Origin of the sequence: Myxococcus dinghuensis (genome assembly GCF_024198235.1) — a bacterium.
GTDB lineage: Bacteria > Myxococcota > Myxococcia > Myxococcales > Myxococcaceae > Myxococcus > Myxococcus dinghuensis.
The window spans coordinates 1-53,792 of sequence record NZ_JAKCFB010000053.1 but is presented as its reverse complement, the minus strand read 5'-3'; the positions used below and the strand labels follow the sequence as shown (position 1 = coordinate 53,792).

46 protein-coding genes and 1 pseudogene are annotated in these 53,792 nt (G+C 70.9%); 31 read left to right on the top strand and 16 right to left on the bottom strand.

The features are described 5' to 3' along the window. Positions 1–132 precede the first annotated feature (132 nt). Positions 133–885, top strand: coding sequence for a reverse transcriptase domain-containing protein (locus LZ198_RS38380; protein ID WP_253977122.1), 753 nt, complete (start codon positions 133–135; stop codon positions 883–885). A 469-nt stretch (positions 886–1,354) separates the two neighbouring features. Here the strand turns inward: LZ198_RS38380 and LZ198_RS38375 are convergent, their stop codons facing one another. Both LZ198_RS38375 and LZ198_RS38370 read right to left on the bottom strand, forming a co-directional pair. Next, the gene (locus LZ198_RS38375; protein WP_253977121.1) at positions 1,355–2,299 is read right to left on the bottom strand and encodes a glycosyltransferase; all 945 of its coding nucleotides are present in this window, start codon (positions 2,297–2,299) and stop codon (positions 1,355–1,357) included. A 7-nt stretch (positions 2,300–2,306) separates the two neighbouring features. Next, positions 2,307–3,596 carry an acyltransferase family protein gene (locus LZ198_RS38370; RefSeq protein ID WP_253977120.1) on the bottom strand — a complete coding sequence of 430 codons (1,290 nt, stop codon included), beginning with the start codon at positions 3,594–3,596 and terminating at the stop codon, positions 2,307–2,309. Between LZ198_RS38370 and LZ198_RS38365 the strand changes: the two genes are divergently transcribed. From LZ198_RS38365 to LZ198_RS38335, 7 genes are all read left to right on the top strand, one after another. Further along, complete coding sequence (locus LZ198_RS38365) at positions 3,595–4,734, top strand: glycosyltransferase family 4 protein (protein ID WP_253977119.1); 1,140 nt, start codon at positions 3,595–3,597, stop codon at positions 4,732–4,734. The two genes, LZ198_RS38370 and LZ198_RS38365, sit on opposite strands and share 2 nt — an antisense overlap. A gap of 115 nt (positions 4,735–4,849) precedes the next feature. Next, positions 4,850–6,337, top strand: coding sequence for an MraY family glycosyltransferase (locus LZ198_RS38360; RefSeq protein ID WP_253977123.1), 1,488 nt, complete (start codon positions 4,850–4,852; stop codon positions 6,335–6,337). Positions 6,338–6,341: 4 nt separating this feature from the next. Continuing rightward, positions 6,342–7,367, top strand: a complete 1,026-nt coding sequence (locus LZ198_RS38355; RefSeq protein ID WP_253977118.1) for a nucleotidyltransferase domain-containing protein — start codon at positions 6,342–6,344, stop codon at positions 7,365–7,367. A 110-nt stretch (positions 7,368–7,477) separates the two neighbouring features. Beyond that, the gene (locus LZ198_RS38350; protein ID WP_253977117.1) at positions 7,478–7,981 is read left to right on the top strand and encodes a hypothetical protein; all 504 of its coding nucleotides are present in this window, start codon (positions 7,478–7,480) and stop codon (positions 7,979–7,981) included. Positions 7,982–8,112: 131 nt separating this feature from the next. Continuing rightward, positions 8,113–9,084: a nucleotidyltransferase family protein gene (locus LZ198_RS38345; RefSeq protein WP_253977116.1), complete on the top strand. Its 972-nt coding sequence runs from the start codon at positions 8,113–8,115 to the stop codon at positions 9,082–9,084. 105 nt (positions 9,085–9,189) lie between these two features. Continuing rightward, complete coding sequence (locus LZ198_RS38340; RefSeq protein WP_253977115.1) at positions 9,190–10,491, top strand: UDP-glucose dehydrogenase family protein; 1,302 nt, start codon at positions 9,190–9,192, stop codon at positions 10,489–10,491. Beyond that, complete coding sequence (locus LZ198_RS38335) at positions 10,488–11,681, top strand: acyltransferase family protein (RefSeq protein ID WP_253977114.1); 1,194 nt, start codon at positions 10,488–10,490, stop codon at positions 11,679–11,681. Before LZ198_RS38340 ends, LZ198_RS38335 begins: the two co-directional genes overlap by 4 nt. A 4-nt stretch (positions 11,682–11,685) precedes the next feature. Here the strand turns inward: LZ198_RS38335 and LZ198_RS38330 are convergent, their stop codons facing one another. After that, positions 11,686–11,991, bottom strand: coding sequence for a hypothetical protein (locus tag LZ198_RS38330; protein ID WP_253977113.1), 306 nt, complete (start codon positions 11,989–11,991; stop codon positions 11,686–11,688). Between the two features lie 218 nt (positions 11,992–12,209). On the opposite strand from LZ198_RS38330, the gene LZ198_RS38325 reads away from it, so the two are divergent. Continuing rightward, positions 12,210–14,816 (top strand): O-antigen ligase family protein, encoded by a 2,607-nt coding sequence (locus LZ198_RS38325; RefSeq protein ID WP_253977112.1) that lies wholly within the window; start codon positions 12,210–12,212, stop codon positions 14,814–14,816. A gap of 22 nt (positions 14,817–14,838) precedes the next feature. Here LZ198_RS38325 and LZ198_RS38320 read toward each other — a convergent pair whose 3' ends face one another. Both LZ198_RS38320 and astB read right to left on the bottom strand, forming a co-directional pair. Further along, positions 14,839–15,375 carry an aminoacyl-tRNA deacylase gene (locus LZ198_RS38320; RefSeq protein WP_253977111.1) on the bottom strand — a complete coding sequence of 179 codons (537 nt, stop codon included), beginning with the start codon at positions 15,373–15,375 and terminating at the stop codon, positions 14,839–14,841. 151 nt (positions 15,376–15,526) lie between these two features. Then, entirely contained in the window at positions 15,527–16,849 is a 1,323-nt protein-coding gene (gene astB / locus LZ198_RS38315; protein ID WP_253977110.1) for an N-succinylarginine dihydrolase, read from the bottom strand. 16 nt (positions 16,850–16,865) lie between these two features. On the opposite strand from astB, the gene LZ198_RS38310 reads away from it, so the two are divergent. From LZ198_RS38310 to hpf, 8 genes are all read left to right on the top strand, one after another. Next, positions 16,866–17,810, top strand: a complete 945-nt coding sequence (locus LZ198_RS38310) for a lysophospholipid acyltransferase family protein (RefSeq protein ID WP_253977109.1) — start codon at positions 16,866–16,868, stop codon at positions 17,808–17,810. A 12-nt stretch (positions 17,811–17,822) separates the two neighbouring features. Further along, positions 17,823–18,374, top strand: coding sequence for an LPS export ABC transporter periplasmic protein LptC (lptC, locus tag LZ198_RS38305; RefSeq protein ID WP_253977108.1), 552 nt, complete (start codon positions 17,823–17,825; stop codon positions 18,372–18,374). After that, the gene (locus tag LZ198_RS38300; RefSeq protein WP_253977107.1) at positions 18,367–18,951 is read left to right on the top strand and encodes an LptA/OstA family protein; all 585 of its coding nucleotides are present in this window, start codon (positions 18,367–18,369) and stop codon (positions 18,949–18,951) included. The genes lptC and LZ198_RS38300 overlap by 8 nt, the downstream gene beginning before the upstream one ends. Further along, positions 18,948–19,688, top strand: a complete 741-nt coding sequence (lptB, locus tag LZ198_RS38295; RefSeq protein ID WP_253977106.1) for an LPS export ABC transporter ATP-binding protein — start codon at positions 18,948–18,950, stop codon at positions 19,686–19,688. The genes LZ198_RS38300 and lptB overlap by 4 nt, the downstream gene beginning before the upstream one ends. A gap of 247 nt (positions 19,689–19,935) precedes the next feature. Continuing rightward, a complete protein-coding gene (gene rpoN, locus LZ198_RS38290) occupies positions 19,936–21,453 on the top strand; it encodes an RNA polymerase factor sigma-54 (protein WP_253977105.1) in 1,518 nt (505 codons plus the stop codon). 56 nt (positions 21,454–21,509) lie between these two features. After that, the gene (locus LZ198_RS38285; protein ID WP_253977104.1) at positions 21,510–22,151 is read left to right on the top strand and encodes a GNAT family N-acetyltransferase; all 642 of its coding nucleotides are present in this window, start codon (positions 21,510–21,512) and stop codon (positions 22,149–22,151) included. Positions 22,152–22,250: 99 nt separating this feature from the next. Beyond that, a complete protein-coding gene (locus LZ198_RS38280) occupies positions 22,251–23,030 on the top strand; it encodes a hypothetical protein (protein ID WP_253977103.1) in 780 nt (259 codons plus the stop codon). Between the two features lie 234 nt (positions 23,031–23,264). Continuing rightward, positions 23,265–23,924 (top strand): ribosome hibernation-promoting factor, HPF/YfiA family, encoded by a 660-nt coding sequence (gene hpf, locus LZ198_RS38275; protein WP_253977102.1) that lies wholly within the window; start codon positions 23,265–23,267, stop codon positions 23,922–23,924. Positions 23,925–24,231: 307 nt separating this feature from the next. Here hpf and LZ198_RS38270 read toward each other — a convergent pair whose 3' ends face one another. Beyond that, positions 24,232–24,861, bottom strand: a complete 630-nt coding sequence (locus LZ198_RS38270) for a hypothetical protein (RefSeq protein ID WP_253977101.1) — start codon at positions 24,859–24,861, stop codon at positions 24,232–24,234. A gap of 240 nt (positions 24,862–25,101) precedes the next feature. Here LZ198_RS38270 and LZ198_RS38265 point away from each other — a divergent pair, with 240 nt between their 5' ends. Both LZ198_RS38265 and LZ198_RS38260 read left to right on the top strand, forming a co-directional pair. After that, positions 25,102–25,563 (top strand): PTS sugar transporter subunit IIA, encoded by a 462-nt coding sequence (locus tag LZ198_RS38265; RefSeq protein WP_253977100.1) that lies wholly within the window; start codon positions 25,102–25,104, stop codon positions 25,561–25,563. 24 nt (positions 25,564–25,587) lie between these two features. Beyond that, complete coding sequence (locus LZ198_RS38260; protein ID WP_253977099.1) at positions 25,588–26,433, top strand: hypothetical protein; 846 nt, start codon at positions 25,588–25,590, stop codon at positions 26,431–26,433. Here LZ198_RS38260 and dtd read toward each other — a convergent pair. After that, the gene (dtd, locus tag LZ198_RS38255) at positions 26,430–26,891 is read right to left on the bottom strand and encodes a D-aminoacyl-tRNA deacylase (RefSeq protein WP_253977098.1); all 462 of its coding nucleotides are present in this window, start codon (positions 26,889–26,891) and stop codon (positions 26,430–26,432) included. The two genes, LZ198_RS38260 and dtd, sit on opposite strands and share 4 nt — an antisense overlap. Positions 26,892–27,192: 301 nt before the next feature. Between dtd and dacB the strand changes: the two genes are divergently transcribed. Further along, entirely contained in the window at positions 27,193–29,472 is a 2,280-nt protein-coding gene (gene dacB / locus LZ198_RS38250; RefSeq protein WP_253977097.1) for a D-alanyl-D-alanine carboxypeptidase/D-alanyl-D-alanine endopeptidase, read from the top strand. Positions 29,473–29,713: 241 nt separating this feature from the next. Next, positions 29,714–30,226, top strand: coding sequence for a single-stranded DNA-binding protein (locus tag LZ198_RS38245; protein ID WP_253977096.1), 513 nt, complete (start codon positions 29,714–29,716; stop codon positions 30,224–30,226). A 140-nt stretch (positions 30,227–30,366) separates the two neighbouring features. Here LZ198_RS38245 and LZ198_RS38240 read toward each other — a convergent pair whose 3' ends face one another. Further along, entirely contained in the window at positions 30,367–31,041 is a 675-nt protein-coding gene (locus tag LZ198_RS38240; protein WP_253977095.1) for a succinate dehydrogenase, read from the bottom strand. A 263-nt stretch (positions 31,042–31,304) separates the two neighbouring features. On the opposite strand from LZ198_RS38240, the gene hslO reads away from it, so the two are divergent. From hslO to LZ198_RS38205, 7 genes are all read left to right on the top strand, one after another. Next, positions 31,305–32,198, top strand: coding sequence for an Hsp33 family molecular chaperone HslO (gene hslO / locus LZ198_RS38235; protein WP_253977094.1), 894 nt, complete (start codon positions 31,305–31,307; stop codon positions 32,196–32,198). A 34-nt stretch (positions 32,199–32,232) separates the two neighbouring features. Next, positions 32,233–33,264, top strand: a complete 1,032-nt coding sequence (locus LZ198_RS38230) for a Leu/Phe/Val dehydrogenase (RefSeq protein ID WP_253977093.1) — start codon at positions 32,233–32,235, stop codon at positions 33,262–33,264. Between the two features lie 83 nt (positions 33,265–33,347). Beyond that, positions 33,348–34,121 (top strand): phosphoribosyltransferase, encoded by a 774-nt coding sequence (locus tag LZ198_RS38225; RefSeq protein ID WP_253977092.1) that lies wholly within the window; start codon positions 33,348–33,350, stop codon positions 34,119–34,121. 20 nt (positions 34,122–34,141) lie between these two features. After that, positions 34,142–36,058 (top strand): selenocysteine-specific translation elongation factor, encoded by a 1,917-nt coding sequence (selB, locus tag LZ198_RS38220; RefSeq protein WP_253977091.1) that lies wholly within the window; start codon positions 34,142–34,144, stop codon positions 36,056–36,058. Beyond that, complete coding sequence (locus tag LZ198_RS38215) at positions 36,055–38,571, top strand: ATP-binding protein (protein ID WP_253977090.1); 2,517 nt, start codon at positions 36,055–36,057, stop codon at positions 38,569–38,571. The genes selB and LZ198_RS38215 overlap by 4 nt, the downstream gene beginning before the upstream one ends. Next, complete coding sequence (locus LZ198_RS38210; protein ID WP_253977089.1) at positions 38,568–40,013, top strand: sigma-54-dependent transcriptional regulator; 1,446 nt, start codon at positions 38,568–38,570, stop codon at positions 40,011–40,013. Before LZ198_RS38215 ends, LZ198_RS38210 begins: the two co-directional genes overlap by 4 nt. A 394-nt stretch (positions 40,014–40,407) precedes the next feature. After that, positions 40,408–41,265, top strand: coding sequence for a GNAT family N-acetyltransferase (locus LZ198_RS38205; RefSeq protein WP_253977088.1), 858 nt, complete (start codon positions 40,408–40,410; stop codon positions 41,263–41,265). A gap of 99 nt (positions 41,266–41,364) precedes the next feature. On the opposite strand, the gene LZ198_RS38200 is transcribed toward LZ198_RS38205, so the two are convergent. From LZ198_RS38200 to LZ198_RS38170, 7 genes are all read right to left on the bottom strand, one after another. Next, entirely contained in the window at positions 41,365–42,924 is a 1,560-nt protein-coding gene (locus LZ198_RS38200) for an NADH-quinone oxidoreductase subunit N (RefSeq protein WP_253977087.1), read from the bottom strand. A 19-nt stretch (positions 42,925–42,943) separates the two neighbouring features. Continuing rightward, entirely contained in the window at positions 42,944–44,671 is a 1,728-nt protein-coding gene (locus LZ198_RS38195; RefSeq protein ID WP_253977086.1) for a complex I subunit 4 family protein, read from the bottom strand. Beyond that, the gene (nuoL, locus tag LZ198_RS38190) at positions 44,668–46,899 is read right to left on the bottom strand and encodes an NADH-quinone oxidoreductase subunit L (RefSeq protein ID WP_253977085.1); all 2,232 of its coding nucleotides are present in this window, start codon (positions 46,897–46,899) and stop codon (positions 44,668–44,670) included. The genes LZ198_RS38195 and nuoL overlap by 4 nt, the downstream gene beginning before the upstream one ends. Before the next feature lie 22 nt (positions 46,900–46,921). Continuing rightward, the gene (gene nuoK, locus LZ198_RS38185) at positions 46,922–47,224 is read right to left on the bottom strand and encodes an NADH-quinone oxidoreductase subunit NuoK (protein ID WP_234069936.1); all 303 of its coding nucleotides are present in this window, start codon (positions 47,222–47,224) and stop codon (positions 46,922–46,924) included. A gap of 75 nt (positions 47,225–47,299) precedes the next feature. Further along, a complete protein-coding gene (locus LZ198_RS38180; protein WP_253977084.1) occupies positions 47,300–47,809 on the bottom strand; it encodes an NADH-quinone oxidoreductase subunit J family protein in 510 nt (169 codons plus the stop codon). Beyond that, complete coding sequence (nuoF, locus tag LZ198_RS38175; RefSeq protein WP_253977083.1) at positions 47,806–49,146, bottom strand: NADH-quinone oxidoreductase subunit NuoF; 1,341 nt, start codon at positions 49,144–49,146, stop codon at positions 47,806–47,808. Before nuoF ends, LZ198_RS38180 begins: the two co-directional genes overlap by 4 nt. 36 nt (positions 49,147–49,182) lie before the next feature. After that, positions 49,183–49,671, bottom strand: a complete 489-nt coding sequence (locus tag LZ198_RS38170; RefSeq protein ID WP_253977082.1) for an NADH-quinone oxidoreductase subunit NuoE family protein — start codon at positions 49,669–49,671, stop codon at positions 49,183–49,185. A 105-nt stretch (positions 49,672–49,776) separates the two neighbouring features. On the opposite strand from LZ198_RS38170, the gene LZ198_RS38165 reads away from it, so the two are divergent. The 3 genes from LZ198_RS38165 to serB all read left to right on the top strand — a co-directional run bounded on the left by LZ198_RS38165 (position 49,777) and on the right by serB (position 53,478). Beyond that, positions 49,777–50,526, top strand: a complete 750-nt coding sequence (locus LZ198_RS38165; protein WP_253977081.1) for a TIGR02266 family protein — start codon at positions 49,777–49,779, stop codon at positions 50,524–50,526. Between the two features lie 89 nt (positions 50,527–50,615). Next, the gene (locus tag LZ198_RS38160) at positions 50,616–52,211 is read left to right on the top strand and encodes a serine/threonine-protein kinase (protein WP_253977080.1); all 1,596 of its coding nucleotides are present in this window, start codon (positions 50,616–50,618) and stop codon (positions 52,209–52,211) included. A 73-nt stretch (positions 52,212–52,284) separates the two neighbouring features. After that, a complete protein-coding gene (gene serB, locus LZ198_RS38155) occupies positions 52,285–53,478 on the top strand; it encodes a phosphoserine phosphatase SerB (protein ID WP_253977079.1) in 1,194 nt (397 codons plus the stop codon). 6 nt (positions 53,479–53,484) lie between these two features. Here serB and LZ198_RS38150 read toward each other — a convergent pair. Continuing rightward, positions 53,485–53,792: pseudogene (locus LZ198_RS38150) on the bottom strand (hypothetical protein); the annotation flags it as partial.

The window sequence follows — 53,792 nt, the reverse complement described above, 5'->3', positions numbered from 1 at the left end:
CGCTCTCGCCGCCATCGAGAACCCAGGCACGGTCACACTTCCGAAGAGTCAGGACTGACGGCAGCTCCCGCCGGTCGTCCCGGGCGGGTCAGCACGGCGCCGGGACGGGGCACGGCGAACAGTTACGGTGTGATGGAGAAGGGGACGTGGCGGGCGAGCGAGGAAGGCACGCCCCAGGGCGCGACGGTGTCGCCGCTGCTGGCGAACATCTACCTCCACTACGTCCTCGACCTCTGGTTCCAACGGTGGAGAAGAAAGCAGGCGCGAGGTGATGTCATCATCACGCGCTACGCGGACGACTTCATCGTAGGTTTCCAGGACCGCTCGGATGCCGAGCAGTTCCTGGCGCTCCTCCGCGAGAGACTGCGGATGTTCGCTCTGGAACTGCACCCGGAGAAGACACGCCTCATTCAGTTCGGGAGGCTCGCCTCCAAGAGCAGAGCGAGGTGTGGGCTTGGGAAGCCAGAAACCTTCAACTACCTCGGGTTTACTCACATCTGCGGCAAGTCGAAGGCAGGCTTCTATCTGGTTAAACGGCACACGATGCGGGGGCGGATGAACGCGAAGCTGAAGGACGTGAAAGCGGAAATTCAGCGACGTCGCCATCTGCCGATCCCGGAGCAGGGGAACTGGCTTGCAGCCGTGGTGCGCGGCTATTTCGCGTACCATGCAGTTCCCACCAACATCTATGCCATGGGGCGATTCCGAACTCAGGTCGGCCAGCACTGGTACCGGGCGCTCCGGCGCCGGAGCCAGCGTGACCGGACGAACTGGGCGAGGATGAAGACCTTGGTGGACCGATGGCTTCCGAAAGCTCGTATCCAGCACCCCTGGCCTGAAGAGCGGTTCGACGTCACCACTCAAGGCAAGAGCCCAGTGCGTTAGCAGCGCCCGCTGGGATCTGTGCGGGGGGCGGCTCCAGCCTTCACGGGTGAAGAGCCGTCCCTACCGCGACCCTTGATGTACCAGTCCATCGCCCGTCGCCGCTCTACACGGCCCAGGCCCGCGAACATCGACTCAAGGAAGCTCTCCAGCTCCCCCTCCAGCCGCTCAGCTGCGTTGGCGTCATGCCTGGGGAACAGTCCGCCCGCTCTCACGTATTCTCGAAGTGACCAAGTCGTATTGGAAGAGATAGCTCTATTCTCTATTTGTGAGCAGGCTCTGCGGCGCGTTTTGTTGTGAGAGTGTCTCTGGCTGGGATTGTTGTTCTCGCCAGGGTCGTTGTGTCGTTCTCTCGCGGGCATTCGGGCCGTGACGAATGTCTCGGTGATGGAGCAATGGCGACGTTTCACCGTTTACAGCGACTGTTGCTTGACGGCGGATGCCACCGCAGGCTCGAGAGTATCTCGATCAGTTAAGGACCAGGGAATGGACCTTGGAATTTGGCCCAGCGACTGGCGAGCACGAAAGAGAACTCTCTGAGTGGGTCTTCACGTAGGGCGAGGAGGGGGCCGGCGAGGGCGGCAACGAGTAGGCCTGCGCAGTTCTTCAATCGGCGAAGGCGAGTGCTTTCGTGCCCGAGGTAGCGGGCTTGGAGGGTCTGCTCGCTGCGCACCACGCCGGTGATGAGCCGGAGGAAGTAGCGCGTCTCGAAGCGGGAGGGCGGGATGAGGTGCCACACCTTCAGCGCCGGCGCATAGACGCGACGGTGGCCCGCCCTTCCGAGCAAGTAGCCGAACTCGATGTCCCCCCCGCTCAGGAGCTGCTTGCCCAGGCGGTCTGGCAGCAGCTTCTCGGGGGTCTGCCAGGGGACCGCCTCCAGGAATGCGGCGCGACGCAGCCACAATCCTGCTCCAATCGTGGGGGCAAGTGTCGCCGCCGCGCCGAAGTCGATCGGCGTGTCACCCAGGCGGTGGTTGATGGCGAGTAGGTGTTCTCGTCGGGCGATGCTCGGAGGAGGGGGGGTCTCGTATCGGGGATAGAGCCGTGAGACCACCGCGCCGATGCTCGGGTCCTCGAAGACCGCGAGCCCGTCCGTGACGAAGTTCGACTCGGGGACGTTGTCGTCATCGAGGAAGCAGACGATGTCCCGTCGTGCGCTCTGGATTCCGCGCAGTCGCGCGAAGAGCAATCCCTGCCGGGGTTCGGACACGACTCGGACGTCGACACCTCGGTGTCGTAGAGCCGCGACGGCGGTGCTTGCTTCCACCACGTGCGCAGTGCCGTCATTCGAGTTGTTGTCCACCACCACCACTTCGAAGCGCTCGCTCGAAGCCTGTTGGTCGGCCATGGCCCGCAGTGGCGCCTCGACACGCTTCGCGCCGTTGTATGTCGGGATGACCAAGGTGACGCCGAGCATGGGATTCCTAGGGGGCGGACTTCTGTCCGGTCATGTTGTCACGCAGCGGGGACTCGTCGCGCAGCTTCCACCGCTCCAGTATTGCGTCGCGGATCTTGAGGCAGGGCTTCTCCACCGTGAAGTAGGTCACCCAGGCGCCGCCCAGGGTAATCAATAGGAACGTCAGCAGGTCCAGGCTCCAGAGGCCCAGACTCACACCCATCCGTTCGGCGACTCGCACCACGAGGCCATGCCAGAGATAGGCCCCGTAGGACAGCAGCGCCACCTGCTGGACGCTCCAGCGGAATCCCCGTGCGAGTTGGAGCGACTCGACGCCGATGAGCACGCCGCCGAAGCCCACCGCGAGTCCCGCGTGAATCCACGGGTGGCTTGTCGTCGTCACGACCGCGCCCCATCGCACCACCGTCACCAGCAGCGCAACCCCGCCCAGGAAGGCACACGCGAGGCGAGAGGTCCGGGACCAGTCCCTCCATGTGGCCGAGGTCCTCGCGAGGAACACGCCGACGGCCAGCCCGTCCAGGTGCTGGTCCGTGGACCAGGGGGCGCCCTCGGCGAGGAGGACGAGGGGCTGGTTCAGGGGAAGTCCCCGGATGAAGAGCGCCCGCGCGAGGATGCTCAATCCCAAGGGCAGGAGCCAGACCCAGGCTGGCCACCGGCGGGCGCCCGGTGCGAAGGCGACCAGCGGTAACACGAAATAGAAGTGCTCCTCCACGCACAGAGACCAGCTCTGCACGAAGTCGCGTGGCATCGAGAAGTTCTGGAGGAACACCGCGTAGTGCCAGCCGCCCCCCAGGAAGGGTGTTCCCACGGTCCAGGGCTTGAGCGCGTAGATCGCGAGCACCCCGAAGTAGAGTGGCAGCGTCCTCATCCAACGCTTGAGCCAGAAGACGCGAAGACGTGTCCCCAAGGGAGCTTCATCCTCCGGTGCGAAGACCTGCTTGCCGACGAGGTAGCCCGAGAGGACGAAGAAGAGGTTCACGCCCATCCAACCGTGCGTGAACGCGGCCCGGAGGGGAGCGGGGAGGGCGTGGTGCACGACCTCTGGGGCGTGGAACAGCAGCACGCCGAGGATGGCGCAAGCCCGGAGCACATCCAGCCCATCCATGCGTCGTCGCGCGGTGGAGCAGTCGATGGCGGCCGGGGCGTGCATGGGACGAGGGCATTGTGGCTGTCGCTCGAAGGACGTCAACAGGGCCAGGGAGAGGGAGCGAGGAGCCTGCTTCACGCCAGCCCCCATGAAGGGCCCTTCGTCATGCTCCTTGGACTCCGGATGTGACAGGGTCTCCCGAACACGCATGCGCATCCTCCTCGCCATCCACCACCCGTTGGACCCGAACCAGGGCGCTCCCGGGGTCACGCTCTCCTTGGGGAAGGCATTGGCCGCTCGTGGCTGCGAAGTGGAGTACTACGACTACCGCCAGGCCTTTCCGGAGGCTCCCTGGGACTCCGCCGCGCATGGCTTGCGCTTCCCCTGGACGCTCGCTCGTTGGTTGTCGCGTCAGGCTCACCGCTTCGATGTGCTGGATGTCACGACGGGGGACTCGTGGCCCTGGGCACGGCTGGGCCGTCCAGGAGCAAAGCCCCGACATGCCCTGGTGACGCGCAGCCATGGGCTGGAGCATGTGCTGTCGGACCGGCTGCGTATCGACGCGCGTGAGGGGCGGATTGGGCTGAGTTGGAAGTACCCGCTCTACCATGGTGGGTTCCGGCTCTGGGAGGTGCGGCAGACGTTGCTGTTGGCGGACCGCTCGGTGCTGCTCAACCCGTTGGATGCCGCGTATGCGCGTGAGCGGCTCGGCGTTCCGGGGGCGAAGCTCTCCGTCATCCCGCACGGCCTGGACAAGGCCTTCCTGGGGCGCCCGGCTCCTCGTGAGAGACCTCGGGGACCGCTTCGCGTGGTCTTCGTCGGGAACTGGCTGCCCCTCAAAGGCCGGGACGTGCTGGTCTCGGTGGCCGCCGCTCTGCACCAGCGTGCTGTTCCCTTCACCTTGTCACTGCTCGGAACGGGCGCCTCGGAGGTAGAGGTAAGGGGGGCCTTCCCCGAAGGGGTACGCCCATTGCTGCGGGTCGTCCCCCGATACGCGCATGCGGACCTGCCGGCCCTGCTGGAGTCCGAGGAGGTCCTGCTGTTCCCCAGCCACACCGAGGGCTTCGGGATGGCCATCGTCGAGGCCATGGCGTGTGGCCTGGCTCCGGTGTCCACGCCCGTGGGAATCGCCTCCGAGTTGGTCCAGGACGGTGTGTCGGGATGGCGCATCCCCGTGGGAGACACCGCGGCTCCCGTGGTCGTGCTCGCCTCCCTGGCCACAGACCCCGCACGGCTGCTCGCCATGCGCCGGGTCGCGCATGACACAGTCCAGTCGATGTCGTGGGCCCACATCGCGGGGCGGACGCTCGGGCTCTATGAAGAAGTCCTGCGGCAGCGGACGGCTTGAGGCATGTCCGTCCGCTCTCTCGGGAGCCGGACGCGGGGACTTGCCGCTATCGCACAAGGACGCTCATTGACGCGCCGTGACAGGGGCCGTCAGCATGTCGGTCGCGGCCCCTCGCATGATTACGTTCTTCGTCGCCTTCGTGGTCTCGCTGCTGGTGGCGCTGGCGCTCACCTTCCTCGTGCGCAACCAGGCGCTGGCCTGGGGCTGGTTGGATCAGGCCAACTCGAGCCGCAAGGTGCATGTCCGGCCCATCCCCCGGCTCGGCGGCGTGGGCATCGTCGCGGGCTTCTTCGCCCCCCTGTGCGCGCTGTTCCTCGTCGACTCCGGCGTGGGCTACCACTTCCGCGTCCACACCGACCTCGTCGTCGGTCTCTTCGTGGGAGGGGCGGCCATCGCCGCGCTGGGGCTCTACGACGACCTGCGGGGCGCGGGCGCGCGGCTCAAGTTCTCCGTGCAGTTCGCCGTGGCGTTCGGGCTGTACGCGCTGGGCTTCCGCATCGAGGTCATCGCCAATCCCTTCGGCCCCGAGCTGACGCTGGGCGCGCTGAGCCTGCCGTTCACCGTGCTGTGGATGGTCGGCGTGGTCAACGCGCTCAACCTCATCGACGGGCTCGACGGGCTCGCGGGAGGCGTCGCGTTCTTCGGCGTGAGCACGAACTTCATCCTCTCGCTCGCCCGGGGCGACGTGCTGATGTGCCTGCTGATGGCCGCGCTCGCCGGCGCCATCCTCGGGTTCCTGGTGTTCAACTTCAACCCGGCCTCCATCTTCATGGGGGACACGGGCAGCATGTTCCTCGGCTTCGTGCTCGCCGCCGTGTCCATCAAGACGAGCACCAAGAGCGGCACCGCCGTTGCCATGTTCGTGCCCGTCATGGCGCTCGGCCTGCCCATCATGGACACCCTGCTGGCCGTGGTGCGCCGCTCCCTGCTGGGACGTCCCCTGTTCAGCGCGGACAAGGAGCACATCCACCACCGCGTCATGAGCCGGTGGGTGCTCAGTCACCGCTCCACGGTGCTCGTGCTCTATGCGCTGTGCGGCCTCTTCACGCTGACCGCCCTGGGCCTCAACTTCGCCAACAGCGCGCAGAGCGCCCTGCTGCTGTGTGGCATGGGCGTGGTCATCTTCGTGCTCATGCGCAAGCTGGGCTACCTCGACCTGGGCCGCGCGGGCGACATGCAGCAGGTCCGTCAACGCAACATCCGCCTGCGCTCGGTAGTGAAGGATGTCACCGCCGCCATCCGCTCGACGCACTCGCTCCAGGAGGTCTGGAGCGCCGTGCGGCCCCTCGCCGACGGGCTCGAGGTCGCGCGGATGGAGCTGCGGTTCCAGCAGGTCCGCGACGGTGTCTCCTCCGACGGCATCGTGTTCGAGACGCAGCGCGCCTCCGGACTGGCCCTGCCTCACGAGGTCCGCCTGGACGTGAAGGACGCGGAGCAGGTGCTGGGGCAGCTCGTCCTGGAGTGGCGCGATGGGCGCGACGCCATCAACCGGGACGAGGAGCTGGCCCTGGAGTTGGTGGCCGACGCCGTGGCCGAGCGGGCCTCACGGTTGCTGGTCGTCGCGGACACCGAGCCCGGCCGCGTCGTCGCGCTGAGGCGGTGACGGCGTGACGGGTCCGACCGCCCTCGTGGCGCTGCTTCGGGACTGGCCATCGGCGCCATTGTTGCCCCCTCCCGCGGGAGAGGACTCGCTCGAGTTCGTGCGCGCGGCCGTGCGCCATGGGCTCGCCGGCTTCGTGGCCCACGCGGTGGGGCAGGGCGGATGGTCGCTACCCTCCGAGGCGAGTGCGCTCCTGCGCCGCGAGTCCCTCTCGGGGGCGGCCCGCTCCATCCAGGTGAAGGCGCTGCTCCTCCGCTCGCTCGAGGTCCTCAACGCCGAGGGCATCGTCCCCGTGGCGCTCAAGGGCTACGGGCTGGGATTGCGCCTGTATCCCGACCCGCTCCAGCGCGCGACGCGCGACGTGGACCTGCTCGTGCGCCGCGACCAGGTGGACGCCGCGGCACGCGCGCTCAAGCGCCTGGGGCTCACGACGCGAATCCCGGACACGGCACGGCACGTCGAGGCGTCCGCGCACCACCTGGAGCTGCAGGGCCCGGTGGGGCTCGTCGAGCTCCACTTCCACGCGCTGTCCCCGTGGGGCCACCCCCTCGAAGGCGACACCCTGCTCGCGCGCGCCGTGGAGGGGACACTGGAGGGGCGGCGGGTGCGGTGGCTGCGACCCGAGGACGAGGCCGTCTACCTGTCGCTGCACGCTGGCAACCACCTGCTCCAGCGACTGGCGTGGTTGTTCGACCTGAAGCTGCTCGCGCGCAAGGGGGTGGACTGGCCTCGGGTGGTCGAAGCCGCCCGGGAGACGGGGCAGGCTCCGGCGGCATGGTATGGCTGGGAGACGGCGCGCCGGCTCCTCGGGGCGCCTGTTCCGGAGGAGGTGCTGACCGCGCTGGCGCCTCCCTCGTGGCAGCGGCTCGTGGCCGCGCGGCTCTTCACGGCGTCGCGATTGGCGGGCATGGAGTTGTTGAACGACAAGCCCGCGTGGGTGGCCGCGAAGCTGCTGCTCGCGCCGAGCGCACGCACCGTGGCGGCCTACTCCCTGCGGCGACTGCGGTCACGCCTGCGCGCCGTCGTCCGCTGAAGGAAACGTCCGGCTTCTCTCGAGGCTCGTCAGGCCCGCGTATCCGCCTTCACGTCGCTGCTCCGGTGGTGGATGGAGAGGTCGACGGCTCCGCTCGAGGAGGTCCCTCCATGGTCACCATCCCCACATCCCGGAGCGCACAGGAGTCGCGGAGCCTCCTGGCGGCACAGTCCGTCGAGGTCGGGCGCACGGCCTTCTTCTGGCCCGCGGGTGGAAACTGGGGTGGCCCTTCCTCGCGGACCTTCCAGTCCCTGGTCGACGGCGAGCAGCTCCTGCTGCGCAGGCAGGCCACCGCGACGAACGTGCCTTGGTTCGACACCTACCTCTCGGTCCGGTTCACCCCCCGACAGGATGGCTCCGACCTCGAGGTGGATTCCCACGCCCGGTTCCAGTGGGCGGGCACGCTCGGTCTGGCCGCGCTCTGCGCCTTCTTCCTGTCCGTGTCCCTCCTGGCTCCAGGCCCCGTCTCGGTGTCGCTCGCGGTGCTGACCGGCGTCGGTTCGGTGCGCTTCTGGCGCGCCGTCCGTGGGCGACGCGAGGCCGACCTGCGCTGGGGGGCGTCCCAACTGCGCACCCTGCTCGACGGACGCGTGGACGGCTCCGCCCCCGCGTGACGCGCCCTCGGTTCCGGCCCTCCAGGGCTGGCGTCTGTCGGGTGCCCATCAACCCGCCATGACGGGGAGTACCCGGTCAGGCACAGGCAGTCGTTGCAGGGCACGCGGTGGGCCCGTTAAAGGGGGCCCCCATGTCGCTCAGCCTGCTCGATACCTTCCGCGTCCTCGCCTCGTTCGAACCGCCGCGAGGCGCCCTCAAGGGCGCGCCCTGGGAGGAGTACGTGGACTGGGCCATCGCCCAGGGCCTGGCGCCGCTGGCCGCCTACAATCTCGAGTACCGCCTGGGCGGCGCTGGCGCCCCCGAGTGGGCCCGCGACCGGCTCCTGTCCACCTACCAGGGCTCCGTCAACGACAACGTGATGAAGCTCGTGAACTTCAAGCAGGTCGTCGACCAGCTCGAGGGCCGCAAGCTCGTCATGCTCGGCGGCGCCTCCTTCGCCGAGGCCGTCTACCCGCACGTGGGCTTCCGCCCCGTGCTCGACCTGCAGCTGCTCATGCGCCGCATGGACGTGGACGGCTTCGCCGGCTACCTCTCCAATCACGAGTTCAAGCCGGAGACGGACACCTCCCACAGCGGCGCCGCCAAGGTCGTCTCCGACGGGCGCACCGCCATCTACCTCTACTCCGACATCCTCGGCCCGCAGCGCCGCGAGCAGACCGCCGGCATCCTCGAGCGCGCCAGGCCGATGAAGGTCTACGGCCCGTCCCTGTTCCGGGCCGACCTGGAGGACTCGGTCCTGCTCGTGTGCCTCGAGCACGCGCGTCAGGGGTACGAGGTACCCTGGCTGTCCTTCATCGACCTTCGCGAACTCGTCACTGGCGCGAAGTGGATGGGTGGCATCTACTCGCGCCCGCTCGACGTGCCGACCCTGCTGGCCCGTGCCGCCGAGTGGCGCCTGGAGCGCGCCCTCTACACGTCGCTGTCCATCGTCGCCCGCCTGTTCCCCGAGGCCGCGCCGGACGCCACCGCCGCGCTGCCGCCCCTGCGCCGGGCCACGCGCGAATTGCTGGACCGGACGGTGGTGGGTCCTGTCAGCACCCCCGGCCGGTCCTCGGCTCTCAAGGGCTTGGAAAGAGTGCGTCGGCTGCTCACGGGGCAGTGAGGCCGCCCGGCCGCTGTCCGGCCAGAGGGGACGGGCTTCCTTTCCGAGCGCGTCCCGGCGTATGAGTTCCAGGCAGGAAACCTCCCCACTCCTGGGACTCTTTCAATGCGTATTGCCATCATCGGAACCGGCTACGTCGGCCTCGTCGCGGGCACGTGCTTCGCGGACTCGGGCAACGACGTGACGTGCGTGGACATCGACGAGCGGAAGATCCGCATGCTCCAGGCGGGCGAGGTGCCCATCTACGAGCCCGGTCTCGAGGAGCTCATCAAGAAGAACGTGCGCGAGAAGCGCCTGTTCTTCACGCGCGACCTCCCCGAGGCCGTCTCCACCGCGCAGGTGGTCTTCATCGCCGTGGGCACGCCCGAGGGCGAGTCGGGTGACGCGGACCTCCAGTACGTGCTGGCCGCCGCCGAGCAGATCGGCAAGGCGATGAAGCAGTACACGGTCGTCGTCGACAAGAGCACCGTGCCGGTGGGCACCGCGGACAAGGTGCGCGACGCCATCCGCAAGGTGACGAGCATCGAGTTCGACGTCGTCTCCAACCCCGAGTTCCTCAAGGAGGGCGCGGCGCTCGACGACTTCCTCAAGCCCGACCGCGTCGTCATCGGCGTGGACTCCGAGCGCGCTCGCAAGGTGATGGGCGACCTGTACGCCCCCTTCGTGCGCACCGAGAACCCGGTGCTGTTCATGGACACGCGCTCGGCGGAGCTGACCAAGTACGCGGCCAACGCGATGCTCGCCACGCGCATCTCGTTCATGAACGACATCGCCGCGCTCTGCGAGAAGGTGGGCGCGGACGTGGACTTCGTGCGCAAGGGCCTGGGCTCGGACCGCCGCATCGGCTACCCGTTCCTCTTCCCGGGCGTGGGCTACGGCGGCTCCTGCTTCCCCAAGGACGTGAAGGCGCTGGGCGCCACCGCGCGTGAGTTCGGCCTGGAGATGGACCTGCTGCGCGCCGTGGAGCGCACCAACGAGCGGCAGAAGAAGCTCCTCGTCGGCAAGGCCACCAAGCACTTCGGCGGCTCGCTGGAGGGCAAGAAGTTCGGCGTGTGGGGCCTGGCCTTCAAGCCGAAGACGGACGACATGCGCGAGGCGCCGTCCATCGACGTCATCGAGGGCCTCATCGGCAAGGGCGCGCAGGTCATCGCCCACGACCCGGTGGCCACGCACACCGCCCGCCGCGTCTTCGGCGACCGCATCCGCTACGCCAGCGTGCCCTACGAGGCGCTGGAGGGCGTGGACGCGCTCTTCGTCGTCACCGAGTGGAACGAGTTCCGCCGCCCGGACTTCGAGCGCATGAAGTCGCTGATGAGCGCCCCGGTCATCTTCGACGGTCGCAACGTGTTCGACCCGACCCGCATGCGCGAGCTGGGCTTCACGTACTACGGCATCGGTCGTAAGTGAGCGGAGGCAGCAACCGCTCGCTCGACGCGCTCACGGGGCTGCGCTTCCTCGCGGCCCTCCACGTCGTGTTGTTCCACTTCTCGTGGCCGGTGTTGGCGTCGGCCCCGGCGTGGCTGGGCAACCTCGTGGGCGCGGGCTACTCCGCCGTCGGCGTCTTCTTCGTGCTGTCCGGCTTCGTCCTCGCCTGGAACTACCTGGACGCGGACGGGCGCATGGAGACGGGCACGCGGGCCTTCCAGGCCGCCCGGCTGGCCCGGGTGTACCCCGTCTACGTGCTGACGTTCCTGTTGTCCGCCCCGCCCACCATCGCGCCGTCCGTCGCGGCCAACGGCTGGATGCTGGCCAGCGCGAAGCTCGCGGTGGGGGCGGTCGTCTCGTTGGCGCTCGTCCAGGCGTGGCTGCCGAGGCTCGCGCTGTACTGGAACCCCCCGGGCTGGTCCGTGTCGGTGGAGGCGTTCTTCTATGCGCTCTTCCCTCGGTTGACGCGGTGGTTGCCGCGCCTGAATCCCAGGCATTTGCCCTGGCTGCTCGGCGCCGTCTGGGTGCTGGGGCTGACGCCGCCCCTGCTGTACCTGGTGGTGCGACCGGATGGGCCCGGCCCCCTGGACGTGCAGGCCGCCGGGCTGTGGCTGGCGCTGGTGAAGTTCAGCCCGTTGGCGCGCCTGCCGGAGTTCCTCTTCGGGGTGCTCCTGGGCTGGGGCTTCGTTCGCGAGCGTCAGGCGGGCGTCGCGAGGGGCTCGGGCGCGGTCCTCGCGGGCGTCGGCGCGGCGCTCCTGGTCGCGGCGGGCATGGCGGGCCAGGCGATCGCGTATCCGCTGATGCACAATGGGCTGCTGGCGCCCGCGTCGGGGCTCCTCATCTACGGGCTGGCGCGAGGCGGCGGGTGGCTGGGCCGGTGGCTCTCACACCCGCTCATGGTGCGCCTGGGGGCGGCGAGCTACGCGCTGTACCTGTTGCAGTACCCCGCGAGCGAGGCGGCCGTGAAGCTGGAGCGCCTGCTGGCGCCGTGGGTGGACCTGCACACGCCGGTGGGGTGGTTGGGCTCCGTGATGGCGCTGGCGGTGCCGACGTCGCTGCTGGTGCACCACTACGTGGAGACGCCCCTGCGCATCCGCGTGCGCAAGGCGCTGCAACCCTGGGTGGATGCCGAGGGTGCCCAGGCGACGAGGACGGTGTCGCCCGGGGCGTGAGCGGTCAGTCCACGCCGCCTTCACGGGCGATGCCGCACTCGCGCTTGCCCTCGGGCGTTTCGATCTTCTTGCAGTCGCAGTTGGCGATCTTCGCCTCGCAGACCGTCTCGTCCTCGGGGGTGGGCTCCACGCGGCTCTCCTCCTGGGAGGCGTTGCGGAGGCAGACCTCCTTCTCGACGGAGTTGATGGAGCAGTCGCACAGCTTCTCGGACAGCTCGCGGCAAGCCCCCTTGCAGCCGGCGAGGCCGGACAGGGTGGAGCAGAGGAGGGCGGCGGTGACGAGGAAGCGGCGCATGGGTGCGGCGAACATGCCAGAAGGTCCTCCGGATGCAAGCCAACTCCGGACCCGGGCGTGCGCGGGCGGATGGCTGGCTGGCCCGAGCCGAAGCCCCGGAGGACGAGGGGAGGCGCGAGTCGTGGACACCGGCGGAGGCCCGCATGCCCGGTGGCCCCTCGGCCCACCGGACGGGTGACGGCGCGTCCTCGGGAGACCCTGGAGGTCGTGCCATACTCCCGCGCCCCCACCGAATGGCTTCCTCCCATCGCAGCAGCTCCCGGTACACCCGGATCGCCGAAGCGGCGCTGATGGCGCTCGTCGTGCTGTGTCCGCTGGCGCTCGGGGGCGTGGCGCGCTGGCTGCCATGGCCCATGGGTGTGCTCGCGGGGGTGGCCGCGGTGTTCGCGGTCGTGGGGGCTCGCAGGCAGGGGCAGTCGATTCGCCTCCCCTTGCTCGCGGCGCCGCTGGCCGGTGGCGCGGTGCTGTGCGCGCTCCAGTTGGTCCCGCTGCCGTCGGGCGTGCTGCGCGTGCTGAGTCCGGAGGCCGCCGCGCTGCGCGAGTTCGCGCTGGAGCCGCTGGGCCTGACGGGCGCCCGTCCCGTGTCGCTGGACCCGTCCGCCACCTGGCGCGAGCTGGCCCGGCACCTCGCCTACCTGCTGGCCTTCCTCGCCACGGTGCAGGTGTGTCGCGCGAGAGACAGCCGCATGAGGCTGCTCTCGGCGGTGGTCTTCACCGGCGCGGGGGTGGCCGTGGTGGGGCTCGGCCATGCGCTGCTCGGCGTCTCGTCCCTCTTCGGGCTGCGGCCCTGGGTACACGCCCGCCCGCCGCTGGTGACGTTCTTCGGCAATCCGAACCATCTCGCGGGCTACCTGGGGTTGGCCGCCACGGTGGGCGTGGGCCTGGCGCTCACCGCGCGCCCCCGTGCCCGCGCGATGCCCCATGCGCTCGCGGCGGCCGTCTGTGGAATGGGCGTGGTGCTGTCCCTGTCGCGCGGGGGGATCGCGTTCTTCGTCTTCGGTCAGGTGCTGCTCGCGCTGTGGCTCGGGTCCCGGCGGCGCGAGTCGCCACGGCGGGCGACGCCGGTCTGGGCCCGGAGCGCGGTGGCGCTGCTGGGGTTGCTCGCGGTGCTGGCGGTGGGCGCCTACGTCGCGGCGGACGCGCTGTGGGCGGAGGCGCGGACCGCGAGCGACATGGAGTCGCTGCGTCGCTCGAAGGTGTCGCTGTGGCCGATGATGGCGGAGGCGGCGCGGGCCTTCCCCGTGCTGGGAATGGGGCGGGGAGCCTTCGAGGCGGCGTTCCCCCGCTACCAGGCCGAGGCCAACCCCAACACGTTCACCCACCCGGAGAACGCCGTGCTCCAACTGGCGACGGAGCTGGGCGTGCCGGGGCTGCTGCTGCTGGCCGTGTCGCTGTGGGGCTTCGCGAGGCTGGTGCGGCGCGAGCACCTGGACACGGTGGAGCTGGCGGCGCTGGCGGGCGTGGCCGCGCTGGCGTTGCACAATCTGTTCGACTTCAGCCTGGAGCTTCCCGCGTGCGCGGTGACGGTCCTGGTGGTGCTGGGCGCGGTGGCCCGGCCCCGCGAACGCGAGCGGCGGCGACAGGGCGGCCTGGCACCGTCCGTGCCGCTGTTGGCGACCGCGGGCGTGCTGACGGGGGTGGGGCTCCTGGCGCTGGGGCCTGGGCAGCACCGGGTGACGGACGCAGAGGCGTCGCTCGCGGCGCTCATCACCTCCGGCGCGCCGGTGGAGGCCGTGCGTGAGCAGGGGCTGGCGCTCATCGACCGACACCCCTCGGACTACCTGCTCTATCGACTGGTGGCCTCGGCGGAGGCGGCGCGGGGACGGGAGGGCGCCGCCGACGCGCTCGCCTTCGTCAACCGCGCGCTCTACCTGGCGCCCTGGGATGCCGTGTCGCACCGGGTGGCGGCGCACGCGCTGCTGGCGCTCAACCGCCGTGAGCAGGGCTTCCTGGAGTACCGGCTGGCGCAAGAGGCCGGGGATGCGGGCGTGCTCCAGGCCGAGGCGGTGCGTCGTGCCCGCACGGTGGAGGAACTCGTGTCGCTGACGTCGGACACGCCGGAGGCCGCGGACCGCCTGTTCGCGTCGCTGGCCGACGTGCCCGCCCGTCACCCGCTGGCGCTGGCATACGGGGCCTGGGCGCGCGAGCACTTCGAGGGGCGGCCGGGCGTCGCTGCGCTGTGGGCGCGCGAGGCGCGGCTGCGCATGGGGCGCAAGGAGTTCCCCGAGGCGGAGGCGGCGTGCGCGCGGGTGGAGCAACTGGCGCCGGACACCCGCGACACGGTGCTGTTGCGCGCGGAGTTGCTGCGCGCGCGAGGCGAGGCCGTCGCCGCGCTCCAGGCGGTGGAACGGCTGGTGTCCCGGCACCCGGGGGACGTGGAGCTGGGCTTCACGCTCGCGGGCTGGCAGCTCGACGCGGGGCTGGTCCGCCGGGCCCGTGACACGCTCCAGCAGTTGGGGCCCTTCCTCTCCGACTACCGGCAGCGCGCGCGCCTGCTGTCGATGGAGGCGGCCTCGCTGGAGCGCGAGGGCCTGTTGTCGCGGGCGGTGGAGCGCCAGCAGACGGCGGCGCGGCTCGTCCCTACGCCGGAGGCGCACTTCGCGGTGGCGCGGCTGCAGGAGGCCCTGCGCCGTTATGACGCCGCGTCACGCTCGGTGCACGAGGGGTTGCGGCTCCTCCCTCCCGAGGCGCGCGAGGCGGCCCGGGCCTGGGCGGCGCGGCTGGAGGCCGCGGAGCGCGAGCGCGTGGACCAGCGTCGTCAGGAACTGGCGGACGACCCGGACGCCCAGGAACTCCAGCACCTGTTGGGGGAGCCGAAGGGCTCCCCGGTCGAGCCCTGAGCGCTTCGAGGTCTTCCGTCCGTCACGCGGGCATCGGCGACTCCGTCTCCATCAGGATGGGCGTCATCGGCGTCACGTCCTGGGGTGGCCGCAGGCGCTCCTGGATGAACGACGCGACGAGCGGCCACTCCAGCGTGGCGAAGTCCTGGAAACGCATCTCCAGGGCCTCCTCGTGCGAGCCGGCCCGGAAGAGCACGTGCTCGGCCAGGCTGAGCGACTCGTCCACGGCGACGGGCAGCCCATAGAGCTCGCCGAAGGGGGGCTCGGCGCCCACCTCGCAGTCGGGGAATCGCGCGGAGAACTCCTGCTCGGTGGCCAGGCGCACGCGCCGGGCGCCGAGCATCTCGCGAAGCCGTGTCAGGTCGACCGTACTCGCCGCTGGCACCACCACGATCCAGGGCTGTCGGTCCGCCATGACGATGACGGACTTGGCCACGCGCCATCCGGAGACGTGGAGCACCTGGGCCAACTCCTGCGCGCTCACGGCCCTCGGGTGCCAGTACCGCTCGGAGAGCACCCGGTTGTGTCGCAGATACTGCTGTATCGATGCGGGAATCATGGGGACATCACCTCCTCGATGGAAAAGGTGTGTCACCCGAGCGACTTCGACCACCAAGCCCCGCCTTCTCCGGGACCCGGGCGACCAGACGTGCCCCCGCCGCGCCGAGTCTGGAGCCGGCGAGTCCGAGGCGCCGCGCCCGGTGGGCGACCTACCGCTGGAAGTCGTAGACGCTGCCGATTTGGAGGATGCGGGTCAGCTCGTCCAGCGCCGTCATCGTCTCGCGCGCCAGTTGCGGGTCCTGCAGGTCCTTGGCTCGCAGGACGTCGCGGTAGTGGCGGCGCACCCAGGCGGCGAGCGAGTCGTGCAGGGCGGGCGTGTAGAAGACGTCCGCCCGGATGGCGCGGCGCTCCTCGTCCGTCAGCCACACGCGCTGGCGCAGGCACGCGGGGCCACCGCCGTTGTTCATCGACTGGCGCACGTCCAGGTAGTGCACGGCCTTCACCGGCGTGTCCTCGGCGACGACGCGCTCCAGGAAGCCGCGCGCGGCGGGCGTGTCGCGGCTCTCCAGCGGCGCGACGATGGCCATGGTGCCGTCGGGCAGCGTGAGCACCTGGGAGTTGAAGGGGTACGCCTTCACCGCGTCCCGGGGCGGCAGCTCCGCGCTGCTGGCCACCACGGCGCGGAAGTCCGGACCCAGCTTCTCGCGCAGCACCTGGAGCAGGCCGGTGTGGTCCACGAAGGCCAGCTCGTGGAGCATGAGGAAGCGCTCGTTGCCCACCGCCAGCACGTCCGTGTGGAAGGCGCCCGCGTCGATGCCGTCCGGGTGCTGCTGGGGGAAGAGCACGGCCTTGGGGTCCAGCTGGTGCAGCCGCGCCAGCGCCTGGCTCGCCTCCAGCGTCTGGCGCGCGGGGAAGCGCTTGGGGCCCTGCACCTCCTGCCACGCGCTGCGGCCCCAGGCCAGCAGGTGCACGCCCGGGTGGCCCGGGGTGGACAGGCGGGTGTGGTTGGCGGCGCCCTCGTCCGCGAAGTGGCTGCCCTGTGGCAGCGGGGCGTGGACTGCGAAGTGCCGCTCGTCCGCGAAGATGGCCTTCAGCACCGCGTGCGTGGTGTCCGCCTCCAGGGCGCGGTGGAACATCTGGGACAGGTTGGCCGGCGTCAGGTGCACGCGGCCGTCCGCCGTGTCCGCGCTGGGGGCCACGGTGGCGGCGTTGGCCGTCCACATGGCGGAGGCGCTGGAGGTCAGGCGCAGGAGGTGCTCGGCCTCGCGCGCGGCGCGGGTGATGACCTCCTCGTCCGAGCCGGTGAAGCCCAGCGTCCGCAGCGCGCGCAGGGACGGGCGCGGCTGGGGCGGCAGCACCGCCTGTCCCACGCCCAGGCTGGACACGAAGCGCATCTTCTCCAGCCCCTGGAGCGCCGCCTCGCGGGGGTGGCTGGCCTCTCCGACGTGGCTCTGCGACGCCAGGTTGCCCGGCGACAGGCCAGCGTAGTTGTGGGTAGGACCGACGAGCCCGTCGAAGTTGTATTCGCGCATGGGATATGGAGCGGCTGTGGAGCGTCCACCCTTAGCAAAGCGCCTGAAACGTTTCCTCCGCTACCTGCTCATCCGGGCCGTGCTGTTGTGCCTTCAACCCCTGCCCCTGGTGTGGGCCCGGGGCCTGGGGGCCCGGTTGGGGGGGCTGGCCTACGCCGTCGCCGGAGGCGAGCGCCGCAAGGCCCTGAAGTCGTTGTCCGTGGCCTTCCCGGAAAAGTCCGACGCGGAGCGGCAGGACCTGGCCCGCGCGTGCTTCCGGCACCTGTCCGCCGCCGCCCTGGAGGTGGCCTGCACGGGGGCGTTGGACCGGGGGCTGGAGGGCCTGGTGGCCTGGCCGGACGCGGACCGCCAGGTGCTGGACGCGGCGCTGGCGCGCGGCAAGGGCGTCGTCTTCGTCACCGGACACGTGGGCAACTGGGAGCTGCTCGCCCGCAGGGTGGCGCGCTCCGGCTACCCCAGCCAGAGCATCGCCAAGGAGACGTCGGACCCGCGGCTGACGGAGCTGGTGGGGCGCTTCCGCGCGCGGGGCGGCGTGCGGAGCATCTGGCGCGGCCAGGACGGCGCGGCGCGCGCCATGCTGCGGGCCCTGCGCAGCGGCGAAATCCTGGGCCTGCTCATCGACCAGGACACCAAGGTGCAGTCCGTCTTCGTGCCCTTCTTCGGGCGGCTGGCGGCCACGCCCCGGGCGGCGGCGGACCTGGCGGTGCGCACCGGCGCGGCGGTGGTGGCGGGCTTCTGCCACCGCGTCGAGGGCGGGGGCTACCGGCTGGTCATGGAGGAGGTCCCCGTGCCGGCGGTGGAGGACCGCGAGGAGGCCGCCCTGGCGCTCACCGCGGCCCTGTCCGAGCGCATCGAGGCGGCCATCCGGCGCACGCCCGAGCAGTGGGTGTGGATGCACCAGCGGTGGAAGACGCGCCCACCCGCCGCGCTCGCGGAGGCGGCGCAGGCCGCCTCCGGGTGATAGAAGGCCCCCGTGTCGCGCACGCTCGTCACCAGCCTCGCCGCCTGCCTGCTCGCCGCCTGCTCACCGCGTCGCGCGGGGGACGAGGCGCAGCAGGAGCCGCCCCCCCAGGTGGTGTTGCACGGCGCCCGCCTGTCCACCTACGAGGGCGAGGCGCTCACCCTGTCCGGCCACGCCGAGCGGCTGACGTACCAGCGGACGGGCGGCGACGTGCAGGCCTCCAACGCCACGCTGCGGGTGCCTCCGGGCGCCGCGGAGGGTGGGGAGCTGGGGGCCACGAAGGGGCTGGAGGTGAGCGCTCCGAATATGGAGGGCCTGCTCTCGTCCAAGCAGCTGGTGGCCTCCGGCGGGGTGGTGGTCCGCACGGGGGAGGGCATGGTGGTTCACACGCCGCGGTTGACCTACGACGCGACGACGCGGTCGGCGCGGGGCAACGAGGGCGTGCGCATTCAGGGGCCGGGCTACAACCTGCGGTCGGACCGCTTCGAGCTGTCCTTCCCGGATGAGACGTTCACCTTCGAGGGCTCGGTGGAGACCGTGCTGGGAGCGGTGGAGCGTGATTGAGTTTCTCGTGATGGCCTTCTTCGTGGCGCAGCCGCTGCCCGCGGTGGCGGCGACCCCCTCGGATGGCGGGACGCCCCCGGCGGCCGCGGCGGGGCAGGGCTCGCTGGCGCCCGGGGAGCTGGAGGCGCCCATCCAGATCAACGCCGACCTCATCAACGGCGACAAGACGCACGCGGTGCTCACCGGCAACGTGAGGGCGACGCACCGCACGCTCGAGCTCAAGTGCGACAAGATGACGGCCTACTTCACGCAGCCGCGCGTGGTGACGCGCGTGGTGTGCACCGGCGGCGTCAACGCGGTGGACGGCGACCGCATGGCCCGCGGCGAGCGCGCCGAGTACGACGTGGCCAGCGGCGTGCTGGTGGTGACGGGCTCACCCGAGGCGCGCCAGGGGACCACGTACATGCGCGGGACGAAGGTCCGCCTCACCCTGGGGAGCGAGAAGCTCGAGGTGGAGAACGCCGTCATCATCTTCGAGTCCCCGCCGTCCACGCCCGCGCCCGGCAGGAAGAAGCCCGCGCGGACGTCCGCGCCCGCGGTCCCCGCCGCGCCCCCCCAGGGAGGGTCGCCCCGGTGAGCGCGAAGCTGGTGGCGGAGGGGCTCCACAAGGCGTACCGGGGACGTCAGGTGGTGCGCGGCGTGTCGTTCACCGTGTCTCCCGGTGAGGTGGTGGGCCTGCTGGGCCCCAACGGCGCGGGCAAGACGACGAGCTTCAACATGGTGGTGGGCCTGGTGTCGCCGGACGCGGGCCGCGTGAGCGTGGGCGACGAGGACCTCACCCACCTGCCCATGCACCGCCGCGCGCGCCGGGGCGTGGGCTACCTGCCCCAGGAGGCCTCCGTCTTCCAGAAGCTCACCCTGCGCGACAACCTGCTGGCCGTGCTGGAGCTCCAGAAGGGCCTGGACAAGCGCGCCCGCGAGGCCCGCGCCACCGCCATCCTGGAGGAGTTCGGCCTCACCCATGTCGCCGAGTCCCTGGGCGGCACCCTGTCCGGTGGCGAGCGGCGCCGTGCCGAAATCGCGCGCAGCCTCGTGCCCTCCCCCCGCTTCATCCTCTTCGACGAGCCCTTCGCCGGCGTCGACCCCATCAACGTCGGCGACCTCCAGCGGCAGATCTTCCTGCTGCGCGAGCGCGGGCTGGGCGTGCTCATCACCGACCACAACGTCCAGGACACCCTCGGCATCTGCGACCGCGCCTACATCATCGCACAAGGGCAGATCCTCGAGGAGGGGACCCCGGCGGAGATCGCCGCCTCGCCCCGGGCCAGGGCCGTCTACCTGGGGGAACGGTTCCGGCTCCAGCAGACCTCCTGAGCCCGGCTGGTCAACGGCCAACCCGATGCATAGACTGGGTTGGCCCCGCTTTTGCGCCGCTCGCCTGGCGCCTCCGCCTCACCCGGAGTACGTGTAAACCGTTGGTTTCCTTGTAGAATTTTGAATATGCAAGCAAGGGACCACGATTGCACCACTAGACGGCGTCAGGGTGCCTTGTTACGTTGGCACGGTCTTTGATTGGTCCCGCGTCGAAGGGGACTGAATCAGCTCGGGGAGACCCTGTCTCATGGCGATGGAACTCAAACAAAGCCTGAAGCTCGCGCAGCAGCTGGTGATGACGCCGCAGCTGCAGCAGGCCATCAAGCTGCTCCAGCTCTCGCGGATGGAGCTGCTGGAGCAGGTCCGGGAGGAGATGGATCAGAACCCACTCCTCGAGCAGCCGGACGAGCAGGCGCCGGGGGACGTGGGGGACAAGGAGCCCGGAGAGGCGTCGCTGGAGGCGGACAACGTCGAGATGCCGCGCGACGTGGAGCTGCCGGCGGCCAACAGCGACACGGCGACGGAGTTCAAGGCCGACGGGGACGGGCCCCCGGAGATCGACTGGGAGGCGTACCTCAACAGCTACCAGTTCAACGAGCCGACCACCGCGTCCAACAAGGGCAACGTGGCCACGGACGACCTGCCGTCGTTCGAGGCCAACCTGGTCAAGAAGGAGGACCTGGTCGACCACATCCAGGAGCAGCTCGGCACGCTGCGCCTGAACGACGCCGAGCGCCGCATCGCGATGCTCATCCTCGGCAACCTGGATGACGACGGCTACCTGAAGCTGCCGGACCTGGAGGGCGACCCCCTCATCCGCCTGGCCAACGAGGCGGACGTGCCCATGCACGTCGCCGAGCGCACCCTGCGGCGCATCCAGATGCTGGAGCCCCGGGGCTGCGGCGCGCGGGACCTGCAGGAGTGCCTGCTCATCCAGTTGCAGGGGATGAAGGAGCCGCAGGCGCCGCTGCTGGGCCTCATCATCAAGCGGCACATGAAGTACCTGGAGAGCAAGAACCTGCCCGCCATCGCCAAGGACCTGAAGGTCCCGCTGGAGGAGGTGGTGGAGGCGGTGAAGCTGCTCCCCAAGCTGGACCCGAAGCCGGGCCGCAACTTCAGCGGGGACGACGCGCAGTACATCACCCCCGACGTGTTCGTCTACAAGATGGGGGACGAGTACACGGTGGTGCTCAACGACGACGGCCTGTCCAAGCTGCGCATCTCCGGCATCTATCGGAACGCGCTGAAGACGGGCGCGGTGGGCCCCGGTCAGACGAAGGACTTCATCCAGGACAAGCTGCGCAGCGCGGTGTGGCTCATCCGCTCCATCCACCAGCGGCAGCGGACCATCTACAAGGTCACCGAGAGCATCGTGAAGTTCCAGCGGGACTTCCTGGACAAGGGCATCGCGTACCTCAAGCCGCTCATCCTCCGGGACGTGGCCGAGGACATCGGCATGCACGAGTCCACGGTGAGCCGCGTGACGACGAGCAAGTACGTCCACACGCCGCAGGGCATCTTCGAGCTGAAGTACTTCTTCAACTCCTCCATCTCCCGCGTGTCCGGCGAGGACACGGCGAGCGAGGCGGTGAAGCACCACATCAAGCAGCTGGTGGCGCAGGAGGACGCGCGCAACCCGTACTCGGACCAGAAGATCGTCGAGCTCCTGCGCGCGCAGGGCACGGAGATCGCCCGCCGCACGGTGGCCAAGTACCGCGAGGTGCTGGGCATCCTCCCCAGCAGCAAGCGCAAGCGGTACTACTGAGCCCCGCGCAAGTGGCTCTTTTCCGCCGGTCACCCGGCGGAAGAGACTCGCGCGTCATGAGCAGCCACCTTCCGTCCGACGACGTCCCTCCGCGCCGGGAGCCGGTGCCGCTCGTCGTGCCCCCGGTCGTCCTGGAGGGCACGATGGTGCGCCTGGAGCCGCTGGCGCTCGAGCATGCGCCCGCGCTCGAGGCGCTGTGCGAGCCCGACCTCTTCGCCCACTTCTCCCAGGTGCTGCGCACGCGCGAGGACGTGGAGTCCTACATCCGCGCGGCGCTGCGGGGTGCGGAGGCCGGGGTCGAGCGGCCCTTCGTCATCCTGGGGCAGAAGACGGGGGAGGCGCTGGGCTCCACCCGCTACATGGACATCCAGCGCGAGCACCGGACGTTGGAGGTGGGCTCCACGTGGCTGGCGCGGCGCGCGTGGCGCACGGTCGTGAACACCGAGTGCAAGTACCTGCTGTTCCGCCACGCCTTCGAGTCGCTGGGCGTCATGCGCGTGCAGCTCAAGACGGACCGGCGCAACACGCGCTCGCGCGCCGCCATCGAGCGGGTGGGCGCCCGGTTCGAGGGCATCCTCCGCCACCACATGCTGGTGCGCGGCGGCCAGGTCCGCGACAGCGCCTACTACGGCGTCATCGACACGGAGTGGCCGGAGGTGAAGGCCCGGCTGGAGGCGATGCTCCGGCGGGAAGGGTAGGCAGGCGGGCAGGCGCGCGGTGCGGGGGGCGGACGCGGCGGAGCGCGCGCGCCGTTCTGCCGCGCGCGGGGGCGGCGCGGGGTATAGGGTGCGCCCCGTATGCGACCTTCCTTCCTTCAGACTCGGGGCGCCCTGGCGGGGGCGCTCGTGGCGCTCGGCCTGCTGAGCGGCTGTGGTGATTCCCTCACGCCGGAGACCGTGGACCTGGCGGGGCTCGCGGACCGCACGTTGACGTACGCGCTCAACGACGTGGACGCCTACGAGCGGCTGGACGCGCCGGGCGCGCACCGCTTCACCGTCACCTTCTCCCTGGCCGGCGGCGACCGCTGCACGGACCTGCGCGCGGGCACCACCGCCACCCTCAACGGGGTGTCCATGCGGCTGGAGCCGGGCGGCGTGGACGGCACGGCGGGGCGCGACCTGTGTCTGCCCACGCGGGCCTACTACGACTTCGACCCGAGCGTGTGGGCGGAGCAGGCGCAGGGCGACCTGCGCGTGGTGCTCCAGGACCCGACCCACTCCGTCGCCCTGACGCTCCGGGGCGGCAAGGCCAAGCGCACCTTCCAGTACGAAGGGGCGGGCACCGCGGACCGGCTGATGCGCGGCCAGACGTACTCGTTCGGGTGGCGGCCGGACGGCGAGGTGCCCGAGTCCGTGGGCGTCACCTTGCTGCGCGAGGATGGGCTCGCCACCGCGACCGTGCCCGCGACGCTGTCCGAGGGCTCGGTCAGCTTCACCATCCTCGCGAACACGCCCGTGTCCACCTACCTGCTGACGCTCAGCGGCGCCACGCGGGGCGTGGTGTCCGAGTGCTCGGGCGTGGCCCGCTGCGAGGGCGCCATCATCCACTCCGAGGAGCGCGTCGTCGGCGTCCAGTAGGCGGAGGTCCCGGGTGCCTGTCACCCCGCTGACGCGACGCGTGAATCCGCGGGGTTGAAGTGTCTGCCGAAGCACGTGCTTGTCGTGCCAGTGACGGGGTGTCGCTGCCGGATGTCGGCCCCCGGACGGGTGGTGCGGTCGGGAAGAGGCAACCCATGGAGCCGGGTTGCTTCCCGCAGACAGAACGTTTCTGATCTGTCACGCAGCTCCCCTCACCCTAGGAGGCAGCCACGCATGCAGTTCAACATCACCTTCCGTCAGTTCGGGGCGTCGGATTCCCTCAAGGAGTACGCACGCGAGAAGGTAGAGCGGGTGAACAGGCTGTTGGACCGAGCAGGAGAGGCCCACGTGGTCCTCTCCCTGGAGCGGCATCTCCACCACGCGGACATCACCATCCACTCCGGCGCCTGGGTGCTCCGAGGCCGCGACAAGAGCGATGATATGTACGCGTCCATCGACCTGGCGATGGACAAGATCGAACGCCAGCTGCGGCGCTACCGGGACAAGCTGAAGACGCATCACGGCCGCGAGCGCGTCCACCACCGACAGGACCTGGTGAATCACCTGAAGGTGCGCCACGCCGTCTTCGAGGTGCCGGACGCGGAGGAGGCCCTCGCGGAGAAGCCCGCGGGGAGCGCCGAGCCGCCCAAGCCCACCGCCGTGGTGGTGGCGGCCACGCCGGCCACCCGCGTGGTGAGCTCCACGCAACTGACCGTCAAGCCGCTGTCCGTGGACGAGGCGGTCATGCAGATGAACCTGATGAACAACGACTTCTACGTCTTCCACAACGTGGAGTCGGACGCGCTGGGCATCGTCTACCGGCGCAAGGATGGGCAGTACGGCCTCATCGAGCCCCACGAGCCGGCGCCCCTGGCCGCCGCCACGGGCACCTGAGTCCCCTCCCGTCGCTGAAGGAAGCAACGCGCTCCGCCACCCCCCTCGGGAGGCGGAGCGCGTGGGCCCCGGTCCGGTGTGTGACCCGGGCCCCGGTCCTCCCCGGAACGGACATGTCGCGGCCCCGCCTGGAGCGGGCGCGGAGCCACGGCCCCCTGGCGCCCTGGGGAGCGCTGGAGGTGTCCACCCGCCGAAACGCTCCGAGCCCCCGGGGCATATCGCCCTCACGCAGACGACGCGCCCCATCCCTCCCCCGGGAGATGGAGCGCGTCGGGCCTGCCTCGGGTGGGCGGCGCTGGGATGAGGGTCAGTAGGACTTCCTGCGGTGGGCGCCGGTGCGCTCCTGGGCCGCGCCGCTGGTGACGGCCACGCGCGGCAGCACCACGGGGCCCTGCGTGTTGACCAGCGCCAGCGCCATCAGCGCGGCCCGCTCGCCGAGGGGGCGCCGGGCGATGTCCGAGGGGAAGGCCACGTCGATGTCCCGCTCCAGGACGCCGCCGCATTCGCGCATGCCCTCGAGGGTGGCGTCGCTGGTGCGCTTGAGCGCATAGGAGCAGCCCCCCATGCGACCGTGCAGCCACGTCCCGTCCTCGGTGAGGTCCACGGGCATGCCGGCGAAGGCGCCCCAGACGCGGGTGTCGTCACCCTCGGCCAGCTCCAGGCGCGTGGCCAGCTCGCCCACGGTGCCCGTCATGCGTTGGTAGTCCCAGGCGAGCGCCACGGGGCTGCTGCGGAAGCGGCCATGCATGCCGTGCTCGTCGAGACTCAGGGTCGACGAGGGGCCGGTGAGGCTGCCGCCCTCCAGCACGAGGGGCTCCTGGGTCGCGCTCCCCAGCGACCGGGCCGGTCCCTGGGCGACGACGTGGCTCGCGGTGCCGGCGCAGCCGGTGGCCAGGGCGGACGAGAGGACAAGGGTCGACAGCAGCGGGCGCATCATGGCGTTCCCTCCGGGGCGTGGGGTGGGTGTGTCGTGGGATTCATGGGGGGAAACGGAGGGCCTCGCGGCGCATATCGCCCCCGGGTACCAGGGCCGTGACGGCGCGGAGGCGGGCGCGTCACCCCTCGCGCCCTGATGCGCAGTGAGCGGCCGTGGCTTTTCGTCGACAGGCGACCCTTGCGCGAATCGAGGGTGAGGAGTAATTGCGGCAGGCTCAGGAGCGCCAGCGCGGGAGCGTCAGTGAGAATCGCCGAGTTCCTCAGCCCCCAAGCCGTCATCGCGGACATGCAGTCGCGGACGAAGCCAGAGGTGTTGCGCGAGCTGAGCGCGACCCTCGTGCGGGCCCACCCCCAGCTCCAGGAGGACCGCCTGGTGGAGGTGCTGCGCGAGCGCGAGAAGCTCGGGAGCACCGGCATCGGCGAGGGCGTGGCCATCCCCCACGGCAAGCTGCCGGGCATGACGCAGCTGCAGGCCGCCTTCGGCGTGTCCCGGGCGGGCGTGGACTTCGAGGCCATCGACGGCAAGCCCACCCACCTGTTCTTCGCCCTGGTGGCGCCGGAGAACAGCGCGGGCGTGCACCTCAAGGCGCTGGCGCGCATCTCCCGCCTCTTCAAGAACCCGCGGTTCCGGGCCGCCATCCTCGAGGCGCCCTCCGCCGCGGACATCCACGCCCTCATCATCCAGGAAGACGCCAGGCCCTGAGGGCCGGAAGGGGGAGGTCGTCCCATGGACGTGGTGCTCCGACCCATCAATGATCGGTTCTTCCACGAGCAGGTCCTGCCCTTCCTCTCGCGGGCCATGGGCGACGCCGCCGGCGCGCTGGAGTCGCTCCTGGACGGGCTGGGGGACGGGCAGGCGCGCATGTTGTGCGAGCGCATGCTGTCCACGGCGTTGCCGGGCGGGTTGAACTCGGTGGACGCGGACCCGTGGGCGGACCTGGTGGATCGGCTCGCGTTCCTCCTGTGGACGGAGGGCCCCGCGGGCTGGGAGGTCAGCCGCGAGCACGCCGGCTACGCCGACGCGTGGGACGAGGCGCTGCACCTGGCGCTGATGCTCGAGGAGCCCAACTACCCCTACTGGGACACCCGCGCCGCGCGCGAGGTGCGCGACGCGTTCCGCCTGCGCCCCCTGCCGGACATGGGGCTGGCGTCGCTGCTGGCCGGGCATTGGGACCCGTTCCCGGAGTTCCCGCCCGACCGCGTCTTCGTCACGCAGGGCCGGGGGGAGTACTTCCCGGCGATGAACTTCGCCTTCGCGGACTGGTCCTGGCGCCCGGCCCGGGCGGTGGCGCACTGGCAGGTGAACATGCCGCGCAAGCTGGAGCGGCTGCTGGTCCGCGAACAGGCGCGCATGAAGCTGCCGGCGCTGCCGGAGAAGGACGAGGTGCTCGGCTACTGGCTGGGGCGCCTGCCGCAGCCGCCGCCGCTGACGGTGGCCTTCTCCGGGCTGGGGCCGCGCGCGGCCAACTGGATCCGCGAGCTGGGCGCGCTCACCGCCCACATCCGCGAGGCGGCGCTGGCCAAGCAGGGCCTGGCCGCGCTCGTCACCAAGGGCACCACCGTCCGCATCTAGCCCCTGGGCGCCGCGGGGCCCGGGCTCTCCAGGAGCAGGGTGACGGGCCCGTCGTTGACGAGCGCCACCTTCATGTCCGCCGCGAAGACGCCGGTGCCCACCGTCAGGCCGCGCTGGCGCAGCGCCTCGCACGCCCGTTCGTACAGGGCCTTGGCGACGGTGGGCTCCATGGCGTCGATGAAGCTGGGGCGCCGGCCCTTGCGCGCGTCGCCGTAGAGGGTGAACTGGCTGACCACGATGAGCTGCCGGGACGTGTCCTCGAGCGACAGGTTCATCTTCCCGTCCGCGTCCTCGAAGATGCGCAGGGTGGCCAGCTTCTCCACCATCCATGCCACGTCCGCCTCGGTGTCGCCCTTGCCCACGCCCAGGAGCACCAGCAGGCCCGGGCCCATCTGGCTCACCCGCTGCCCCTCCACCGTCACCGACGCTTCCAGGACCCGCTGTACCACCGCTCGCATCGTCGTCCTCCCGGCCACCCCGCGACGCTCCCGTGTCGGGGGGAGGTGGCGGTATACCCCGACGTGGGGCGCGCGGCGGAAGGGGACCCACCCACCGGGCTGTCAGGGGCGCGCGGCATCATCCACGCGGGTGCTTCCCGTGTCGCTCGAAGGTTGCAGTGAGAAGAAGTCCACACGGGGGACTCTCATTTTTCCACTCGGCGGTAGGGCGAGCGCCCAGCCGTGGACTCCCGCAGCCCCTCTCCCTTGCCGGGCTTTCATGCCCTTCCCCATAATGGCCGCCGACTTCCCTGGAGCGTGCGTGCAGGTTCTTCGAGCCAGACACCTCTTGGCCGCGCTGGCCACTGTTTCCCTGCTGCTGTCCTCCGCCGCCCACGCGGCCCCTCCGACCGCCGCGGAGAAGCGCGCGGACCGCGAGGCCCTGCGCGCCGCGCTGATGGAGGTGCTGCAACGCTCGCCGCTGAAGTCGAGCCGCGTGGGCGTGCACATGCAGAGCCTGGATGACGGCACCGTGGTCTTCACCCACAACGCGGACGAGCTGCTCAACCCCGCCTCCAACGTGAAGCTCGTCACGTCCGCGGCGGCGCTGGCGACGCTGGGGCCGGAGTTCCGCTACGAGACGGAGTTCTTCGCGGAGCCGGAGCTGGCGGCGGACGGCAAGGTGAAGACGCTCTACGTGCGCGGCAAGGGCGACCCGTCCATGACGACCGAGCGGCTGTGGGGCATCGTCTCCGAGCTGTGGCACGCGGGCGTGCGCGAGGTGGGCGACATCGTCGTGGACGACTCCTGGTTCGACGCGGAGCGCACGCCGCCCGGCTACGACCAGGAGGACTCCGACCGCGCGTACATGGCGCCCACCGGCGCGCTGAGCCTCAACTGGAACGCGGTGGCCATCTACGTGAGGCCCGGCGCCGGTCCCGGTGCGAAGGCCAGCGTGGAGATGGAGCCGCCCAGCGACTACTTCATCGTGGAGAATCAAATCACCACCGGCGCGAAGCGCGCGCGCCGCGTGTCGGTGACGTCGGACCCGTCCGGGCCGCAGCAGAAGATCGTCGTGCGCGGGCAGGTGCCGGCCGAGCGCGGCGGCGCCGTGAGCGTGTGGAAGAAGATCGACAACCCGCCCATGTACTTCGGCCAGACGCTCAAGCAGCTGCTCACCACGCGGGGCGTGAAGGTGAAGGGGCGGGTGAAGGGCGGGCTGACGCCGTCGCGCGCGCGGGCGGTGTACGTGGCCCAGTCGGACACGTTCGACGTGCTGCTCAAGCGCCTCAACAAGCTCTCCAGCAACTTCGTCGCGGAGCAATTGCTCAAGACGATGGGCGCGGAGGCGCGCGGCCAGCCGGGCTCCTTCGCCAAGGGCGTGGAGGTGGTGGAGCAGTTCCTCGAGCGCGACGTGGGCATCCCCCGCGGCACGTACGTGATGAAGAACGGCAGCGGCCTCAACGACGCGAACCGCTTCTCCACCGCGCAGGTCAACAAGCTGCTGCGCCACATGTACGAGCGCTTCCCGCTGTCGCCGGAGTACCTGTCCTCGGTGCCCATCGCCGGCAAGGACGGCACGCTGAAGTACCGCTTCGAGGGCAGCGACGCGGTGGGCCGGCTGCGCGCGAAGACGGGCACGCTGGAGGGCGTCTCCGCGCTCAGCGGCTACGTGACGAGCGCGAGCGGCGAGCACTTCTCCTTCTCCATGATGGCCAACGACTTCGCGGGCCGCGCCGGCCCCATCGTCGCGGGCCTGGACGCGCTGGGCGCGGCGGTGGCGGCCACGGGCTCCAGCCTGGGGCCCTCCAACGCCGTGGCGACGCTGGCGGAGGGCGGCAAGGCCACGGGTGGCATCGACGACGTGGCGGCCCGCATCAAGACGTACCTGGACCTGGGCCGGCAGCGCGACCCGCGCAACATCGGCTTCCTGCGCACCGCGTGGCGCAGCGAGCGCGACCCGGCGGTGCGCGCGGTGCTGGCGGAGAGCCTCTACCAGTCCAACCCGCACGACTACCTGGGCGCCCGCACGCTGCTGGACAGCTACTCCGCCGGCGGCGACGTCTACGGCCGCCTGAGGGAGGTGGCGCGCGTGCTGGCGGTGGAGGTGCCCGGCGTCACGTCCATGGTGGAGCTGGCGGCGGGCGGCAACACGGAGGCGCTGGCGCGCGTGCTGGAGCTGTCCGGCGCGGCGGGCTCGGACGCGCAGGCCCAGGCGGAGCTGTCCGTGGCGCTGGGCGAGGTGGCGCGCACCGCGCCCGAGGAGCTGGTCGTGGCGCTGCGCGGGGCCAGCGCCGCGGACCGCGAGGCCTCCACGTCGCTGCTGGCCCGCGCGCTCGTGCAGGCCGGCCAGGCGGACCACCCCTTCTGGAAGTCGCTGCGCCGCATGCTGGGCAACGCCGACCCGCAGGTGGCCGCCTTCGCCAAGAGCCTGGACTCCACGCTGTCGCAGAAGGTGGCGGAGGCCAAGGCGCCCCGTCCGTCCGACGGCACCGTCCCGGTGGAGCTGGTGGCGCCCGCCGGCAAGGCGTCCCCGCCCGGCACGCAGCGCTCCGGGGTGTCCCAGGACGCGCGCACCGCGGAGACCCGTCCGGGCGGGTAGCCCCCGGACCGACGCGCCCACCCCTCCGGGAGGTGGGCGCCGGCCATACCTCGAAGGCCTTCGTGTCCGCTCCCCTGGGGAGCGTGCGCCCGGGCGGGCCCCCTCGGGGGGACCGCCTTCTGGAAATGTCAGGGCGCACTGCTATACGTGGGAGGCAACCTGCCAGGGCTGATGCTCGGTGGGCCGTGCGTGTCCCGTCCTTGGTGGGTGGGACCTCGACAGAAAGGCAGAGGGAGCAGTCATGGCTGGAGGCGTGAACAAGGTCATCCTCATCGGCAACCTGGGGGCGGACCCGGAGGTCCGCTTCACTCCGGGCGGTCAGGCGGTGGCGAACTTCCGCATCGCGACCAGCGAGAGTTGGAACGACAAGAACGGCCAGAAGCAGGAGCGGACCGAGTGGCACCGCATCGTCGTCTGGGGAAAGCTCGCGGAGCTGTGCGGCGAGTACCTGAAGAAGGGACGCCAGTGCTACGTCGAGGGCCGCCTGCAGACGCGTGAGTGGACGGACAAGGAGAACCGGAAGAACTACACCACGGAGGTCGTCGCCAACGCGGTGACGTTCCTCGGGGGTGGTGGCCGCGACGCGGGTGACGGCATGAGCGGCGGCGGTGGCGGTGGCGGGCGCCGGCAGTTCGGCTCGCAGCGTGGCGGCCAGGACTCCGGCGACTACGGCCAGCCGCCCCCCATGGATGACGGCATGGGCGGGGGCCACGGCGGCGGCGGCGGTGGCAACGACGACGACATCCCGTTCTGAGGCACGGGGCCCGTCGGGCCCGTCCCCTGGAAGCGAACCGGCCGCTCCCCGAGACTCCTTCGGGGGCGGCCGGTGTGCTTTTCAGGGGCTGCTGAAGGGGGCCCGGGGCGGCAACGCGCGCCACCCCGGACGAAGGGGCGTCAGGCCGCGGGGCCGAGCGCGCCGCCGGCGGTGTAGAGCGCGTAGATGACGCTCCAGCTCATCGCGGTCAGCAGCAGGAAGATGATGATGGAGAGCGGCTCGAAGCGGCGCATGGCGCGCTCGCTGGCCAGCAGGCCCCAGCCCATGGCGAAGCCCTGGAGGCCGTTGGCCAGGTGGTACGAGGTGCCCAGCGTGCCCAGCAGGTAGACGACGAGCGTGGGGCCGTGGAAGTGCATCTCCCGGGCGATGTCGATGAACGGCTCCGGGTGACCCTCGACCAGGCGCGGGTGCAGGAAGGCCAGCCAGATGTGGGCGCCGAGGAAGGCCAGCACGCCCAGCGCGCTCACGCGCTGGAGGAGGTACTTGAGGTTGCCGTAGTTGTTGTACCGGTTGTTGTTGGGCCGGAAGCTGAACAGCCGGACCAGGCCCCAGCCGGTGTGGAACAGCAGGGGCAGCATGACGATGAGGAACGTCAGGGCCTGCGAGTACGGGTTGGCGTACGTGGTGACGGACTTCTCCCACGCGGCGGCGCCGTTGAAGGCGGAGAGGTTGTCCCAGAGGTGGTTGACGACCCAGATGCTCAGGGGGACCACCGCGAGGAACGAACCCAGGCGGGACTTGAGGAGCGGAGTCTTCGTCGGAACGGCGTCGGCTGTGGCAGCCTGGGTGCTCATCGGTTCTCCAGGGGGCGGCGCGCGGGCGGGTTCCCCGCGCCCCAAGTCAAGGTCAGGTGACTACCGGTGGGCGGTTTATAGCCGTTCCGGCCACGACGCTGGATTTCTTCCGCACCCCCGCATGCCAGTCACCGCACACGGAGGCATAAGGCCCGGCTTATGTGTCACCCCGGGTGGGGCTGCTGGCGGGCCGTCGTGCGACGGTGCGTCCGCCTTCTGCCGTTGGCGGGCAATGCGGGGTCGGGCACGCTAGTCGCACAGCTATGTCCGATGAGCTCGTCAGTGGATTGTTGAAGAAGGCGGACCTGCGCGTGGTGCTGGCCGTGAGCACCGCCCTGTCCCAGAAGGCCCGCGCCACCCACCGCACGGCCCCCGCCGCGGCCGCGCTGTTGTCCCAGGCGCTCACCGCCGCCGCGCTGCTGGGCGCCCTCCAGAAGAGCGAGGCGCGCATCAACCTCCAGGTGGAGTGCGACGGCCCCCTGCGCGGCCTGTTCGTGGACGGCGACGCCTCCGGGACGGTGCGGGGCTACGTGAAGAACCCCCTCGTGGAGTACGTGGGCGGCGACGGCCAGTACCACTGGCGGCCCGTGCTGGGGAACCAGGGCTTCCTCTCCATCCTGCGGGACATGGGGCAGGGCGAGCACTACCGCTCCTCCGTGGAGCTGGAGCGCTTCGACCTGGCGGGCGACCTGGAGCGCTACTTCCTGCAGTCGGATCAGCTCCCCTCGCACCTGCTGCTCGCGCAGCTCCCCACGGTGGGCGCGGACGGGCAGACGGAGTCGCTGGGCATCGTCGCGGGCCTGCTCGTGCAGCCCCTGCCCGACGCGGACATGGACGGCTTCCAGGCGCTGGGCGCGCGGCTGCGTCACGACTTCGAGTCCGCCCTGCGCGCGCACGCGGCGTCCGGCGCGTCCGCGGTGCTGCGCGCGCTGCTGCCCGAGCCGGACTTCGAGGTGATGTCGCGCTACCCGCTCGGCTTCGCCTGCTCGTGCAGCGAGGACCGGGTCAAGCGCGCGCTGCTCGCCATGGGGCGCGAGGAGCTGCAGGACCTGCTCGACAAGGAGGGGCAGGCGGAAGCGACGTGTCAATTCTGCACGACGCGATATGTCATTCAGGGAGACGTCATCCGGAGCATGCTGGCGAGCGGCTCGGTTTGACTTGGGTGCGTGGCCTGGGTACAGGCCGCGCGCCATGAGTTACTTCACGCAATTGCTCGAGGGCGGCTACGAGGCCGTCCATCTGCTCAGCGACTCCCGCACGGGCCTGCGGGCCATCGTCGGCATGCACAACACGCGGCTGGGGCCCGGCCTCGGCGGCACGCGCGCGCTGTCCACGTACACCAGCGAGGAGGAGGCGGTCGCGGACGCGCTCCGGCTGGCGCGGGGCATGACGTACAAGGCGGCGCTCGCGGGGCTGCCGCACGGCGGTGGCAAGGCCGTCATCATGTTGCCGCGTGGCAACTTCGACCGGGCGAAGCTGTTCGAGTCGTTCGGCCGCGCGGTGGAGTCGCTCGGCGGGCGCTACATCACCACCGAGGACAGCGGCACCAGCCCGGACGACATGGAGTACGTGCGCAAGCACACGCGCCACGTGGTGGGGCTCAAGGAGCGCAGCGGAGACCCGTCGCCGGTGACGGCGTACGGCGTGGCGCGCGCCATGGAGGCCACGGCGAAGCACGTGTTCGGCAGCTCGGACCTCAAGGGCCTGCGCGTCACGGTGCTGGGCGTGGGGCACGTGGGCATGTACCTGGTGAAGGAGCTGCACGAGCGCGGCGCGAAGGTGTGGGTGAGCGACATCAACACCGCCAGCGTGGAGGCGGCGGTGAAGCAGTACGGCGCCACGGCGGTGGACGCGAACACGCTGCACCGCATGGAGGCGGACATCTTCGCCCCGTGCGCGCTGGGCGGCGCCATCAACGACGCCACGCTGCCGCTGCTCCAGGTGCGAGCGGTGTGTGGCGCGGCGAACAATCAGCTCCTCACGTCGCGTCATGGCGAGCAGCTCGCCGGCCGCGGCATCCTCTACGTGCCGGACTACGCGGCCAACGCCGGCGGCCTCATCAACGTGGCGCAGGAGTGGGCGGGGTACGACCGGGACAAGGCGTATGCCCGGGCCGCGAACATCTTCGACACCATCGACACGGTGCTGCGGCGCGCAAAGGAATCCGGGCTTCGCCCCGAGCAGGTGGCGGACCGGATGGTGGAGGAGAAGCTGGCGGCCTGAGCGCCCGTGACGCGTCCGTCGCTCGTGCACGTTGATGAACGACGGACGCCGCGTGGATGTGGCCAGGGCGCGAGGCTCGGGGTATGACGGGGCCGCACCCCAGCACCCAGCCGGAGCTCACCGCCGTGGCCACCAAGCGGGCAGCGCCCGGGCCCAAGGCCCAGGGCAAGAGCAAGCCCACCGCGAAATCCACCTCGAAGAAGCCCTCGCTCCTGTCCCGCCTCACGCCCAAGCGGAAGACGGGCCGGGAGCAGGCGCAGAAGCTCGTCTCCATTCCCGCGGACATGGTGTTGGCGCCGCAAGTGGAGGTCCCCCGGCAGCCCACCGGGAGGGACCAGTCGCGTGGCCGCCCCAAGAGCGTCCGCGAGCTGACGTGGAAGGAGTTCGATCGCGCGGTGCAGCAACTGGCCGGCTCCATCCTCAAGTCGTTCCATCCGGAGGCCGTGGTGGGCGTGGTCCACGGCGGCGTGTTCGTGGGCGGGGCGCTGTCTTCGGCGCTCGGCTGCGAGTTCTTCCCGGTGCGCATCAGCCGGCGCAGCCGCGACCGTGACAGCGCGGCGAGCGCGAAGCGCGGCCCCACGCTCAGCGGCGTGATGCCGCGCGAGCTGAAGGGCCGCCGCGTCCTCATCGTCGACGACGTGGCCTCCAGCGGCGACACGCTGGAGATGGCCACCGCGCTGGCGCTGGAGGTGGGCGCCAGGCAGGTGGCGACCGCGTGCCTGGTCGTGAAGCCGGAGGGCTTCGCGCCGGACTACCAGGCCCTGTCCACGGACGCCCTGGTGGTCTTCCCCTGGGATTACGAGCCCGTCACGGGCGACGCGCGCTTCGAGGAAGACCCGGACAAGGCCGGGGCGTGAGCGACTGATGCGGTGAGGCGATGATCCTCGGGACGGCGGGCCACATCGACCACGGCAAGACGTCCCTGGTGAAGGCCCTCACCGGCATCGACACCGACCGTCTCCAGGAGGAGAAGCGCCGGGGCATCACCCTGGAGCTGGGCTTCGCGCACCTGACGTTGGACGACGGCGCGGTGGCGGGCGTGGTGGACGTGCCGGGCCACGAGCGCTTCGTGAAGGCCATGGCCGCGGGCGCGGGCGGCGTGGACCTGGCGGTGCTGGTGGTGGCGTCGGACGAGGGCGTCATGCCCCAGACGCGCGAGCACCTGGACATCTGCCGGCTGCTCGGCGTGCGCGCGGGGGTCATCGCCCTCACCAAGTCCGACCTGCTCGAGGAGCTGGGGCCGGAGTGGCGCGCGCTGGTGGAGGCGGACCTGGCGGCGCTCACCGCGGGCACGTTCCTCGAGGGCGCGGCGGTGGTGCCGTGCTCGGCCCGCACGGGCGACGGGTTGGACGCGCTGCGGGCCGCGCTCACCCGGGCGTCGCTCGCGTTGGAGAAGCGCCCCTCGGAAGGGCCGCTCTTCCTCCCGGTGGACCGCGTCTTCACGCTGAAGGGCTTCGGCACGGTGGTGACGGGCACGCTCCTGTCGGGGTCGGTGTCCGTGGACGACGCGGTGTCGCTGCTGCCGGGGGTGCCAGGGCCCCTGCGCGTGCGGGGCGTTCAGCGTCATGGTCAGCCGGTGTCGCGGGGCTCCGCGGGCGAGCGCGCGGCGGTGAACCTGGGCGGCGTGGAGGCGGACGCGCTGCGCCGGGGCATGGTGCTCACGCGCGCGGGAGAGCTGCCCGAGACGCGCATGCTGGACGTGGAGCTGACGCTGCTGCCGTCCGCGGAGGCGCCGCTGCCGCGCCGCCGCAAGCTGCTGTTGCACCTGGGCACGGCGCAGGTGGAGGCCACGGTGGCGCTGCTGGACGTGGAGCGGCTGGAGCCCGGCGAGACGGCCCTGGCGCAGCTTCGGCTCGACGCGCCCGTGGCCGCGCTCGCGGGGCAGCGCTTCATCCTGCGGGGCTCGCGCGTGCTGCCCGGGCGCGGGGCGACGGTGGCGGGGGGCCGGGTGCTGTCGATCGCTCCGCCGCGGCGGCGCTCGGGGGGCGCGGCGCTGGTGGCGCCGCTGCGCGAGGCGGACGCCGCCGGGCAGGTGGCGTGGCTCCTGCGGCAGGCGGGCTACCGGGGGCTGACGCAGCAGGAGTTGTTCGGCCGCTCCGGGCTCGCGCCCAAGGTGCTGGCGCGCGCGCTGGACCTGCTGGGGGCGCGGGGTGGGGTGGTCCTGCTGGACAAGGAGCGGCGGCTGTTCCTGTCGGGCGAGGTGCTCGCGGGGCTGCAGGAGCGCTCGCTCGCGCTGCTGGCGGCCTTCCACGAGCGCGAGCCCCTGCGGGAAGGGCTGCCCCGCGAGGAGCTCCGGCAGCGGTTGTCGTCGGAGCTGGACGCGCGGGCCTTCCAGCGCGTGGTGCAGGGACTGGTGGACGCCGGGAAGGTGGAGGTGGACAAGGACGTGGCGCGCCTCGCGGGGCGCGGTCGCACGCTGTCGCTGGGGGACGAGGCCGCGCGGGCTCGGCTCGCGGCGGAGCTGTCCGCGGCGGGGCTGTCTCCGCCCACGCAGAACGAGCTGTCGCAGAAGCTCCAGCTCCCCGAGCCCCGCCTGCGCGAGCTGCTGAAGGTGCTGGCGGCCCAGGGGGCGGTGGTGCGCGTCAGCGAGGAGCTGTGCTTCGACGCGGGGGCCCTGGCGGCCCTGCGGGAGCGGCTGGTTGCCCACCTTCGCGAGAAGAAGGAGATTACGACCCAGGGCTTCAAGGAGCTGGTGGGACAGAGCCGCAAGTTCGTCATCCCCCTGTCCGAGTACTTCGACCGTGAGAAGGTGACGCTCCGGGTGGGCGAGAAGCGGGTGCTGCGTCGCGGATGAGCACGAGGCAATACAGCGAGGCGTCGCTGCGCGCCTTCATCGAGCCCTTCGCCAACCCCGTGCTCGCGGTGGTGGAGGGGCGTGTGTCCGCCGCGAACGACGCGTACCTCGCGCTGCTGGGGCTGCCCCGGGAGCAGGTGGAGGGACGCTCGGCCCTGGACTTCGTCCAGCCGGAGGAGCGCAGCCGGCTCGTCGAGCGCTACCAGTGGCTCGAGTCCGGCGCCCCGCTGGAGCCCGTGACGCAGATGTATCAGGTGCCCCAGGCGGGCGGCGGCGCGCGCGAGGTGGCCCTGTACGCGTCCCTGCTCCTCCTGGACGACGGGCGCCGCGCGCTCCTGCTCAACCTGCTGCCACTGGTGGAGCGACCGCCGGAGCTGTCCATGGCCGAGCGGCTGGTGGAGACGTCCGCCAACCTGGTCTCCGCCCACTCCGAGGACGCGGTGCGCCGCGTGGCGCTCAAGGGGTTGGAGGCCGCGGGCTTCCGCGTCCGGCTGCTGCGCTGGGACGGCGTCCGGTTGTTCCCGCTCGATGGCGGAGCGCTCCCGGAGGACCTCCACCTGGGCCTGGAGGCGCTGTCGGACGGACGGCCCGTCTTCGGGGGGCCGGGGAGCGCCTCGCCCTCGCACGTCTACATCCCCGTGGGCGGCCCCCAGGCGGAGGTGCTGCGCATGGAGGGGCCGTGGGTGGCGCCGCGCCACGGCTCGGTGCTGACGCTCTTCGCGAAGGTGGTGGGCGCGGCGCTCACGGACGCGCGCGTGCAGGCGGATGGCGCGCGCAGCCGGTGGGAGATGGGCGCGGTGGCGGAGGTGGCCCGCTTCGTGGCGCGGCCGATTCCACCCACGCCCGAGGACTTCCTCACGCGCGTGGCGGAGCTGCTGCTCGCGGAGGCCGCGGTGCTGCACCTGACCCACACGCCCGAGGGGCCCATGGCGCTGTCGGCGCACGTGGGGCTCGCCGAGGCCGTGGGCCGGGACGGCGACCCGGCGCGGCTGGGCGGGGTGATGGCGCGCACGGTGCCGGACGCGCTCGACGGGGAGCTGTCCTCGCCGGAGCAGGCGCTGGCGCTGGGCGAGGCCTCGGCGGGGCGCCTGGGCAGCGGGGCGGTGGTGCGGCTGGCGCGGGGCGGGGAGGTGCGCGGCGTGCTGCAGGTGCTGCGGGCGCCGGACCGTCCCTTCGACGCGCGCGACATCCGGCTGCTGGGGACGCTGGCGGAGCTGCTGGTGACGCTGCTGGAGCAGCGCCGGCTGCGCTCGGAGGCGGCGCGCCAGTTGACGGAGACGCGCCTGCTGCTGGACCTGGCGCGCACCACGTCCGGCGTGCTGGAGACCTCCAGCATCCTCGACGTGGCCTCCGACTTCCTCGTCCACCTGCTGGACGTGTCCAACTGCTACATCATGCTGTACGACGAGTCCGCCAAGGCCCTGCGGGGCGCGGCGGCGTCCGCGGCGCACCGCGACTTCTTCCGCACGGTGGTGCTGTCGCTGGGCAGCGACAGCGTGGCGGCGCGCGCGGCGCGTGAGCGCAGGCCGGTGGCCATCGAGGACGTGGAGACGTCCGGCGGTGGCTTCAACGCGCAGTTGGCCCAACGCTTCGGCGAGAAGGCCTTGCTGGCGCTGCCGCTCACCTCGCGCGAGGAGCTCATCGGCGTGGTGCTGGTGGACGACACGCGGCGCTCGCGCACGTTCGGCCCGGAGCTCATCGAACTGGCGGAGGCGACGTGCGGCCAGTTGGCCCTGTCCATCGCCAACGCGCGGCTGTACGAGTCCCTGTGGGCCAGCTACGCGGAGCTGGCCGCCACGCGCGCGGAGATGGTGAAGCGCGAGCGGCTGGCCGCGCTGGGCGAGCTGTCCGCCATCGTCGCCCACGAGGTGCGCAACCCCCTGGGCGTCATCTTCAACGCGGTGGCGTCGCTGCGGCGCCTGCTGGAGCCCAGCGGCGACGCGGGGATGCTCCTGGACATCCTGGGCGAGGAGAGCGACCGGCTCAACCGCATGGTGGGCGACCTGCTCGACTACACGCGGCCCAGGGATCCGGTGCTCCAGCACGAGGACCTGGGCCGCGTGCTCCAGGACTCGCTGGAGGCGGCGCGCGCGCAGGGCGGCGGCTCCGAGCGCACCGTGCTCATCAAGTCCGAGGTGGAGCCGGGGCTGCCCCCGGTGCCCATGGACCGCCGGCTCATCCGGCAGGCGCTCGTCAACGTCGCCGTCAACGCCATCCAGTCCATGCCGCAGGGCGGGCTGGTGCAGGTGCGCGCGCGCCGGGAGGCCCACGCCGGCCGCGAGCAACTGCGCATCGACGTGGCGGACCAGGGGCCGGGGATTCCGGCCGAGCTGCTCCACCGCGTGTTCGAACCCTTCTTCACCACCAAGGCCCAGGGTACGGGCCTGGGCCTGGCCGTCGTGAAACGCATCCTGGAGGAGCACCGCGGTGAAATCGCCGTGGACAGCATTCCCGGTCGGGGTACTACCTTCACGTTCCGGCTGCCCCTCTCCCAGCCCCCGTCCTTCCCATGACCGACGCGAACACCCCGCCGTCCCGTGGACGCATCCTCGTGGTGGACGACCAGCGCAACATGCGCGCCACCACCGCGCTGCTGTTGCGCGCCGAGCAGTACACCGTCTTCGAGGCCGCCACCGGCGAGGAGGCCCTGGCGCACCTGGCGGGCGGCAGCATGGACCTGCTCCTGACCGACCTGAAGATGGAGCCCATGGACGGGCTGACGCTCCTGCGCCGCGCGCTGGAGGTCGCCCCCCGGCTCCAGGTCATCATGATGACGGCCTTCGGCTCCATCGAGAGCGCGGTGGAGGCCATGCGTCTGGGGGCGTACGACTACGTCACCAAGCCCTTCAAGGAGAGCGAGCTGCGCTACCGCGTGGAGCGCGCCCTGGAGCGGGCGCGCCTCTTGCGCGACGTGGACAACCTCGCCACCGACTTCAACCAGCGCCACGGCCTGTCCGCGCTGGTGGGGCGCAGCGCCGCCATGCGGGACCTCACCACGCGGCTGATGCGCGTGGCCCAGTCCGACGCCACCGTGCTCATCCAGGGCGAGAGCGGCACCGGCAAGGAGCTGGTGGCGCGCGCGCTCCACGCGCACAGCCGCCGCAAGGGCCGCTCCTTCGTGCCGGTCAACTGCGCGGCCATCAGCGAGACGCTGCTGGAGAGCGAGCTGTTCGGCCACGCCAAGGGCGCCTTCACGGGCGCGGTGAAGGCCCGCCGGGGCCTCTTCGAGGAGGCGGACGGCGGCACCCTCTTCATCGACGAGGTGACGGAGACCAGCCCCACCTTCCAGTCCAAGCTGCTGCGCGCCCTCCAGGAGGGCGAGGTGCGCCGCGTGGGCGAGTCCACCGCCCTGCGCGTGGACGTGCGCACCGTGGCCGCCACCAACCGCGACATCGAGCTGGAGGTCCGCGAGAAGCGCTTCCGCCAGGACCTCTACTACCGCCTCAACGTGGTGACGCTGCGGGTGCCGCCCCTGCGCGAGCGCCTGGAGGACGTGCCCGCCCTGGCCGAGCACTTCCTGGAGCGCGCCAACGCCCGCAGCCCCAACCCCCGGCGGCTGTCGGCCGCCGCCGTCACCCACCTGATGGGCTACGCCTTCCCCGGCAACGTGCGCGAGCTGGAGAACCTGGTGGAGCAGGCGGCCGCCCTCGCGGAGGGGGACGAGCTGCTGCCGGAGGACTTCCCGCTGAGGCAGGAGCGGCTGGCCCCCGTCCCGGGCGCCTCCAGCATGGTGTCCCTGGAGGGACAGGTGAGCCCCGCCGCGGGCGCCAGCACCGGCCCCACCCTGGCGCAGGTGGTGGAGGACGCCGAGCGCCGCGCCATCGCCCAGTCCCTGGAGCGCCATGGCGTGGACCTGGCCCGCGTCGCCGACGAGCTGGGCGTCTCGTCCACCACCCTGTGGCGGAAGATGAAGCGCCTCAACCTCCGCCCGCCCAGCGAGGCCTCCCGCGAGTAGGCGAGGGCCACAGGTGTAACTTTCGCACACCTTTGGATTCAGATCCGAAATGGCCCGGGTTCATCGGTGAAAAACACAATCGACTGAATTCATTACCTTTTTTCAGTTCTGCAAGCCGATTGCAGGCATGAAATGCAGTCCAGTGAAGGTGCCCGGACGGACAGTGGCTCTAAGTACTTGAGAAAACTGGGTTTTGTCTGGACGACGACACTGGCACGGCGACTGCTAAAGGAATCCGCGGGACACATCGAAGCGAGGCTGAAGGCGGTTCCCCCCCACCCCTTCAGCACTTCCGGTGAGTCACCTTCAGAAGACCCGCGGCCCGGTGCTCCTACGGAGCGCTGGGCCGCCTTCTTTTGGGCGTCATGAGTCCCGCGTCGCGTAGCATCCCCCCATGAAGGAAGAGGTGCGACAAGGGCCCTGGCGGCTTCGGGCCGCGGGCGCCGAGGACCATGCGGCCTTCTCGAGGCTGTTCCGGGAGCTGGGCGTGGATGATCCACCTCCGGACCTGGCCCTGTGGCAGCGGGAGGTGGCGCCGCGCACGCGCATGGTGGACGGGCCGGGTGGGGTGGTGGGCTACACCTCGACGGAGGTGCTGGGGACGCTGGGCTACGTGCAGCAGCTCGTCGTGGACGCGGCCGTCCGCCGGCAGGGCGTGGGACGGTGGGTGATGGGGCAGGTCGCCGAGTCCTTCCGGGCGCGCGGCTGCCGCGACTGGACGCTCAACGTGAAGCGGGACAACACCGCCGCGCTCGCGCTCTACGCGTCCCTGGGGCTGCGGCCCTCACGGCAGGCGGTGAACCTGGGCGTCACGCGGGCGCAGGTGGCCACGTTGCCGGCCTCGCCGGAGCGCCTCGCCGTGGTGCCGGCCTTGGAGGCGGACTGGCCCGTGCTGACGGAGGCCTTCGGGCTGCTGCCCGGCAAGCTCGCGCGCTTCGCGACGCTCGGCTCGCACCAACTGCTGCGGCTGTCTCGCGAGGACGGCGGGGCAGGGGAGGTGCTGGGGATGATGGACGTGCGCGCCCCCGCCGCCGTGCTGTTCCCCTTCTTCGCCGTGTCCCTGGGGCACGCGCGCGTGTTGCTGGAACACGCCTTCGCGCTGCTCGGCGAGACGCGCGCGTCCCTGGGCGTGGTGGTGACGGACGACGCGGCGCTGGAGTCCCGGCTGCGCGAGGCCGGCGCCGGAGTGAGGCTGGAGACCTTCGAGCTGCGTGGCCCGCTGCCCGCTCCGGACCTCCTCGGGTCGCGGTAGCGGACGGGGACGCGCGAGGCCCCGGAAGCACGACGCCCGCCCGAGCACGAGGCCGGGGCGGGCGGTGGAGCGACCGGGGCTCGGGGAGCCCCGAGTCGACTACAGGCCGAAGATGCGGCTGGCCTGCTGCAGCCAGGCGGTGATGGGGCCGGGGAGGATGCCCAGGACCACCACCGCGGCGGTGGAGAGGACGAGCGTGAGCTCCGTGGACCAGCTTCGCTCGAGCGTCTGGGCGCCCTCGGGCACCGGGCGCATGAACATGTAGACCACCACGCGCAGGTAGTAATAGACGCCCGCGGCGCTGGAGAGCACGCCGACGATGGCCAGGCCGACGAGGCCCGAGTCCACCGCGCTCTGGAAGATGAGCAGCTTGCTCATGAAGCCGATGGTGGGAGGAATCCCGCCCAGCGACAGCATGAACGCGGCCATGGCCACCGCGTAACCCGGGCGGCGCTGCGCCAGTCCGCTGAAGCGCTCCAGGTCCCAGGCGGTGCCCTTCTCCTCGTCCTCCCGGCGCTCCAGCGCGGACACCATGGCGAAGGCGCCCACCGCGCTGAACGTGTAGGCCAGCAGGTAGAAGAGGATGCCGCGCAGGGCCTGCGCGCGGGCCAGGTCCACCGGCGTGCCGCCCGTCAGCTCGGAGGGGCCGAGCAGGCGGAACTGCTCACCCGGGCCGGTGACGAACAGCGCCGCCACGCCCACCAGCAGGTAGCCGGCGTGCGCGATGGAGGAGTACGCCAGCATGCGCTTCACGTTGCGCTGCGGGATGGCCAGCAGGTTGCCCGCCACCATGGTGAGGAAGGCCAGCACGGAGAAGAGGACCAGCGGCAGGTGCGGGTCGATGCCCTTGCCCAGCGTGAGGAACACGCGCACCAGCGCCGCGAACGCCGCGGCCTTCACGCCCGCGCTCATCAGCGCCGTCACCGGGGTGGGGGCGCCCTCGTACACGTCCGGCGTCCACATGTGGAACGGCACCGCCGCGACCTTGAAGGCGAAGCCCGCGCCCACCAGGATGAGGCCCGCGTAGACCAGGAGCGGCTGCGCCGCGAGCGCACCCGACAGCGGGCCCACCATGTCCGTCAGCTTCGTGGAGCCGGTGGCGCCGTACAGCAGCGCGGAGCCGTACAGCAGCACCGCGGAGGAGAAGGCGCCCAGGATGAAGTACTTGAAGCCCGCCTCGCTCGGCCGCGTGCCGCGCCGCAGGTACGACGTCAGCGCGTAGGTGGCGATGGAGAGGACCTCCAGGTTGACGAACAGCGTGATGAGCTCGTTCGACATGGCCAGCAGGCTCATGCCCGCCGCGGCGAACAGCATCAGCGCGTAGAACTCGCCGCGCTCCGCGCCCCGCTTGCGCAGGAAGCTCACGGAGCTGAGCGCCGCGAGCGCCAGGCCCACGCACACCACGAAGGTGAGGAAGCTGGAGAAGGGGTCCAGCACGCCGAAGCCGAGGAACACCTCGTGCGCCGGCTCGAACATGGCCGTCAGCGCCGCGAAGCCGGCCGCCACCGCCGTCACCACGGTGAGCACGGCCTGGTAGGCGCGCGACGAGGTGGCGCTGAGGAACACCTCCGACAGCAGCAGGACGGAGGCGCCCGCCACCATGATGATGGCCGGGAACAGCGGGAGGAAGTCTGCCAGGGTGAGGTTGGGCAGGTTCATGGTCGGAAGCTCTGGCGGCCTACTGCCGCGGCGAGGGGACGTCCCGGGCGGCGAGGGGAGCGCTGCCCTGCGGCGCGGCCGCGGTGGGGTTGGAGGGCAGCGACATCACCTCCACGCGCACCTGCTCGGCCTGGGGAGCGCCGGGGATGCCCACGCGGGCCCGGGCGATGAAACGGTCGGTCGACGGCGCCAGCCGGTCCAGGAAGGGCTGCGGCATCAGGCCCATCACGCCCACCAGGGCGATGAAGGGCAGCACGGTGAGGGTCTCCCGCAGGCCGATGTCGCGCAGGTGCTGGTTCTCCCGGTGCGTCAGGCTGCCGAAGAACACCTTCTGCACCATCCACAGCATGTACGCCGCGCCCAGGATGACGCCCAGGGTGGCGAAGGCGCCGAACACCGTCGTCAGGTGCGGGTTGCCCGCCGCCGCGCCCAGGTCGCTCTTGAACGTACCCAGCAGGACGAGGAACTCACCGATGAAGCCGTTGGTGCCCGGCACCGCCACCGACGAGAACGTGATGACGATGAAGAAGGCGGTGAACACCGGCATCACCTTGGCGATGCCGCCGAAGTCCGCCATCAGGCGCGAGTGGCGCCGCTCGTACAGGAAGCCGAAGAGGAGGAACAGCGCGCCCGTGGACACGCCGTGGTTGAGCATCTGGTACGCGCTGCCCGTGGCGCCCTCGGCCGTCACCGCCAGCATGCCCAGCATGCAGTAGCCCAGGTGGCTGACGGACGAGTAGGCGATGAGCTTCTTGATGTCCCGCTGCGCCAGGCACATCAGCGCGCCGTACACGATGCCGATGACCGACAGCGTGGCCAGGAAGGGCCGCGCCATCTGCGCCGCCACCGGGAAGAACGGAATCGCGTAGCGCCAGAAGCCGAAGGTGCCCATCTTCAGCATGACGCCGGCCAGAATCATGGAGCCGGCCACCGGCGCCTGCACGTGCGCGTCGGGCAACCAGGTGTGTACCGGCCACATCGGGACCTTGATGGCGAACGCCAGCGCGAAGGCCGCGAACATCCACGGGCCATACGTGTGCAGCGTCCCGGCCAGGCCCGTCAGCGAATCACACGCGCCCTCCGGTCCCGCGCGGCACGCGGACAACTGGCGGTTGGCCTCCAGCAGGCCGTTGTACATGCTCGCGTAGTCGAAGGAGCGCGCGCCCGCCGGAGCGCTGATGAAGTACACGGCGATGAGCGCCACCAGCATCAGCAGCGAGCCCACCAGGGTGTAGAGGAAGAACTTCACCGCCGCCATCTGGCGGTCCTCGGCGCCCCACACACCCACCATGAGGTACATGGGGATGAGCATGGCCTCGAAGAAGATGTAGAAGAGCAGCACGTCCAGCGACACCAGCGCGCCCAGCATCGTGGTCTGGAGCACCAGCAGCGCCAGGTGGAACTCCTTGATGCGGTGGCTGATGTACGTGGTGGAGGCGAGCACCACCAGCGGGCCCAGGAACACCGTCAGCAGCAGCAGGCTGATGGCCAGGCCGTCCACGCCCAGGTGGTAGCTGAGCCCGAACTCCTTGAACCAGTGGACGCGGTACTCGAGCTGGAACTCCGCGCCGCCCGGCTCGAAGCGCGTGTACGCCCACACGCCGGCGACCAGGTCCACCAGCATGCCGATGAGCGTGACGGTGCGGATCTGCCCCGGCTCGCTGGCCGGCAGCACCAGCACCAGCGCCGCGAACACGAGCGGCAGGAAGACGACGAGGTTGAGCAGGTGGGTGTCGAAGAAGCTCATTGCAGCACCTGGATGAAGGCGTAGGCGATGCCGCCCAGCAGGGCGACGACCATCACCGCGGCGTAGGCCTGGGCATCACCGGACTGGACGTAGCGCAGCGCGCTGCCCACGCGCGCCGTCACCCACGCCGTGCCGCGGACGGCCACGGTGTCGATGAGCAGCGCGTCCACCACGCGGAAGAGGATGAAGCTCAGGAACTTCACCGGCCGGATGACGACCAGCTCGTAGAGCTCGTCCACGTAGAACTTGTTCTGCGCCACGCGGCGCACCGCCCGCGCGAACGCCGGAGCGGGCTGGCCCGCCCGGGCCGGGAAGAAGCTCAGGTACAGGAAGGCCGCGGTGCCGCCGCCCACCAGCGCCACCAGCCACGCGAAGCCGTAGTCCGCCAGCGTGGGGACGCTGGTGTCCAGCTCCACCGCCTTGCCGGCCTCCACCACGCGGTGCATGGCGGAGAACACCGGGCTCAGGAAGTTCTCGAACACCGGCTGCGGCCGGCCGTCGCCCGGCGCCTTCATCAGCGGCCACGCGTACACCGCGGCCACCACGCTGAGCACCGCGAGCACCACCAGCGGCAGGGTCATCTGCCAGGCGCTCTCGTGCGCGTGCGCCACCCGGGCCTCCTTGGAGCGCGGCCCCTCGAAGGTCAGCAGGTACAGGCGCGTCATGTAGAAGGCCGTGCACGCGGCGATGAGCAGGCCCAGCCAGTACACCGTCGTGGAGACCCAGTGCAGGTGCTCCAGGTGGTTGTGGTGCACGCCGTGGAAGATGGCGTCCTTCGAGAAGAAGCCGGACAGCGGCAGGATGCCGGTGATGGCCAGCGTGGCGACCAGGAAGGTGCCCCACGTCCACTTCATCTCGTGGCGCAGGCCGCCCAGCTTCTTGATGTCCGTCTCGTCGCCGTTGCCGTGCATGACGCTGCCGGCGCCCAGGAAGAGGCAGGCCTTGAAGAACGCGTGCGTCACCAGGTGCAGCACCGCCGCCCAGAACACGCCCATGCCCACGCCCATGAACATGATGCCCAGCTGGGACACCGTGGAGTAGGCGAGCACCTTCTTGATGTCGTCCTGCGCGAAGGCGATGAGCGCCGCCAGCAGCGAGGTCAGCGCGCCCACGATGGCGATGGTCGCCATGGCGGTGGGGCTGAGCACCAGCAGCGCGGACATGCGGCTGAACAGGTAGACGCCCGCGGTGACCATCGTCGCCGCGTGGATGAGGGCGGAGACCGGCGTCGGGCCGGCCATGGCGTCCGGCAGCCAGACGTAGAGCGGCAGCTGCGCGCTCTTGCCCGCCGCGCCCAGGAGGAACAGCAGCAGGGCCACCGTCATCACCCCGCCGAACGTGTAGCCCTCCAGCGGGCCCGCGGCGATGGGGGTGGACAGGTCCACCTTGCCGCTGGCGCCCTCGGGGAGGCCCTCCGCCAGCTTCTGCAGGCCCAGGAACGTGACGGTGCCCTTGGTCTCCAGGGCCGCCTTGTAGCGCTGGCCGCTGGTGGAGCCCGCCAGGTAGTCGCGCTCGTCCGCCTGCTTCGTGAAGGCGCCCACCAGCAGCACCATGAGGAAGGTGGCGATGAGGAACGCGAAGTCACCGATGCGGTTGGTGACGAACGCCTTGCGACCCGCCCACGCCTTGGCGGGGTCCGTGTACCAGAAGCCGATGAGCAGGTAGCTGGCCATGCCCACGCCCTCCCAGCCCACGAAGAGCAGGACGAGGTTGTCGGCCAGCACCAGCGTCAGCATCGCCGCGACGAAGAGGTTGAGGTACGCGAAGTACCGCCAGTAGGCCTCGTCGTGCTCCATGTAGCTGGTGGAGTACAGGTGGATGAGGAAGCCCACGCCGGTGATGACCAGCAGGAGCGTCCCGGACAGGTGGTCCACCATCAGCCCGAAGTTCACGCGGAAGTCGCCCACCGCGAACCAGGTGCCGTAGTCGTACGCCAGCGCGTAGCGGACGTAGTCGCGCTCCAGGCCGAACGGGTTGGGGAAGAACGACAGGAGCCGGCGGCTCTCCGGGTCCGTGCTGCTGGTGGCCCAGAAGGCCAGGACGCTCAGGATGAACGCGCCCGCCACCGCCGAGCAGGCGACGAGGTGGACGTTGGCGCGGCCCAGCATCTTGCCGAACACGCCGCAGATGAACGCGCCCAGGAGGGGCAGGGCGATGATGAGCCAGAGCGAGGGCGCCAGGACTTCTGGAGCGACCGGCGCCACCTGGAGGAATTGGGAGAGGTTCATGAAAGGTCTCCGGGCGGGGCCGTCAGTGCTTCATGGTCCGGATGTCTTCCACCAGGACGCTGCCCCGGCTGCGGAAGACGGCGATGACGATGGCCAGGCCGATGGCCGCCTCCGCCGCCGCCACCGCGATGACGAAGAAGGCCGACACGTGGCCGATGCTGTCACCCCGCATGCGGGCGAAGGCCAGGAAGGTCAGGTTCGCCGCGTTGAGCATCAGCTCCACGCACATGAAGACGACCAGGGCGTTGCGGCGCACCAGGACGCCGAACATGCCCATGCAGAACAGGGCGGCGGCAAGCAGGAGGTAGTAGGAGATGGGGACCATGGGCCGATTCGGGGCCTCGCGGGCGGACGTCCTGCCCGCCATCTAGCACAGAAAGATTTGTCGGAACGCAGGCGATCAGATTCGCGACTTCGCCACCACCACCGCGCCCACCATCGCCACCAGGAGCAGCAGGCTCACCGCCTCGAAGGGGAACAGCCACTGGGTGAAGATGGTCTGACCCAGCGAGGCCATGGTGCCGAAGGTGGCCGCCTCCGCGCCGCTCATGGCCGGCGGCGCCATGACGGGCAGCTTGCTGAGGGCCAGGCCCAGCACCACCAGGAAGCCCAGCGTCGCCACGCCCCCCGCCACGCGGGCCAGCGTGGGCCGCCCGCGCGTGGGCGACTCGCCCAGGTTGAGCAGCATGATGACGAACAGGAAGAGCACCATGATGGCGCCCGCGTAGACGAGCACCTGGAGCACCGCCACCGTGTGTGCCCAGAGCAGCACGTACAGTCCGGCCAGGAAGAAGAACGTCGAGACCAGGGCCATGGCGGAGTTGATGGGGCTCCGCGCGAAGATGACCAGGCCGGCCGAAAGCAGCGTCAGGAGCGCGAACGCCCCGAAGAGGATGAGCTCGATGTTCAAGACCAGTCTCCGAACGAACCCCAGGGCTTGTCGCCGAACGGGCAGCGCTTCTCGCGGATGTGGGCCTCGAACTCGTCCTTGAACCGCATCAGGAACGAGTGCGTGGGCAGGGCCGCCGCGTCACCCAGCGCGCAGATGGTGTTGCCCAGGCCGATGGGCGGGTAGGGCGCGATGGAGGCGGCCACGTTGGACAGCATCTCCACGTCGCCCGGCTCGCCGCGGCCCTCCTCGATCTTCCGGAGCAGGCGCGTCTGCCAGGGCGTGCCCTCGCGGCACGGCGTGCACTGGCCGCAGGACTCCTCCGCGTAGAAGCGCGCCACGCGCCAGAGGCTGCGCACCATGCAGGTGGAGTCGTCCATGACGATGACGCCGCCGGAGCCCGCCATGGTCTGCTTGACCTTGAGGGCCTCGAACTCCATGGCCACGTCCAGCTCGTCCGCGCCCAGCACCGGCGCCGAGGAGCCGCCCGGAATCACGGCCTTCACCTTGCGACCCGCCGGCATGCCCCGGCCGTACTTGTCGTCGTAGATGAGCTCCGCGAGGGTGGTGTGCATGGACACCTCGTACACCCCGGGGCGGTTCACCGTGCCGGACAGGCAGACCAGGCGCGTGCCGCCCGACTTGTCCGTGCCCAGCTTGGCGTACCAGTCCGCGCCGCCGGTGAACACGTGCGGCACGCTGGCCAGCGTCTCCACGTTGTTCACCACCGTGGGGGCGCCGAACAGGCCCACCACCGCGGGGAACGGGGGCTTCAGGCGGGGCCAGCCCTTCTTGCCCTCGAGCGACTCGAGCAGGGCCGTCTCCTCGCCGCAGATGTACGCGCCGGCGCCGCGGACCAGGTAGCAATTGAGCTCGTAGTCCTTGCCCAGCAGCTTCTTGCCGAAGATGCCCGCCTTGTACGCCTCGTCGATGGCGGCCTGGCAGCGCTCCGCGGGGAACTTGAACTCACCGCGCAGGTACACGTAGCAGGTGTGCACGCCCAGCGCGTACGACGCGATGGCGATGCCCTCCAGCATCATGTGCGGGTCGTCCTCGAGGATGTAGCGGTCCTTGAAGGTGCCCGGCTCGGACTCGTCGCCGTTGACGGCCAGGTACTTGGGCTTGGGGCTGTCCTTGGGGACGAAGCTCCACTTGAGGCCGGTGGGGAAGCCCGCGCCGCCGCGGCCGCGCAGGTTCGACTTCTTCACCTCGTCGATGATGGCCGCGGGCGCCATCTCCAGCGCCTTCTCGAGGCCCTTGTAGCCGCCGCGCTTCTTGTAGCTGTCCAGGGTCCAGGACTGCGGCTTGCCCCAGGCCGCCGAGATGATCGGGTCGATCGCCTTTGCCGTAGAGGCCATGTGGTGACGTCCTAACGAATTTTGGGAAGGGGTGGATCAGCTCAGCTTGGCGAGGATGGCGTCCAGCTTGGCCCGCGTGAGGCTCTCGTGGTGATCCTCGTTGATCTGCAGGCAGGGCGCGGTGCCACAGGACGCCAGGCACTCGGTCTCGCGCAAGGTGAACTTCTCGTTGGCCTCACCGGCCTTGAGCCCGAGCTTCTCCTCCAGGTAGGCGAGCATCTTCTCCGCGCCCCAGAGCGAGCAGGACAGGTTGGTGCAGACGTCGATGACGTACTTGCCCGGCTTCTTCAGGTGGTACATCACGTAGAAGCTGGCGACCTCGTAGGCGCGCTCCGGCGTGACTTCCAGGTGCTTGGCGACCAGGCGGAGCCCATCCTGCGGCAGCCAGCCCTTGATCTCCTGGAGCAACCGCAGCGCCGGGAGCATGCCCGCGCTTTTGCGATCAGGGGGGTAGTGGGAGATGATCTCCGCGATACCCGCGTCGAACTTCTTCTGCTCTTCAGGAGTGAACAGGGGCTCCGCCATGGCGGGGGGCTACGTATTGCTCCAATGGCCGCGTTGTCAACATAAACCCTCGACGCTACACTGGGCCGCCATCAGCAAATTGCCGAGCGATTTCAACCCCTTGTTATGACCCCGGGACCAGAGAACAAGCGACAGCACCCCCGGGTCCCGGCCGTGCTGAAGGTAGAGTACGCGGACGGCCGCCAGGTGCGGGACGTCACGGAGAACCTGTCCCAGGCGGGCCTGTTCGTGCAGACCGAGCAGGTCTTCACGCTCGGGGACGAGGTCCGGCTCGCACTTTCTTTCCCGGGACTGCTGGATCCGGTAGAAGTCACGGGCATCGTGGCGTGGGTCAGGCCCCCGGGGTTCGATCAACCCGGTGGAGTCGGCGTCCGCGTGGAGCGTGAAGAGGACCGGCGGAGATTGGGTGACATCTTGAGTGCGGCAGGACCCAACAGCCACGCGCCCCACGCCGAGCACGACGGGTACCGTGTCCTCATCGTCGAGGACAACCCGCACATCATCGAGATGTACAGCTACGTGCTGAAGAAGCTGGCCAGCGGCGAGCTGCACGGGAAGGTGCCGCTGGAGGTCCACTTCGCGCCGGACGGCCACCACGCGCTGTTGATGCTGCGCGAAGGGCGCTTCAGCCTGGTGATGACGGACCTGTACATGCCGGTGATGGACGGCTTCGCCCTGGTGGAGCGCATCCGCGAGGAGGAGGCGCTGCGCGCCATCCCCATCATCGCCATCTCCGCCGGCGGCAAGGAGGCCCAGGAGCGGGCGCTCCAGCTGGGGGTCGACATCTACCTGCGCAAGCCGGTGAAGTTCGTCGAGGTCCTGGAGACGGTGAAGCAGCTCTTGCGCATCAAGTAGCGCGGGCCCGGCCGTCCGGTCCTTCCGGGCGGGTGACGGGTACTCCCACGTTGAGTGGGGGCGTGGGGACGTCGTAGAGTCGCGCACCCATGCCGAAGGCCGCCATCAACCGCGACGCCGTCAGTGGCGAGGCGCTGTTCATCCTCCGAAACCTGAGGGAGAACGGCCGACTCGGACGCTCCAACAAGCTGGCCGATGTGAAGGCCGCCCTGGAGCCGTCCGTCTCGCTCGAGTTCGACAACTACTTCTTCTTCCTGCGCAAGTTCCACTACATCGCCATGGACCGCGAGGCCCAGCTCAAGCTCACCGAGCAGGGTGAGCGCGTGGCGGGCGGGGACCTGCAGGACCGCTTCTCCACGGAGGTGGGCGAGTTCTTCGCGGAGCAGCTCGCCGCGGCGGAGGACGAGCCGCCGGTGGCGCAGGGCACGGAGGAGCCCGCGGTGATTCCGCCGCCGCCGCCGGAGCTGCTGCTGGACGAGACGGAGGTGGAGCCCTCGTCCTCTGGGCAGGTGACGCCGCCGCCCATGCCGCCCGCGATGCCGCCGATGCGCGCGTCGCGCGCGGCGATGCCCGCGCTGGACCTGGCGCCGCCGGCCCCCACGCCCGCGCCCACCCCCGCTCCCGCGATGGTGGTCGTGACGCCCGGAGTGCCCGTGCCCACCCACGTCCCCGAGTCGCGCAGGGAGACGGGCGTCGGCCCGATTCCCACCGCCCCGCCGCCGCAGCCGCCGTCCGCTCCCCCTCCCGCCGCCGCAGCCGCTTCCATGCCCCCTCCCGCCGCCGTCCCCGCTCCCGCCGCCGCAGCGCCCGTCGCCGCCCCCAAGGGCACCGAGCTGGACCTGCGCTACCAGAAGTTCGACCCCATCGGCACCGGTCCCCTGGGCACCGTCTTCAAGGGGCGCTTCACGGCGCTGGGGCTGGACATCTGCCTCAAGGAGCTGAAGGACATCTTCGGCTACTTCTCCTTCCTCCAGCGCGGCGAGGTGCTCAAGCGGCTGAAGAAGGAGCTGTGCGCCCAGGCGCAGGTGCGCCACCCGGGCATCGTCCAGGTGGTGGACCAGAACGTGGACTCGGCCCGGCCCTACTTCGTGCTGGAGCTGCTCAACGGCAGCCTCAAGGAGCGGCTGGAGGCGGGCGGTGGCAGCGGGGTGCCGGTGGCGTTCGCGCTGCGCACCTTCCTGCAGATGGCGTACGCCCTGCGCGCCGCGCACGCCACGGGGCTGACGCACCACAACCTCAAGCCGGAGAACGTCCTCTTCGACGCGTACGGCAACGCGAAGCTGTCCGACTTCGGCCTGGGGCGCGTGGTGGAGGTGGACGCCACCAAGGGCATGCCCCAGGTCTTCGTGGGCACGGGCGGCATGGCGTACATGGCGCCGGAGCTGATGAACAACCGGGGAGCGAAGGACCCGGGCCCGGCCGCGGACGTGTACGGGCTGGGCATCATGCTCTACGAGATGCTCACCGGGCAGATTCCCGGGCGCCGCTCGCCGCTGCCCTCGGAGGTCAACCCGGAGGCCCCCAGCGGCCTGGACCAGTTGTTCGACAAGGCCACGCAGGACAAGCGCGAGCAGCGTTACCCGGACGTGGACGCCATGCTGGAGGACTTCTACAAGGCGTTCCCCGACAAGGAGTTCCTCGCGCGGGGCGACCTCGTCCTCTCCTCCAACGCGCCGCAGTCGTGACGCCGTGACGGGCGGGCCCTCCCCAGGGGGGGCCGCCGTCCGCGTCGCCGTGCAGCACCCCTCGAAGGTTCCCATGTCCGAGCGCCCTTCCGACCGCGTGCTCATCACCGTCACCGGGAAGGACCACCCCGGAATCACCGCCCGCCTCACCGGCCTGCTCGCGGACGCCGGCGCCGAGCTGCTCGACGTGGAGCAGGGCGTGCTCCAGGGGCACGTCACCCTCTGCCTGCTGGTGCGCCTGCCGGAGTCGCGCGGCGTGCTCAAGGAGCTCCTGTTCGCCGCGCGCGAGCTGGGCGTGGCGCTGGACTTCCAGGCGCTGGAGGCCCCTCCAGCGCAGGAGGCGCCGGGGCCCGCGCGCTACGTCGTCACGGCGGTGGCGCGCGCGCTGGGCGCCCGGGAGCTGCACGCGCTCTCCGAGCACCTGTCCCGGCAGGGCGCCAACATCGAGCGCATCACCCGGCTGACGCACCCGCACCTGGGCTCGCTGGAGATCCACGTCACGCTGCCGCCGGCGGTGGAGGCGGAGGCGCTCAAGCGCTCGCTGCTGGCGCTGGCCATGCGGGACGGGACGTTCGACGTCGCGCTCCAGCGCGAGGGCCTGTTCCGGCGCAGCAAGCGGATGGTGGTGATGGACATGGACTCCACGCTCATCCGCATCGAGGTCATCGACGAGCTGGCGCGCGCGCACGGCGTGGGCGAGCAGGTGGCGCGCATCACCGAGCGCGCCATGCACGGGGAGATGGACTACGACGAGTCGCTGCGCCAGCGCGTGGCGCTCCTGGCCGGGCTGGACGTGTCCGTGCTGCGGACCCTGGCGGCGAACCTGCCGCTGACGGAGGGCGCCCAGACGCTCGTGCGCGTGCTCAAGCGCCTGGGCTACCGCACCGCCGTCATCAGCGGCGGCTTCTCCGTGGCGGCGGAGGCCCTCCAGGCGCAACTGGGCATCGACCACGCGTACTCCAACGTGCTGGAGGAGGCGGATGGCCGGCTCACGGGGCGCACGGTGGGGCCCATCGTCAACGCGCGCCGCAAGGCGGAGCTGCTGGAGGCGCTGGCGGCCCGGGAGGGCATCCTCCTGGACCAGGTCATCGCGGTGGGCGACGGCGCCAACGACCTGCTGATGCTGGAGCGCGCCGGGCTGGGCATCGCCTTCCGCGCCAAGCCCCGGCTGCGCGAGGCGGCCGACACGTCCATCTCCGCCGGCGGCCTCGACTCCATCCTCTACCTGCTGGGCCTCACCGGGCGGGAGCTGGAGGAGGTGGGCTGAGGCGGCCTACAGCCGCATCCGCGCGGCCAGCTCGCGCTGCTGCAGCTGGCCCTTCTCCAGCAGCAGCTCCAGCAGGGCGCGGAGGATCTTCGAACTCTTCTCCTGGTTCTGCTGCACGGTCTGCAGCCGCTGCAGGTCCTCCTCGCGCCACTCGTTGGCGGGCGTCCCGCCGGCGAGGATTTCGTCGAGGATGTCCGCGGCGCTCGAGGCCGCTGGGGCCGGCGGAGCAGGCGCGGCGGCGGCCCGGGGAGCAGGCGCGGGCGCCGGGGCGGGCGCGGCGGCGGGGGCCTTCGGCGGGACGATGTCCGCGATGC

Coding starts and splice junctions, on each gene's coding strand:
- LZ198_RS38380 (WP_253977122.1), top strand. CDS start 133: ATGGAGAAGGGGACGTGGCGGGCGAGCGAGGAAGGCACGCCCCAGGGC.
- LZ198_RS38375 (WP_253977121.1), bottom strand. CDS start 2,299: ATGCTCGGCGTCACCTTGGTCATCCCGACATACAACGGCGCGAAGCGT.
- LZ198_RS38365 (WP_253977119.1), top strand. CDS start 3,595: ATGCGCATCCTCCTCGCCATCCACCACCCGTTGGACCCGAACCAGGGC.
- LZ198_RS38370 (WP_253977120.1), bottom strand. CDS start 3,596: ATGCGTGTTCGGGAGACCCTGTCACATCCGGAGTCCAAGGAGCATGAC.
- LZ198_RS38360 (WP_253977123.1), top strand. CDS start 4,850: ATGATTACGTTCTTCGTCGCCTTCGTGGTCTCGCTGCTGGTGGCGCTG.
- LZ198_RS38350 (WP_253977117.1), top strand. CDS start 7,478: ATGGTCACCATCCCCACATCCCGGAGCGCACAGGAGTCGCGGAGCCTC.
- LZ198_RS38345 (WP_253977116.1), top strand. CDS start 8,113: ATGTCGCTCAGCCTGCTCGATACCTTCCGCGTCCTCGCCTCGTTCGAA.
- LZ198_RS38340 (WP_253977115.1), top strand. CDS start 9,190: ATGCGTATTGCCATCATCGGAACCGGCTACGTCGGCCTCGTCGCGGGC.
- LZ198_RS38330 (WP_253977113.1), bottom strand. CDS start 11,991: ATGTTCGCCGCACCCATGCGCCGCTTCCTCGTCACCGCCGCCCTCCTC.
- LZ198_RS38325 (WP_253977112.1), top strand. CDS start 12,210: ATGGCTTCCTCCCATCGCAGCAGCTCCCGGTACACCCGGATCGCCGAA.
- LZ198_RS38320 (WP_253977111.1), bottom strand. CDS start 15,375: ATGATTCCCGCATCGATACAGCAGTATCTGCGACACAACCGGGTGCTC.
- astB (WP_253977110.1), bottom strand. CDS start 16,849: ATGCGCGAATACAACTTCGACGGGCTCGTCGGTCCTACCCACAACTAC.
- rpoN (WP_253977105.1), top strand. CDS start 19,936: ATGGCGATGGAACTCAAACAAAGCCTGAAGCTCGCGCAGCAGCTGGTG.
- LZ198_RS38285 (WP_253977104.1), top strand. CDS start 21,510: ATGAGCAGCCACCTTCCGTCCGACGACGTCCCTCCGCGCCGGGAGCCG.
- LZ198_RS38280 (WP_253977103.1), top strand. CDS start 22,251: ATGCGACCTTCCTTCCTTCAGACTCGGGGCGCCCTGGCGGGGGCGCTC.
- hpf (WP_253977102.1), top strand. CDS start 23,265: ATGCAGTTCAACATCACCTTCCGTCAGTTCGGGGCGTCGGATTCCCTC.
- LZ198_RS38270 (WP_253977101.1), bottom strand. CDS start 24,861: ATGATGCGCCCGCTGCTGTCGACCCTTGTCCTCTCGTCCGCCCTGGCC.
- LZ198_RS38260 (WP_253977099.1), top strand. CDS start 25,588: ATGGACGTGGTGCTCCGACCCATCAATGATCGGTTCTTCCACGAGCAG.
- dtd (WP_253977098.1), bottom strand. CDS start 26,891: ATGCGAGCGGTGGTACAGCGGGTCCTGGAAGCGTCGGTGACGGTGGAG.
- LZ198_RS38245 (WP_253977096.1), top strand. CDS start 29,714: ATGGCTGGAGGCGTGAACAAGGTCATCCTCATCGGCAACCTGGGGGCG.
- LZ198_RS38240 (WP_253977095.1), bottom strand. CDS start 31,041: ATGAGCACCCAGGCTGCCACAGCCGACGCCGTTCCGACGAAGACTCCG.
- hslO (WP_253977094.1), top strand. CDS start 31,305: ATGTCCGATGAGCTCGTCAGTGGATTGTTGAAGAAGGCGGACCTGCGC.
- LZ198_RS38230 (WP_253977093.1), top strand. CDS start 32,233: ATGAGTTACTTCACGCAATTGCTCGAGGGCGGCTACGAGGCCGTCCAT.
- LZ198_RS38225 (WP_253977092.1), top strand. CDS start 33,348: ATGACGGGGCCGCACCCCAGCACCCAGCCGGAGCTCACCGCCGTGGCC.
- selB (WP_253977091.1), top strand. CDS start 34,142: ATGATCCTCGGGACGGCGGGCCACATCGACCACGGCAAGACGTCCCTG.
- LZ198_RS38215 (WP_253977090.1), top strand. CDS start 36,055: ATGAGCACGAGGCAATACAGCGAGGCGTCGCTGCGCGCCTTCATCGAG.
- LZ198_RS38210 (WP_253977089.1), top strand. CDS start 38,568: ATGACCGACGCGAACACCCCGCCGTCCCGTGGACGCATCCTCGTGGTG.
- LZ198_RS38205 (WP_253977088.1), top strand. CDS start 40,408: ATGAAGGAAGAGGTGCGACAAGGGCCCTGGCGGCTTCGGGCCGCGGGC.
- LZ198_RS38200 (WP_253977087.1), bottom strand. CDS start 42,924: ATGAACCTGCCCAACCTCACCCTGGCAGACTTCCTCCCGCTGTTCCCG.
- LZ198_RS38195 (WP_253977086.1), bottom strand. CDS start 44,671: ATGAGCTTCTTCGACACCCACCTGCTCAACCTCGTCGTCTTCCTGCCG.
- nuoL (WP_253977085.1), bottom strand. CDS start 46,899: ATGAACCTCTCCCAATTCCTCCAGGTGGCGCCGGTCGCTCCAGAAGTC.
- nuoK (WP_234069936.1), bottom strand. CDS start 47,224: ATGGTCCCCATCTCCTACTACCTCCTGCTTGCCGCCGCCCTGTTCTGC.
- nuoF (WP_253977083.1), bottom strand. CDS start 49,146: ATGGCCTCTACGGCAAAGGCGATCGACCCGATCATCTCGGCGGCCTGG.
- LZ198_RS38170 (WP_253977082.1), bottom strand. CDS start 49,671: ATGGCGGAGCCCCTGTTCACTCCTGAAGAGCAGAAGAAGTTCGACGCG.
- LZ198_RS38165 (WP_253977081.1), top strand. CDS start 49,777: ATGACCCCGGGACCAGAGAACAAGCGACAGCACCCCCGGGTCCCGGCC.
- LZ198_RS38160 (WP_253977080.1), top strand. CDS start 50,616: ATGCCGAAGGCCGCCATCAACCGCGACGCCGTCAGTGGCGAGGCGCTG.
- serB (WP_253977079.1), top strand. CDS start 52,285: ATGTCCGAGCGCCCTTCCGACCGCGTGCTCATCACCGTCACCGGGAAG.